Source organism: Prevotella fusca JCM 17724 (genome assembly GCF_001262015.1).
Taxonomy (GTDB): domain Bacteria; phylum Bacteroidota; class Bacteroidia; order Bacteroidales; family Bacteroidaceae; genus Prevotella; species Prevotella fusca.
The window spans coordinates 1,682,501-1,740,171 of sequence record NZ_CP012074.1; the positions used below are offsets into that span (position 1 = coordinate 1,682,501).

The 57,671-nt window shown below is 41.1% G+C and carries 52 protein-coding genes and 1 tRNA gene (1 of these 53 cut by a window edge); 23 read left to right on the forward strand and 30 right to left on the reverse strand.

Annotated features, from left to right (window positions below):
- Both ADJ77_RS06830 and ADJ77_RS06835 read left to right on the forward strand, forming a co-directional pair.
- On the forward strand, positions 1-300 hold the 3' end of the coding sequence (locus ADJ77_RS06830) for a DUF4112 domain-containing protein (protein WP_025078851.1). The gene continues 321 nt to the left of window position 1, outside the view; only the last 300 of its 621 coding nucleotides appear in the window; the start codon falls outside the window, past its left edge; its stop codon occupies positions 298-300.
- Positions 301-680: 380 nt separating this feature from the next.
- On the forward strand, positions 681-1,508 hold the full coding sequence (locus ADJ77_RS06835; protein ID WP_050696175.1) for a hypothetical protein: 828 nt from the start codon (positions 681-683) through the stop codon (positions 1,506-1,508).
- Between the two features lie 95 nt (positions 1,509-1,603).
- Here ADJ77_RS06835 and ADJ77_RS06840 read toward each other — a convergent pair whose 3' ends face one another.
- Positions 1,604-2,089 (reverse strand): hypothetical protein, encoded by a 486-nt coding sequence (locus tag ADJ77_RS06840; RefSeq protein WP_050696176.1) that lies wholly within the window; start codon positions 2,087-2,089, stop codon positions 1,604-1,606.
- A 146-nt stretch (positions 2,090-2,235) separates the two neighbouring features.
- Here ADJ77_RS06840 and ADJ77_RS06845 point away from each other — a divergent pair, with 146 nt between their 5' ends.
- Both ADJ77_RS06845 and glgP read left to right on the forward strand, forming a co-directional pair.
- Positions 2,236-3,882, forward strand: a complete 1,647-nt coding sequence (locus ADJ77_RS06845) for a glycogen/starch synthase (protein WP_025078852.1) — start codon at positions 2,236-2,238, stop codon at positions 3,880-3,882.
- A 49-nt stretch (positions 3,883-3,931) separates the two neighbouring features.
- The gene (glgP, locus tag ADJ77_RS06850; RefSeq protein WP_050696177.1) at positions 3,932-6,490 is read left to right on the forward strand and encodes an alpha-glucan family phosphorylase; all 2,559 of its coding nucleotides are present in this window, start codon (positions 3,932-3,934) and stop codon (positions 6,488-6,490) included.
- A 435-nt stretch (positions 6,491-6,925) separates the two neighbouring features.
- Here glgP and ADJ77_RS06855 read toward each other — a convergent pair whose 3' ends face one another.
- The 16 genes from ADJ77_RS06855 to ADJ77_RS06930 form a co-directional block, all read right to left on the reverse strand.
- Positions 6,926-7,222, reverse strand: a complete 297-nt coding sequence (locus tag ADJ77_RS06855) for a hypothetical protein (protein WP_025078853.1) — start codon at positions 7,220-7,222, stop codon at positions 6,926-6,928.
- A gap of 224 nt (positions 7,223-7,446) precedes the next feature.
- Positions 7,447-7,758, reverse strand: coding sequence for a hypothetical protein (locus ADJ77_RS06860; protein WP_025078854.1), 312 nt, complete (start codon positions 7,756-7,758; stop codon positions 7,447-7,449).
- A gap of 82 nt (positions 7,759-7,840) precedes the next feature.
- Positions 7,841-8,368: a hypothetical protein gene (locus ADJ77_RS06865; protein ID WP_025078855.1), complete on the reverse strand. Its 528-nt coding sequence runs from the start codon at positions 8,366-8,368 to the stop codon at positions 7,841-7,843.
- Positions 8,369-8,471: 103 nt separating this feature from the next.
- Complete coding sequence (locus tag ADJ77_RS06870; RefSeq protein WP_025078856.1) at positions 8,472-8,999, reverse strand: hypothetical protein; 528 nt, start codon at positions 8,997-8,999, stop codon at positions 8,472-8,474.
- 122 nt (positions 9,000-9,121) lie between these two features.
- The gene (locus tag ADJ77_RS06875; RefSeq protein ID WP_025078857.1) at positions 9,122-9,649 is read right to left on the reverse strand and encodes a hypothetical protein; all 528 of its coding nucleotides are present in this window, start codon (positions 9,647-9,649) and stop codon (positions 9,122-9,124) included.
- Between the two features lie 104 nt (positions 9,650-9,753).
- Positions 9,754-10,281 (reverse strand): hypothetical protein, encoded by a 528-nt coding sequence (locus ADJ77_RS06880; RefSeq protein ID WP_025078858.1) that lies wholly within the window; start codon positions 10,279-10,281, stop codon positions 9,754-9,756.
- Positions 10,282-10,403: 122 nt separating this feature from the next.
- On the reverse strand, positions 10,404-10,757 hold the full coding sequence (locus tag ADJ77_RS06885) for a hypothetical protein (RefSeq protein ID WP_316931907.1): 354 nt from the start codon (positions 10,755-10,757) through the stop codon (positions 10,404-10,406).
- Between the two features lie 278 nt (positions 10,758-11,035).
- Complete coding sequence (locus ADJ77_RS06890) at positions 11,036-11,563, reverse strand: hypothetical protein (RefSeq protein WP_025078860.1); 528 nt, start codon at positions 11,561-11,563, stop codon at positions 11,036-11,038.
- A gap of 2 nt (positions 11,564-11,565) precedes the next feature.
- On the reverse strand, positions 11,566-12,441 hold the full coding sequence (locus ADJ77_RS06895) for a hypothetical protein (protein WP_025078861.1): 876 nt from the start codon (positions 12,439-12,441) through the stop codon (positions 11,566-11,568).
- 3 nt (positions 12,442-12,444) lie between these two features.
- On the reverse strand, positions 12,445-13,149 hold the full coding sequence (tssD, locus tag ADJ77_RS06900; protein WP_050696178.1) for a type VI secretion system tube protein TssD: 705 nt from the start codon (positions 13,147-13,149) through the stop codon (positions 12,445-12,447).
- 121 nt (positions 13,150-13,270) lie between these two features.
- Positions 13,271-13,867, reverse strand: a complete 597-nt coding sequence (locus ADJ77_RS06905; protein WP_025078863.1) for an HU family DNA-binding protein — start codon at positions 13,865-13,867, stop codon at positions 13,271-13,273.
- Positions 13,868-14,310: 443 nt separating this feature from the next.
- On the reverse strand, positions 14,311-15,138 hold the full coding sequence (locus ADJ77_RS06910) for a DUF4595 domain-containing protein (RefSeq protein ID WP_025078864.1): 828 nt from the start codon (positions 15,136-15,138) through the stop codon (positions 14,311-14,313).
- Positions 15,139-15,344: 206 nt separating this feature from the next.
- Complete coding sequence (rhuM, locus tag ADJ77_RS06915) at positions 15,345-16,322, reverse strand: virulence protein RhuM/Fic/DOC family protein (RefSeq protein ID WP_025078865.1); 978 nt, start codon at positions 16,320-16,322, stop codon at positions 15,345-15,347.
- A 43-nt stretch (positions 16,323-16,365) separates the two neighbouring features.
- Complete coding sequence (locus tag ADJ77_RS06920; RefSeq protein ID WP_025078866.1) at positions 16,366-17,598, reverse strand: FtsX-like permease family protein; 1,233 nt, start codon at positions 17,596-17,598, stop codon at positions 16,366-16,368.
- A 172-nt stretch (positions 17,599-17,770) separates the two neighbouring features.
- Positions 17,771-18,106: a 30S ribosome-binding factor RbfA gene (gene rbfA, locus ADJ77_RS06925; protein WP_025078867.1), complete on the reverse strand. Its 336-nt coding sequence runs from the start codon at positions 18,104-18,106 to the stop codon at positions 17,771-17,773.
- A gap of 673 nt (positions 18,107-18,779) precedes the next feature.
- Positions 18,780-21,245 (reverse strand): TonB-dependent receptor, encoded by a 2,466-nt coding sequence (locus ADJ77_RS06930; protein ID WP_025078868.1) that lies wholly within the window; start codon positions 21,243-21,245, stop codon positions 18,780-18,782.
- A gap of 303 nt (positions 21,246-21,548) precedes the next feature.
- On the opposite strand from ADJ77_RS06930, the gene ADJ77_RS06935 reads away from it, so the two are divergent.
- The 3 genes from ADJ77_RS06935 (at position 21,549) to pdxT (ending at position 24,160) form a co-directional block, all read left to right on the forward strand.
- The gene (locus ADJ77_RS06935) at positions 21,549-22,544 is read left to right on the forward strand and encodes a hydroxymethylpyrimidine/phosphomethylpyrimidine kinase (protein ID WP_050696179.1); all 996 of its coding nucleotides are present in this window, start codon (positions 21,549-21,551) and stop codon (positions 22,542-22,544) included.
- 165 nt (positions 22,545-22,709) lie between these two features.
- Positions 22,710-23,582, forward strand: a complete 873-nt coding sequence (gene pdxS / locus ADJ77_RS06940) for a pyridoxal 5'-phosphate synthase lyase subunit PdxS (RefSeq protein WP_025078869.1) — start codon at positions 22,710-22,712, stop codon at positions 23,580-23,582.
- Positions 23,579-24,160, forward strand: coding sequence for a pyridoxal 5'-phosphate synthase glutaminase subunit PdxT (pdxT, locus tag ADJ77_RS06945; protein WP_025078870.1), 582 nt, complete (start codon positions 23,579-23,581; stop codon positions 24,158-24,160). Before pdxS ends, pdxT begins: the two co-directional genes overlap by 4 nt.
- 101 nt (positions 24,161-24,261) lie before the next feature.
- On the opposite strand, the gene ADJ77_RS06950 is transcribed toward pdxT, so the two are convergent.
- Positions 24,262-24,813 (reverse strand): WG repeat-containing protein, encoded by a 552-nt coding sequence (locus ADJ77_RS06950; protein WP_025078871.1) that lies wholly within the window; start codon positions 24,811-24,813, stop codon positions 24,262-24,264.
- Between the two features lie 708 nt (positions 24,814-25,521).
- Positions 25,522-26,592, reverse strand: coding sequence for an NAD(P)-dependent alcohol dehydrogenase (locus tag ADJ77_RS06955; protein ID WP_050696180.1), 1,071 nt, complete (start codon positions 26,590-26,592; stop codon positions 25,522-25,524).
- 736 nt (positions 26,593-27,328) lie between these two features.
- Here ADJ77_RS06955 and greA point away from each other — a divergent pair.
- From greA to ADJ77_RS06975, 4 genes are all read left to right on the forward strand, one after another.
- The gene (greA, locus tag ADJ77_RS06960; protein WP_025078873.1) at positions 27,329-27,799 is read left to right on the forward strand and encodes a transcription elongation factor GreA; all 471 of its coding nucleotides are present in this window, start codon (positions 27,329-27,331) and stop codon (positions 27,797-27,799) included.
- A gap of 21 nt (positions 27,800-27,820) precedes the next feature.
- Positions 27,821-28,219: an HIT family protein gene (locus ADJ77_RS06965; RefSeq protein WP_025078874.1), complete on the forward strand. Its 399-nt coding sequence runs from the start codon at positions 27,821-27,823 to the stop codon at positions 28,217-28,219.
- Positions 28,220-28,301: 82 nt separating this feature from the next.
- Entirely contained in the window at positions 28,302-28,985 is a 684-nt protein-coding gene (locus ADJ77_RS06970; RefSeq protein WP_025078875.1) for a hypothetical protein, read from the forward strand.
- 260 nt (positions 28,986-29,245) lie between these two features.
- On the forward strand, positions 29,246-29,995 hold the full coding sequence (locus ADJ77_RS06975) for a hypothetical protein (RefSeq protein WP_025078876.1): 750 nt from the start codon (positions 29,246-29,248) through the stop codon (positions 29,993-29,995).
- Positions 29,996-30,045: 50 nt separating this feature from the next.
- Here the strand turns inward: ADJ77_RS06975 and ADJ77_RS06980 are convergent, their stop codons facing one another.
- Positions 30,046-32,040 (reverse strand): helix-hairpin-helix domain-containing protein, encoded by a 1,995-nt coding sequence (locus tag ADJ77_RS06980; RefSeq protein ID WP_050696181.1) that lies wholly within the window; start codon positions 32,038-32,040, stop codon positions 30,046-30,048.
- Between the two features lie 241 nt (positions 32,041-32,281).
- On the opposite strand from ADJ77_RS06980, the gene ADJ77_RS06985 reads away from it, so the two are divergent.
- Positions 32,282-33,583: an IS1380 family transposase gene (locus ADJ77_RS06985; RefSeq protein ID WP_050696182.1), complete on the forward strand. Its 1,302-nt coding sequence runs from the start codon at positions 32,282-32,284 to the stop codon at positions 33,581-33,583.
- A 406-nt stretch (positions 33,584-33,989) separates the two neighbouring features.
- Here ADJ77_RS06985 and ADJ77_RS06990 read toward each other — a convergent pair whose 3' ends face one another.
- Both ADJ77_RS06990 and ADJ77_RS06995 read right to left on the reverse strand, forming a co-directional pair.
- Entirely contained in the window at positions 33,990-34,955 is a 966-nt protein-coding gene (locus ADJ77_RS06990; protein ID WP_234398198.1) for a reverse transcriptase domain-containing protein, read from the reverse strand.
- Positions 34,956-35,265: 310 nt separating this feature from the next.
- Entirely contained in the window at positions 35,266-36,480 is a 1,215-nt protein-coding gene (locus ADJ77_RS06995) for a phosphoribosyltransferase-like protein (RefSeq protein ID WP_025079253.1), read from the reverse strand.
- Between the two features lie 747 nt (positions 36,481-37,227).
- Here ADJ77_RS06995 and ADJ77_RS07000 point away from each other — a divergent pair.
- The 10 genes from ADJ77_RS07000 (at position 37,228) to ADJ77_RS14015 (ending at position 50,011) form a co-directional block, all read left to right on the forward strand.
- Positions 37,228-38,451, forward strand: a complete 1,224-nt coding sequence (locus ADJ77_RS07000) for a site-specific integrase (RefSeq protein WP_025077723.1) — start codon at positions 37,228-37,230, stop codon at positions 38,449-38,451.
- A gap of 116 nt (positions 38,452-38,567) precedes the next feature.
- Entirely contained in the window at positions 38,568-38,777 is a 210-nt protein-coding gene (locus tag ADJ77_RS07005; RefSeq protein ID WP_025077724.1) for a helix-turn-helix transcriptional regulator, read from the forward strand.
- A 23-nt stretch (positions 38,778-38,800) separates the two neighbouring features.
- Positions 38,801-42,178: a helicase-related protein gene (locus tag ADJ77_RS07010; protein WP_025077725.1), complete on the forward strand. Its 3,378-nt coding sequence runs from the start codon at positions 38,801-38,803 to the stop codon at positions 42,176-42,178.
- A 3-nt stretch (positions 42,179-42,181) separates the two neighbouring features.
- Positions 42,182-43,189: a hypothetical protein gene (locus tag ADJ77_RS14135; RefSeq protein ID WP_244148540.1), complete on the forward strand. Its 1,008-nt coding sequence runs from the start codon at positions 42,182-42,184 to the stop codon at positions 43,187-43,189.
- Positions 43,190-43,210: 21 nt separating this feature from the next.
- Positions 43,211-45,448 carry an Eco57I restriction-modification methylase domain-containing protein gene (locus ADJ77_RS07015; RefSeq protein ID WP_234398045.1) on the forward strand — a complete coding sequence of 746 codons (2,238 nt, stop codon included), beginning with the start codon at positions 43,211-43,213 and terminating at the stop codon, positions 45,446-45,448.
- Positions 45,449-45,463: 15 nt separating this feature from the next.
- Positions 45,464-46,117: a DUF4145 domain-containing protein gene (locus tag ADJ77_RS07020; protein WP_025077726.1), complete on the forward strand. Its 654-nt coding sequence runs from the start codon at positions 45,464-45,466 to the stop codon at positions 46,115-46,117.
- Between the two features lie 3 nt (positions 46,118-46,120).
- Positions 46,121-47,875: an ATP-binding protein gene (locus ADJ77_RS07025; RefSeq protein ID WP_025077727.1), complete on the forward strand. Its 1,755-nt coding sequence runs from the start codon at positions 46,121-46,123 to the stop codon at positions 47,873-47,875.
- Between the two features lie 186 nt (positions 47,876-48,061).
- Positions 48,062-49,105 carry a virulence RhuM family protein gene (locus tag ADJ77_RS07030; protein ID WP_025077728.1) on the forward strand — a complete coding sequence of 348 codons (1,044 nt, stop codon included), beginning with the start codon at positions 48,062-48,064 and terminating at the stop codon, positions 49,103-49,105.
- The gene (locus ADJ77_RS07035) at positions 49,102-49,554 is read left to right on the forward strand and encodes a DNA-processing protein DprA (RefSeq protein WP_025077729.1); all 453 of its coding nucleotides are present in this window, start codon (positions 49,102-49,104) and stop codon (positions 49,552-49,554) included. The genes ADJ77_RS07030 and ADJ77_RS07035 overlap by 4 nt, the downstream gene beginning before the upstream one ends.
- Before the next feature lie 304 nt (positions 49,555-49,858).
- On the forward strand, positions 49,859-50,011 hold the full coding sequence (locus ADJ77_RS14015) for a winged helix-turn-helix transcriptional regulator (protein WP_167336711.1): 153 nt from the start codon (positions 49,859-49,861) through the stop codon (positions 50,009-50,011).
- 58 nt (positions 50,012-50,069) lie between these two features.
- Here the strand turns inward: ADJ77_RS14015 and ADJ77_RS07045 are convergent, their stop codons facing one another.
- The 8 genes from ADJ77_RS07045 to ADJ77_RS07085 form a co-directional block, all read right to left on the reverse strand.
- Positions 50,070-50,717, reverse strand: coding sequence for a hypothetical protein (locus tag ADJ77_RS07045; protein ID WP_025077731.1), 648 nt, complete (start codon positions 50,715-50,717; stop codon positions 50,070-50,072).
- 2 nt (positions 50,718-50,719) lie between these two features.
- Positions 50,720-51,640: a relaxase/mobilization nuclease domain-containing protein gene (locus ADJ77_RS07050; RefSeq protein WP_025077732.1), complete on the reverse strand. Its 921-nt coding sequence runs from the start codon at positions 51,638-51,640 to the stop codon at positions 50,720-50,722.
- A complete protein-coding gene (locus tag ADJ77_RS07055; protein WP_025077733.1) occupies positions 51,637-51,990 on the reverse strand; it encodes a plasmid mobilization protein in 354 nt (117 codons plus the stop codon). The genes ADJ77_RS07050 and ADJ77_RS07055 overlap by 4 nt, the downstream gene beginning before the upstream one ends.
- Before the next feature lie 143 nt (positions 51,991-52,133).
- The gene (locus ADJ77_RS07060; RefSeq protein ID WP_025077734.1) at positions 52,134-53,045 is read right to left on the reverse strand and encodes a toprim domain-containing protein; all 912 of its coding nucleotides are present in this window, start codon (positions 53,043-53,045) and stop codon (positions 52,134-52,136) included.
- A 267-nt stretch (positions 53,046-53,312) separates the two neighbouring features.
- On the reverse strand, positions 53,313-54,503 hold the full coding sequence (locus tag ADJ77_RS07070; RefSeq protein WP_025077735.1) for a DUF5906 domain-containing protein: 1,191 nt from the start codon (positions 54,501-54,503) through the stop codon (positions 53,313-53,315).
- 4 nt (positions 54,504-54,507) lie between these two features.
- On the reverse strand, positions 54,508-54,801 hold the full coding sequence (locus ADJ77_RS07075) for a helix-turn-helix domain-containing protein (RefSeq protein WP_004344933.1): 294 nt from the start codon (positions 54,799-54,801) through the stop codon (positions 54,508-54,510).
- A gap of 120 nt (positions 54,802-54,921) precedes the next feature.
- The gene (locus ADJ77_RS07080; protein ID WP_025077736.1) at positions 54,922-55,842 is read right to left on the reverse strand and encodes a hypothetical protein; all 921 of its coding nucleotides are present in this window, start codon (positions 55,840-55,842) and stop codon (positions 54,922-54,924) included.
- 234 nt (positions 55,843-56,076) lie between these two features.
- Positions 56,077-56,161 (reverse strand) — tRNA-Leu (locus tag ADJ77_RS07085).
- A gap of 186 nt (positions 56,162-56,347) precedes the next feature.
- Between ADJ77_RS07085 and ADJ77_RS07090 the strand changes: the two genes are divergently transcribed.
- Positions 56,348-57,439: a mannose-1-phosphate guanylyltransferase gene (locus tag ADJ77_RS07090; RefSeq protein ID WP_025077737.1), complete on the forward strand. Its 1,092-nt coding sequence runs from the start codon at positions 56,348-56,350 to the stop codon at positions 57,437-57,439.
- Positions 57,440-57,671: the final 232 nt, after the last annotated feature.

Here is a 57,671-nt window from a genome sequence, read left to right on the forward strand (position 1 = left end):
AACTATTTAGTGGATATACTCTTGGGTAGTATTCCTTTTTTTATAGGCGATGTCATAGATTTTTTCTGCAAAGCACACGTAAAGAATTTGGACTTGATTACACGCTATGTGGAAGGAGATAAGAAAACTATCCGACAGGTGAGGTCGAAGGCTTTGTTGACTGCAATTCTTATTATACTCCTCAGCGTAATTATTTACTTCGTCTTCAGCTTATTGATAGGTGTAACGGAATGGACTTGGAGCTTGATTGTGGCAATGTTTAATTGGCTGTCAGCCTTTTTAACTGGTTCATACAGCTAAGGAATAGCCTCCTTGAAGAGCTGTGTTTTAATGCAATAGTTCGTATTCTGCAATTTCTTTTCATGAAGAGAAAGAATTATTTACGTGAAAAGAAATATTTTTCTTCATGAAAAGAAATAATTATTTTCATGAAAAGAAATTTATAATTCTCACAATGATGGCTTGTTCATCATTGTGAGGATTGTTTGTTTATACGCATGTTTCAACTGTGTTTTATGGATTATAATTTTCTCAGAATTATATTTTTATGGGCAATTTTGTTGTTTTCTTCTCAATATTTAATACCTTTGTAAAAGACTAAATCTATGTAGAAAGATGGTATGATATTGAGGATATGATACCAGAATACTACTTAACTTGAAACTATAAATGAGAAGTTTATGAAAAAGTCATTTTTGTATCTGCTTGCTTTACCTGTACTTATGTTGTTATTTGCAAGCTGTCATAGTGAAGAGGACGACTTTATTGATAAGCCGGATCCGAAGAGTCTTATTATCAAAGGTGTTGCCCGAACGTCAGGAGGTCAACCGTTGCCAGATATAGAAGTGAAGTTGGATTTCAGAGAAGCATCTCTGGTTACTACTAAGGTGTACCATAAGGCAAAGGCCACGACTGATAAAGATGGCAACTATATTATGTTTTTCAATTTAAGTGATGAGGAATTTAAGTCGTTGACAACTCCTGTAGGAGATGATGGTGTCTCATACAATTTGCAGCTTACATTGGATTTGAATAAATTAGATGACAAAGAGTATCTTTTGCCTTCAGATGATTCAGCGGTGCGTGATCCGAAAGAAAAGAAACTTTTTTACTACTCTTATAGACCACAAGGGGAGTTACAACTCGGAAAGGTTTACGAGGAGAACATATTTATCCCTCGCAAGCAGCTGGTGAATGTAAGGGTAGAAAGCAATGGGACTATAAACGAAAAGGATAAGTTTGCTGTCAGGAATAGGGTTAAGTATGGTTTGGAAAGTCAGATGCCTGCTCAATTTGACTTTGAAGGTGGACTGGTTGATTTCTACAGATCAGTAGCATTGAAGAATACTCATAGCCAACTTATTCAGATTACTTGTGCCGTTGCAGAAGGAAGTAAGATTGTTTTGTACCGTATTCCAGAAGGAGAGTATAATTATAAGCAGTTCTCATCAGAGGTTGAAGTGCCGGTGACAAAGACAGGAGGAGGGCTCATACTTAGGACTTATTAAGGCTGTTTTCTCGGTAGTTATTTAGTTTTAGGTTGTTTCTTTATTGGAATAAAAAAATATAGGGGCTAATTTCTTAGTCCCTATAAGCGATTTTGTTACTTAACGTAGAATGTTATATCCTTTGGAATCTTAACCCATTTGTTATTGACGACAATCTTCATCGTACTGCCAGCAAGTCGGGTCAGCGTGTAAGTTCCGTCAGAATTGCGTTTCAGTTCGGCTGTGAGGTCTTCACTGCCATAGTCATTGATGATGGTAAGGAGTGCTTTCTTGCCTTTTATGGCAGCATCAGAAATAATCCACTTGCGCGTGTCACGTACTGCACCGAAGTAGCCCGGTACCTCACCGAATATCTCCTGTCGTGGCACAGTGATGTTATTGTGATAGAAGTCTATGTCCATCCATACCTGGTATTCATCATTGACAAGATGCGCCTTGAAGATGGAGTCATTGCTTTGTACAGTCTTTCCGTTTTTTGAAGAAGATGTTTCCTTCTTCGTGTCCGGCAGGTTGTTTTGTGCGATTATGTTGGCAGAGAATGCCAGCATAGCCATTATTGTCAGTACAATCTTTTGTTTCATTTCTATGAATGTTAGTTAATTGCAAAGTTAATGATTTTAATTAATAAATTATAAGTAGTATTCAAAAATGTGTGGATTAAAATTGTTGCTTTCCTTATTTTGTATTACCTTTGTAGACGGTATGTATCAATATTTTAAAGGAGAAGATGTTGTTTCCGGATTATATTTTTGAGACCAGCTGGGAAGTATGCAATAAGGTCGGAGGAATTTATACAGTACTTTCCACTCGCGCAAAGACGTTACAGGACAAGATGAAGGATCATGTTATCTTCCTTGGTCCTGACTGCTGGCAAGACACACCGTCCCCTTACTTCAAGGAGGATAAGACGCTGTTTGCAGCCTGGCAGCAGAAAGCTGCATCCGAGGGTCTGTCTGTAAAGGTAGGTCGTTGGGATATTCCTGGTGAACCGATAGCCATGCTTGTTGGTTTCCAGTCATTTTTTGAAAAGAAGAGTGAGTTGTTTGGTAAGCTCTGGGAGTATTATCGTGTTGATAGTCTTCATGCTTACGGCGATTATGACGAATCAGCAATGTTCGCTTATGCTACGGCACTTGTCGTAGAGAGTTTCTATAAATTCTATCTCAGTGAGAAAGATAAGGTTGTCTTCCATGCAAACGAATGGCAGACAGGCTTTGCTGCGCTCGTACTGCAGCACCGTCAGCCACAGATAGCTTCCATCTTCACGACCCATGCAACCTGTATCGGTCGCAGTATAGCGGGTAATAACAAGCCGCTGTACGAATATCTCTGGGTATATAACGGTGACCAGATGGCTTCTGAACTGAATATGGAGAGCAAGCACTCTATCGAGAAACAGACAGCCCACCACGTTGACTGCTTCACGACAGTGAGCGATATTACGGCAACAGAGTGCAAGGAATTGCTTGACAAGCCGGTGGATGTAGTTCTTCCCAACGGTTTTGAGAATGACTTTGTACCAAAGGGTGCAACCTTCACAAAGAAGCGTAAGGCAGCACGTAAGCGTCTGCTCGATGTAGCCAGTGCGCTCACTGGTGATGATATACAGGATGATGCGTTGATTGTATCAACCAGCGGACGTTATGAATTCCGCAATAAAGGTATCGATGTGTTCATCGAGTCAATGAACCGATTGCGTTTTGATGAGAACCTGAAGAAGCAGGTCGTTGCCTTCATCGAGGTTCCGGGCTGGGTGGCAGGTGCGCGTCAGGACCTTGTTGAGCGTCTCAATAGCGGCAAGCAGTTTGATACACCGTTGGAGAAGCCAGTGCTTACACATTGGCTCAACAATATGGACAATGACCATGTACTGAATATGCTCAAGTCTGTCGGTATGAACAATGCGAAGGAAGACAGGGTAAAGGTCATCCTCCTGCCTTGCTATCTGACAGGGGATGACGGTATCATGAACATGAGCTATTATGACCTCGTACTGGGCAATGACCTCTGCGTCTATCCGTCTTACTATGAGCCATGGGGCTATACGCCGTTGGAGGCAGTAGCGTTCAAGGTTCCCTGCATCACCACTGACCTTGCCGGCTTCGGCTTGTGGGCAAATACAGAGAAGGGAAAGTATAGCGAGATAGAAGATGGTGTGAAGGTTCTGCACCGTACAGATTATAATTATTCAGAGGTAGCCGAAGGTATTAAGGATACCGTAGCCCGTTACTCTTCCTTTACGAAAGCGGAGGTGAACAAATGCCGTTCAAATGCTGAGAAGCTCTCCCGTAAAGCCCTTTGGAGTGAGTTTATCATGTATTATGAGCAGGCTTACAACATAGCATTAGAGAAAGCAGCCGCACGAAACAATTGATAATTCTTTAATAACGATATAAAGATATAACAGTCAAACTATAAAAGTTATGAAAATTAAATCAGATTATTCCAACGAACCTCAGTGGAAAGAGGTAACTGTAAAGTCAACTCTGCCAACGGAACTGGCATGTCTTGATGAGATTGCTCACAATATGTGGTGGGCGTGGAATTACGAAGCACGCAACATGTTTAAAGCTATTGACGAGGTACTCTATGAAGAGGTTGGACATAATCCAGTCCAGCTCCTTGAGCGTCTTAGCTACGACCGTAAGGAAGCTATCGTAAAGGACAAGAAACTGATGAAGCAGGTAAGTGATGTTTACAAGAAGTTCCGTGCTTATATGGACGTTAAGCCAAATACCAAGCGCGCTTCTGTTGCTTACTTCTGTATGGAGTTCGGTCTGAACCAGGCATTGAAGATTTACTCAGGTGGTCTTGGTATGCTCGCTGGTGACTACCTCAAGGAGGCTTCCGACTCAAATGTAGACCTCTGCGCTGTAGGTTTCCTCTACCGTTTTGGCTACTTCACACAGAGCCTTTCAATGGATGGTCAGCAGATTGCAAAATACGATTCACAGAACTTCAACTCTCTGCCTATTGAGCGTGAGCTTGATGAGAACGGTAACCAGGTTGTTGTTGACGTGCCTTACCGCAACTATCAGGTACATGCACTTGTATGGCGTGTGAACGTTGGACGTATCAAACTTTACCTGCTCGATACCGACAATGATATGAACTCAGAGTATGACCGCCCTATCACCCACTCTCTCTATGGTGGTGACTGGGAGAACCGTCTGAAGCAGGAGATTCTGCTTGGTATCGGTGGTATGCTCACATTGAACAAGCTAGGTATCAAGAAGGATATCTATCACTGTAATGAAGGTCACGCAGCACTCTGCAACCTCCAGCGTCTTTGCGACTACATTGATGGTGGTTTGACATTCAACCAGGCTATTGAGCTTGTACGTGCTTCTTCACTCTACACCGTTCACACCCCTGTACCAGCAGGTCACGACTACTTCGATGAGGAACTCTTCGGCAAGTATATGGGTGATTATCCTGCAAAGCTCGGTATCTCTTGGGACGAGTTCATCGGTATGGGTCGCACCAATCCGGATGATCACGGCGAGCGTTTCTGTATGAGTACCTTCGCTTGTAACACCTGTCAGGAGATCAATGGTGTGTCAAAACTTCATGGTTGGGTAAGCCAGAAGATGTTTGCACCATTGTGGAAGGGCTATTTCCCAGAGGAGAACGCAGTAGGCTACGTTACCAATGGTGTACACCTCCCAACATGGACAGCAACAGAGTGGCGCAAACTTTACGACAAGTACTTCGATAAGAGCTTTATGGGCGACCAGAGCAACGAGTCTATCTGGCACGCAATCTATAATGTTCCAGATGCAGAAATCTGGGAAACACGTATGGCATTGAAGCAGAAGCTTATCAAGTACATCCGCGATAAGTTCACTAAGCAGTGGCTCCGCAACCAGGGTGACCCAGCTAAGGTGGTTTCTATCCTTGAGCGCATCAACCCTAATGCATTGATGATTGGTTTCTGCCGTCGTTTTGCTACATACAAGCGTGCACACCTCCTCTTTACCGACCTTGAGCGTTTGGAGAAGATTGTAAACAACCCGGAGCGTCCGGTTCTGTTCTTCTTCTCCGGTAAGGCTCACCCAGCAGATGGCGCAGGTCAGGGACTTATCAAGCGTATCTTCGAGATTTCACGTATGCCACAGTTCCTTGGTAAGATTATCTTCCTTGAGGACTACGATATGCAGTTGGCTCGTCGTCTCGTTTCAGGTGTTGACATCTGGATGAATACACCGACCCGTCCACTCGAGGCAAGTGGTACATCTGGTGAGAAGGCTGAGATGAACGGTGTCGTAAACCTCTCAGTACTCGATGGCTGGTGGGTAGAAGGCTACCGTGAGGGTGCCGGATGGGCATTGCCAGAGAAGCGCACCTATCAGAACCAGGGCTATCAGGACCAGCTCGATGCAGCAACGATCTACAGTCTGCTTGAGAACGAGATTGCACCTCTCTACTTCAACAAGGACAAGAAGAAGGGCTACTCAGAGGACTGGGTGAAGGTTGTGAAGAACTCTATCGCAACTATCGCTCCTCACTATACGATGAAGCGTCAGCTTGACGACTACTATGACAAGTTCTATGAGAGTCAGGCTAAGCGTTCTCATAAGCTGGTAGCTAATGACAACAAACTTGCCAAGGAGATTGCTCTCTGGAAGGAGTCAGTAGCTGAGCGTTGGGACAGCATCTGCGTTGTTTCAAAGAACGAGGAGGCGTTGCAGGACCTCTCTACCGGTCACGAGGTGAAGGTTACTTACACCATCGATGAGCAGGGATTGAATGATGCCGTAGGCCTTGAGCTTGTATTCTTGAAGAATGCGCCTGTTCATGACATAAACATTCACAAGGTTATTCCGTTCAAGATGGTCAAGAGCGAGGGTAACCACTACACCTTCGAGGCTGCTTTCGATGCAACAGAAGCTGGTGCTTACAAGTGTGCTGTCCGTATGTATCCTAAGAACAACCTCCTGCCTCACCGTCAGGACTTCGCTTACGTGAAGTGGATTGGATAAGAACAGTCTGAGGACTAATCAATAGTAAAAAGCCATTCCTAAACTCTGAAAGGAGTTGGGAATGGCTTTTTTTTCTATGCGGAATATTCGGTTCTTCCGTTAAGTGTATAAGGTTGGAAATAGAATAAAGGTTTATATGCTTGCATGTTTTGACTATCCAAAATCAGATGGTCTCATAAGGGGAGGATAAATTACAAGATAAAATGCAGAAAAGGCAAATAAATGCTATGCCTACCCATTACCATGTCTTTCCGTCTTCTATGAACAACTTATTCCCATGTCAATCGGAGTCTGTAAACTATTTTCATGCAACTCAAAACCAATACATGCTCTATTGGCTTCTAAAAGACGCCCAATTGACTTGCAATAGATGCCCTTTTGAGGTCTAACTAACGCCCTTTTGAAGTCCAATTAAGCACCTTTTCTTGCACGACTTTATAACTGACTGATTTCCTGTTGGTTGCAAACTTGCTTTTTACATGTGTTTTTACCTTTATCTGTAGATGTTTTACTCGAAATTATGTCATGATTTTTCAAGCCATTGTCTACAAGTGTTCCCTTGATATAAGAGTTTAATTGCGAAACGCATACTTCAGTGTCATTATCGTCCGTTATGTTGTAGACAATGAGCTTATAGTCGTAGCCAAACTTATCCTTTTGTTCTGCCGCTGTGTAGTATCGTCCTGTAATGGCATTCAGCGGATAGCCGTTTACATCTCCCTTCGGCTTCACTTGTCTTTCCCTGTCAGTGAAGCGGCTTGTTTTCTTGTGATATTTAGTTTTCAGTTTATAGGATTGTACCGTCTTGTTGGTCCGTTCTGTAAAGCTCTTGCCTTACCTTGAGGATGCGTAGAGAACGAAAGGAATAAAATACAGAAACCTTATAGAAGTAACTTTTTCATAATCTGATGCCTTTTGATAGAACACTCTTTTTATGTGTATCAGACTGTTGCTGTTTAGAGGGAAAGTGCGCATACCAGTATGATGGCAGTATTCAATATCAGCAAACCTGCATATATAATCCTGTAAATGAGGACGGATGATTTTTTATATTCACAGCCCAGCAACAGTACAGAAAGTACAGCCAGAATAATGCTTGTTGCATAATACAGCAGATACAGTACCATAGTAGGCTGATATACTTCTGCATCAGTTCTCTCCGTCAGTTCCTCTGCGTCAAACCATGCCCCCTGCATAATGCCCAGAATAGCAAGGATAAGCACAGGACTGATTGCTGATAATAATTTTAAAAGGAAGGGTTTTCTCATTTTCTATTTGTCAATATGATCTTTCTTTCACCACGTCTCGCATAGGTGTATTACACCTATATATGTCTTTTAGCTGATGATTTTACTCCATATCGTGTTTTAATTTAACAAGTCTTTTGCCATGGACTGCATACTCTTCTGTTCGTGAGTGTCCGATGCTTGCCCGTTCGTTTAAATCTTCTTCATAATTGAATATTATTTCTATTCTTCGTAGTTGAGGTGTTCTGTCAATCACATGATTATATAAATACAAGGCAATAGTGTCTTCTGTGTTTGCTGGTAATGAAAAAAAAGTTGTAGAATCTTCAATATCAACACCGAATGAATATGCGTAGTTCTTGTTAAAAAAAACAGAATCATTGGGTAAGGGGTCTCCTTTTTCATTTATATTATAGATGTATCTGTCTGGATTCTTCCAATTATTCCTTTTCTCCAACTCCTTGAAATAACATTCTTCCTTTGCTGAATACTTTGGCTGGTTGTCAGGTTTAGCCCTATGCAATGAGACCCACAGAATATAACGTGTGCAAGTACCCACAGAGAGGAGAATACAGGTCCACATTGCAATTTGAAGGATAATCCTCTTACTTCTTTTTCTTTCCTTTCTCATATTTAATGTATGCCCATCTTCTTATTAACTACAATGTTCTACCAGATAAAACAGACTTTTCAGCACAGAATTCTCGGAACATATATTTTTTAAACTGAAGATATTACTCTGTGTCGTGTTTTAATTTAACAAGCCTTTTACCACGAACTGCATACTCACTTTTGCGAGAATGTCCTAAACTTGAACGTTCGTTTAACCATTCTTCATACTCGAATAATATTACTATTTTCTGCAGTTTAGGAGTCCAACCGATCACATGGTTATATAGATGCAATGCTATGGTATCTTCTGTTTTATCTGGCAAAGAATAAAAAGTTGCAGAATCCTCTATTTCTACACAAAACATATAGGCATAATTTTTATTCAAATCAACTAAACGTTGATGTAATGATTTACCGCTTTTATCTATATTGTATACGCTCCTACGCACGTAATCCCACCCCTCTTTTCCTTCTATTTCATTGAAGTACTCTTTCTCCTTGACAGATAACTCCGGCTGATTCCCTGGCACAGGTCGGAATAATGCAGCCCATGAAAGATAGCATACACAAATAACCACAAAGGAAAGAATCAATATCCATATTGCAAACCGTAAAATATTCTTTGTCTTTATACTTCTTTTCTTTTCCATACTTAATATATATCTATGTTCTTATTAACCACAACTGTGTTGTCAATCTTATGCCAGGTAAAACGAGTTTTTCAGCATGGAACTTTTGGAATATGTATATATTTCTTTGTTAGCTGATGATTTCACTCCATATCGTGTTTTAATTTTACAAGCCTTTTTCCACGAACTGCATATTCACTTTTGCGAGAATGTCCTATGCTTGCCCGTTCATCTAAATCTTCTTCATAATTGAATATTATTTTTATTTTCTGCAGTTCTGGTGTTCTTTCAACCACATGATTATATAAATATAAGGCTATAGTGTCTTCTATTTTAGTGGGTAAGGAAAAGAATGTTGTAGAGTCTTCTATCTTTATACCAAGGGAATATGTGTAATCTTTGTTAAGAAAAACAGAATCATTGGGTAAGGGGTCTCCTTTTTCATTTATATTATAGATGTATCTGTCTGGATTCTTCCAATTATTCCTTTTCTCCAACTCCTTGAAATAACATTCTTCCTTTGCTGAATACTTTGGCTGGTTGTTCGGTTTAGCCCTATGCAATGAGACCCACAGAATATAACGTGTGCAAGTACCCACAGAGAGGAGAATACAGCTCCACATTACAATCTTAAGGATAATCCTCTTACTTGTTTTCCTTTCCTTACCCATATTTAATGTATGTCTATGTTCTTGTTAACTACAATGTTCTACCAGATAAAACGGACTTTTCAGCACAGAATTCTCGGAATATATATACCCTTTAACTGAAGATATTACTCTGTATCATGCTTTAATTTAACAAGCCTTTTACCATGGACTGCATATTCTTCTGTTCGTGAGTGTCCTATACTTGCACCATCTCCTAACCGTTCTACATAAGAGAAATCAATTACAATTCTCTTTAATCGAGGACTTTTGTGGATAATGTGATTATATAAATGCAAGGCAATTGTGTCCTCAATCTTAATAGGTAAAGAGTAGAAAGTTGCGGAGTCTTCTATTTTTGTATGAAACATATAGGCATAATTTTTATTCAGATTAATTAAATGCTGATTTGAGGGATCTCCGTTTACCTCTATATTATATATGCTTCTTTGCACGTAATCCCACCCCTCTTTTCCTTCCATTTCATTGAAGTACTCTTTCTCCTTGACAGATAGCTCCGGCTGATTCCCTGGCACAGGTCGGAATAGTGCAGCCCATGAAAGATAGCATACACAAATAATCACAAAGGAAAGAATCAATATCCATATTGCAAACCGTAAAATGTTCTTTGTCTTTATTCTTCTTTTCTTTTCCATACTTAATATATATCTATGTTCTTATTAACCACAACTGTGTTGTCAATCTTATGCCAGATAAAACGAGTTTTTCAGCATGGAACTTTTGGAATATGTATATATTTCTTTGTTAGCTGATGATTTCACTCCATATCGTGTTTTAATTTTACAATCCTTTTTCCACGAACTGCATATTCTTCTGTTCGTGAGTGTCCAATGCTTGCTCGTTCGTTTATTCGCTCAATATAAGAGAAACCGATGACAATTCTCTGTAGTTCAGGATTTCGGTCAACCACATGATTATATAAATATAAGGCAATAGTATCCCCAGTTTTACTCGGTAACGAAAAGAATGTTGTGGAGTCTTTTATATCAATACGAAGAGAATATGCATAGGGGTTGTTCAGAAAAACAGAATCACTGACTAATGCTTCTCCTTTTTTATCAATATTATAAAGGTATCTACTTGGATTCTTCCAACTATTCCTTTTCTCCAACTCTTTGAAATAACACTCTTCCTTTGCTGAATGCTTTGGCTGGTTGTTCGGTTTAGCCCTATGCAATGAGACCCACAGAATATAACGTGTGCAAGTACCCACAGAGAGGAGAATACAGATCCACATTACAATCTTAAGGATAATCCTCTTACTTGTTTTCCTTTCCTTACCCATATTTAATGTATGCCCATTTTCTTATTAACTACAATGTTCTACCAGATAAAACAGACTTTTCAGCACAGAATTCTCGGAATATATATACCCTTTAACTGAAGATATTACTCTGTATCGTGTTTTAATTTTACAAGCCTTTTTCCACGAACTGCATATTCTTCTGTTCGTGAGTGTCCAATACTTGCCCGTTCGTTTAAATCTTCGTCATAATTGAATATTATTATAATTTTCTTTAATCGAGGACTTTTGTGGATTATGTGATTATATAGATGCAATGCAATAGTGTCTTCTGTTTTATTTGGTAAAGAAAAGAATGTTATGGAATCATTTATTTTTGTACGAAACATATAAGCGTAATCTTTATCCAAATCAACTAAACGTTGATGTAATGATTCACCGCTTTTATTTATATTGTATACGCTCCTACGCACGTAATCCCACCCCTCTTTTCCTTCCATTTCATTGAAGTACTCTTTCTCCTTGACAGATAGCTCCGGCTGATTCCCTGGCACAGGTCGGAATAGTGCAGCCCATGAAAGATAGCATACACAAATAACCACAAAGGAAAGAATCAATATCCATATTGCAAACCGTAAAATATTCTTTGTCTTTATACTTCTTTTCTTTTCCATACTTAATATATATCTATGTTCTTATTAACTACAAATGTGTTGTCAATCTTATGCCAGATAACATTCTTTCCAGCTATCATGTTTACAGTCTTTCCTTGGATTCTGCGAGAGACAACTTTTAGCTGTTTTAAATTCTTTAGTACTTCGAATATACCAGTATCAACAGTGGAACCATGTACACTATCAAAACCAGTACCAAAGCTGATGTACACTCCGTATCTATTCACCCCATGGATTCTATGATCTCCGACAACAGGATCTATGTGAAATTTTCGTTTAATTTTCATAATGGATGGAGGAAAAGCAGGAGTAACGTAGAACGGTTGAACATCTTCCTCTTTGACATATCCTGCAGTTATCTGATAACAGGGATAGTTTCCTTCAACAGAAAATTCGTCACCTTCATCTGCAGATAGCATGACAGACTCACCAACTTTGTAACCTTTCTCTATAAGTGCTTTTGCCATGCCTGCTGCGTATGCAGCCCCCTCACTGTGAGAAATAAAATAAAACTTTTCGTTTCCCACCCCTTTTGTTATTTCTGCTATATGTTGCATTGCAAATTTATAACCTTTCATTTTCCGGTCATTTCCGCTCTGGTCACCACCAAAAAGGGAACTCCCATCAGCATAGAAAGGTTCTTCTTGATAGTTTTGATTATTGAAATACTCTTTAGCTGTTTTTATAAATTCTTTTAATGATCCTTGTTCTTCAAGAAAAAAATCCCAATATTCACTTTTGGCCTTTCCTGGTGACATATTGACAATATTCAACAATCTATTCCAATGCCCATTTACCAAAATCAGTTTAGGTCTGCCTGTAACTTTCAACTTCACGCTTCCTACTGCTTGTGGTGATGTAACTTTAATTATAGCCATCTTTTATTCTTTCCTTTTAAATTCAAAATCCTCTATAATAATCATCCCATTGTCATTAGTTTCTCCCGAACATGAGGCATGGTAGACCCCTTCGTCGGTCTCTTCCTCAAAGTCGAACTGGACAGTTTGTCCTACGTTGTAATTACCAAGAACTAAATAGAGTTTTACAACTTCCCCAATAGGAAACTCCCTGCATTTCTCCCCATCTGGGTTTATCCAGTAGGCATCGTTGAGGTGTACATCTGTATCGGCTACTACTTCTGACATCTTCATAGGTTCCTGTAAAGCCTTAGCCCAAAGCCAGAATAGTCTCCTCTCAATCTTGACACTTTTGTTGATTGTCATCTCCATCGGGGATATTTTCACGTAAGTAGTCATCCTGTCATCATCGAGTAGGTTGAACGTCTCTCGAAATTCTGTGATGTACGCTTTACTGAACTTGATCTGGCGAACAGGTATATCGCTCTTTGCATCATATATTTCCAGTTGTCCCTCAGCAAGGGGAGTCTCTTCTGTCTTCATCATCAATTCCATGATGAAGTTGTCAGCAGGCGTATTCATCTGTATACACAGCTGTCCGTCACCGGGCAAGGTTTGCCTGGGGTGACCACTCCAACCTGTGGGCAGGTAAAAACTCTGATTGAGCAGTTCAACGTCATAATGATGACCGTTAAGTGTTAATTGCGCAGTGCAGGCATAGACTGTCAGTTTTTATGTTTCTACAAAAATAACATTTTTCTTCTGAAAAACAAAGTATTCGGAAGAGATTTTATATCTGTCAGATTACTTTATCCAGCATGACGGATGTCGTCCGTCTGCTTTTTTCGTCCTATGCTTTTCTGTAGATTTTGCGGTAACGTGAACCGATGTTGATGATTTTCTTTTCACGTTCCAATTGTGCCGCAAGCTGGTAGGCATAGGTGGTAGAAAGATTCAGACGGCGACGGAGGTCGTTAACGGTTATTATCGGACTCTCATCAAACAACTCTTTTAGTGCAGCATTGACGGTTTGTCTCAAAGGGAGTGATGGCGTACCGTCTTTATAGGTCTTGTTTTCAAACCCCATCTCTCCTAATGCTTCATGGAAATCCTTGTCGGGACGGAACCTGATTTTGCGAACAGCAACATTACGGAGGTGATGACGATGCGTCTTAGGGTCTTCGTACATGTCGCCTTTAAGGGCAAGGGAGAAGAAGCCGATGCCTGGCAAATGAACGGTATTTCCGCTTTTCAGCTCCTCTGCTAATTCTGTTTTTAATGCAGCGATTGTCCCGAGAATGTCAGCTGTTGTGAGCGTTGTCGTTTGTTGGATACGCTGACAAATTCTCTCTATTCCCGTGACATCTTTTTTGATAGGTACGATTCTTAGTGCTTTACGTTGTGCGAGTTTACCGCTTGTTCTTAATAGTTTGTAATTTACAGTCATAGCTTTACGTTTGTAATAAGGGTTAATAATCATCTTTTCCGTGAGCCGTTAGTGTGTGAAACGAGTCTCTATAATCACATACTTCTGGCTTAGGCTGAATTCTTTTCACGAAAGAAAGAAATTATTTACGTGAAAATAAATATTTCTTTTCATGAAGAAAAATATTTTCTTTCATGAAAATAATTCGTGATTTATGCTGCAAAGATACTGTTTCGATGGTCGCTTGGCAAGGATAAGCTATGTAGTAATGTCTGTATTTGTGCTATTTTGCGTGGGTTTAGATTTGGGATGGGTGGATAAAAGGGTAAAAGAAAAGCTCTCAGACCAGTGAGGGGTATGGTCTGAGAGCTATGGTTTGAAAGTAAACCCCTATTGATTTACTTTCCGAGTGTACTTTATAGAAGGGGGATGATAAATATATGTAATGATATAAAATACTTTTTTTACCACACGAACTTGTATTGATGGCTACCACTTGTCATTGATGTTGGGAAGCCATTACCATTGAAAGTCCATGTAAAGTTGGTTTTGTTGCCGCTCTTATTAATAAGCTGTACAGGCAAGTTCTTAGTTGCTTTTCCAAGCAATCCTGCATAGTATGCGTATTTTATTGCACCCATATCAATACCAAACGTTGTGTTAAAAAGCATAATGTTGCCCTTGTTTACTATAGGAGCTGGGGTTGTATCTGAGGTATAAGCAACTTTATAAGTGTCTTTTTTTCTTGTTGTTGTTTGTGAGACGATAGTTTTTGTCTCTATTTCAGAGATGTTGCTATCTTTATAAGTCAAAGTAAATTCTTTGTAGTCATCTGCTGAATGGATTATATTAATTAGTTGGTCATTATCGTTATAAGTGAACCTCCATGTATCTTCCTTTGTGTTTTCCTTTTGCTCTATCATGCATTCTCTAACAAAACCGTTGTTGTTCAGATACATTATATAGACAGTTGCTTTCCCATTACGTTCTACTTTCATAAAGACATTTGGGGTTACAATAGCACGTGTTTTTGTGTTATTGTATTTGAAAGATACCGTTTCATCCTTAGTCTTAATGCCTGTAACCAATCCTCTGTCATCTGTTTGGATAGTCATACTATCCGCCTCTTTAGGCATGCCATTAGTAAATACCTTTGAAAGGTCAATTGTTACAGGATCTGGTCTGCGTTCAATAATCCAGTCATCATCTTTTTTGTTACTGCATGATGATAAAACAAATGTTGCACCTATTACTGCTGCAGTAAGAAGTGCGATTGTAATAGTCTTTTTCATTGTCCCGTTTTTGTGTTATAATTTTGTAATCGGCACGTTCTTGTCAACTCATTGGCTTGTGCTTTTGTTCTCTGTTGCAAATATATAAAAAACTTTCTTCAATGACCCGTTTCTATACTATGATTTTATTAGTTTAGGGTGAAAAAGCATATAATAGACTCTATATTATAGCTTTGCTTTGTGCTGTATTTCTCTTACTGTATTTACTAATTGGCTTGGTTGATAAGGTTCACCACTACCTTTACCATTATATCCTTTTCCTCTGTTTTGCTCTCAGCAATCATTAGGGTGAGGGCAACGAGTGTGTTGTCAGCAATTCGTTTGGTACCATCGGGGCGATAGAGGATGGCATTGTTGTTCATAAACCATAGGAAGAGGGTGGCTGCAATGCGCTTGTTTCCATCACTGAACGAGTGGTTCTTAGTGACAAGATAGAGTAGCATAGCTGCTTTCTCCTCCACACTCGGATAAAGTTCCGTACCATCAAAGGTCTGATAGATTTGTCCGATAGAACTTTTGAAGGACTCATCCTTCTCATTACCAAAGAGTACAGAACCACCAAACTTCTGTCGAAGAACATCTATCTCGTGCATAGCATTCTCGTATGTGGCATGGAAAGGTTCTTCTTTGGTAGTCTTGGCGATATGTAATCGCTGGTAATCATAGTTATCAAGTGTGTCGAGTGCGTAGGTATAGTCTACTACAACATCAAAGAGTGCATTGCTTTCGTCCGTCGTCTTTGCAGGTTGTTGCTGGATGGCTCTGCCTAATACTTGTATGAGTTGGCGCAGTTCCGCAATCTGATGTTTACGAATGTTCTCGTTGATAGCATAGCCTTTGACAAGATATTGCTTGAGAACAGAGTTTGCCCATTGGCGGAAACGCACACCTCTTTGGCTATGTACACGGTAGCCAACAGATATAATTACATCAAGAGTATAATAAGGGACAGGCTTTTTTACGCCATTAACGTGCAGAAAATGCACGTTATTCTCTCGTGCAAGTTCTGCTTCTTTAAAAACATTGTTTACGTGTCTTCGTATGTTTGACTCTTCCTTGTCGAAGAGTTCTGCCATTTGCTTTGTACTTAGCCATACGGTCTCCCCATCCAACTTTACATCAAGCTGGGTTTTACCATCTTCACTTTGATAGATGATAATTTTGTCGTTTAAGGTTTCAGTCATGTTGTTTAGGTTTTTAGTTGTTAGTCAGTGGGCGAGGGGGTGCTTATTCCTTCGTCAGTTTACGGCTCATATAGCGCACAGGATACCACACGGAAAGCCAGCCGACGAGGATAACAGTGAGGAAGATGGCGATGATGTCTTCGGGGTGAACGCTGATAGGGTAGGCGTTGATAACGAAGTTTCCAGCCTGGTCGCCAAGCTGTACAAGTCCGTAAGTTTGCTGCAACCAGCAGAGTAATAAGCCGAGTGCAATGCCGATGACAGCGCCCGCAGCGGAAATCAAACGACCTTCAAAGAGGAAGATGCGGCGTATCTGTCCGTCTGTAGCACCGAGGTTGCGCAGGGTGATGACATCCTCCTTCTTATCGATGATAAGCATGGAGAGCGAACCGATGATGTTGAAACATGCCACCATGAGGATGAACGTGAGGAAGATGTAGGCAAAGAGCTTCTCAATGCGCATGATATTGAACGTGTCGGCTTGTTGCTCATATCGGTCCAATACCTTGTATTTATCGCCGAGGAGGGTTTGTATGTCGTTTTTCGCCTTATCAATATCGACGTCTGGTTTCATGCGCAACTCAAGTGAGGTAATCTCACCCTGTCGGTTGAAGATATGGCGTGCGAAGTCGAGGGAAGTGATGATATACCCCTTGTCATACTTCATCTGCTTCACTTGAAAGAGTGCTCCCGGTGACACCAATGAATCCTTTACGAAGGCATCAGTAGGATTAGCGGCATCGTACTGTCCTTCACGCTGTGGTGCATAAATATGTAGATAGTCCTGCCACATCACCCCTGTACCGAGGTCTTGAGCCAGTCGGATGCCGAGAACGCCGTACTGCAGGTTGGCAGCATGGAGCGTAAAGTCGCCGTCACCATAGAGAATGTTGCTGATATGTGTCAGTGAGTCGAAGTTATCTTCCACACCTTTGACGTTCACCATAGCCTGTTTGTCATGATAGACAGCCAATGCCTGGTCCTCCACACACTCTGTCGCAACTTCCACTATTGGCAGGCGTTTCACCTTCAGAAGCGATGGGTCCTTGGCAGACATAGCCTTTCCTTTTGCTGCTTCAATCTTCAGTTGTGGGTCGAAGTTAGTGAAGAAGGATGCTACAAGGTCGGAGAAGCCGTTGAAACCACTCAACACAACTACCAGTGCCATTGTAGCCACAGACACACCGAGTACGGAGATGAGGCTGATGACGTTGATGGCATGAGTGCTCTTCTTTGAGAAGAGGTAACGACGGGCAATGTAAAAGGGGAAGTTCATGATGGGTGATGGGTGTTTAATGTTGGGTGTTGATGATGTGTGAGTGTTGGGTGTTTAATGTTGGGTGTTGGGTGTTTAATGTTGGGTGTTGATGATGTGTGGGTGTCGGGTTGAATGATGTATATTGAGACTTTCTACTAACCATCAACACCCATCACCCAACACCCAAATATTACTTCTTCAGTAACTCGTCAATGCGCTCTATGTAGTCAAGGGAATCATCAATGAAGAAGCGGAGTTCGGGGATGATGCGCAGTTGGTTGTGCACACGCTGTCCCAAGTCATAGCGGATGGTCTTCTCGTTGGCATTGATGTTCTTCAACAGTTCGTCGCCCTTCTCTGACGGAAAGATGCTGAGGTAAGCCGTACAGATACTGAGGTCGGGACTCACCTTGACGCGTGTCACGCTGACCAGCACACCGTGCATCATGCGTGTCTGTGTCTGGAAAATACTTGCCAGCTCCTTCTGAAGGAGGCGTGATATGCGGTTTTGTCTTGTCTCTTGCATAGTTTTGTCTGTTATTATATTTAATCCTGCAAAGGTACTGAAAGTTTGAGGAACCCGCAAACTTTTGTATTGAAGATGGTGCTGTCGGTATTAGATGTGGGAGTATAGATGTTGTACATGATTAACTCCAATCGGGCATAAGGATATATAATGCTGTTTATAATTAGTGCTGTTCTGTAAACATTTCCGTAAAAGTTAGTCAATCAGTATCTTTATAATTACCATGATGAACTTCTCTTGCTGTTTTCAACCGGTGTGCTGTTGGTTAGCACATGTGGTGCTGTTGGTTAGCACATATGGTGTTGATGGTAAACACCAATGGTGTTGAGGGCTGATTACGTTGCAATATGTTACTGAGTAGGGGGCAGTTCTTAGTCAGAAAAGAGTTATACGACCAAAAACAAATAAAAGATAATTGGTTAGAGGACTTACTTGTTCAAAGGCAATAGGCTGTTCTCTGTTATGATTACCATTGTCGACAGCATTTATCGTTGTCCTACGTCTTTGTTACATAGACCGACAATTAACTCAACTGTAAAACAAAACTGTACAGGTTCTATGACTTATTTGGATTAAAGGGGATTGTTGTAACCTGCTTTAAAACAAAACAGCCGCATTACCAGTGCGGTAATACGGCTGTCGAAAAAATATAATTAATAATTCAGAGAGAGTCTTAGAGTTTGACGCTGAGACCAACATACCATGTTGCACCGTAAACAGGAGCATACATGAAGGCTGCATCATCGGTGTGTTTCTCGTCCTGAATATAGCTAAAGATGTTCTTGGCACCAGCATAGACAGTGCACATACCGAGACGCTTTGCAGCACGGCAGTTGAAGAGCATGAAGGTATTTGTCTTCTTGATCTTTGATGTTGCACCGTTATCTTCAGAATTGTAGTCGATGTACATTTTACCTTGCAATGAACTTGTGAGAGAGAAGCTCCATGTGCCAGGAGTATAGTCGAGGTCGATGTCGCCTGTCATTGCCGGGAAACGAGAGATGTTGCGACTGTCCTTGGCATACTGCAGACGCTGTGGGAACTCCTTTACGGTCTCATCATTAGGATCAGACCACTCTGCACGCTCATGCTTGAACTTACCCTGGTTGAATGTCCAGTTTACGCCGGCTGTGAAGTTGCGGAAGAGGTTTGCCTTTGCACCTAATTCTACACCCTGTACGTAGGCATCGTCAACATTCTCCCACTGGTAAGAATAACCGAACTTTTTTATCTCGTCGTCTGCAGGAGAGAACTGAATCTTGTCCTTCAGATTGGTACGGAAGAGGTTGATACTGAACTGATACTTCTTTGCGTAGTAGTCAGCTGAGAGGTTGTAGCTGACAGCACGCTCGCCCTTGAGGTTTGATGATTTCCATACACGTGGTGAACCGCTGCAGAGGTGGAGGTCCTCAGAGAATCCGTAAGGTGCACGGAAGCCTGTACCAACATTGGCACGAAGGATGAGAGATGGGGTAAGTTCATACTTGATTGCGATACGGGGATTGACAGTAGTCTTGCTGAACTTGGTGGTTGGGAAGGCACTGTCAGACACCTTTACGCTGGTAGTGTATTCCTCACCAGAGCTGTGGGAATCAACACGGATGCCCGGTACTGCGGTCAGCTTTGGTGTGATGTTCCACTCGTCCTGTACGAAGAATCCAATTTCATTGGCATGCTTCTTACCGATAGAGGTGTAAGGAATGCCATAATAAGGACTTGCCTTTTCATCTTCAGCAGAGATAACGTAGAGACCAGTCTCACGCAGATGGGTGAAATAGCCCTGTACACCTGCAAGCAGTGTGTGGTTGCCGAGGATAGAAGTAAAAGTGAGAGATGGTGTTACGGTATTCTCTTTGGCAATATAAGGACGCATGATCGAAACGTCAGGTGCAGCACCGTCCTCGTCTGGATGTGCCGGATCCTTGTGTGAATCCATGTAGTCGTGGAGGAAGGTGTCATTGGTTGCCAGGCGTTTATGATATACGTAGGCTGTTGCAAGGTTCAGTTCAGAATGCTTACCGATAGGCAAGGTGTAAGCCAGGTCGGCTGAAAGGCGGTTTGTACGGATGTCCTCTGTGCCGTCAGTAAATGGATTCAGATACTGGTCATTGGTCATTACGCCACCGAAACGGTGCTCGTCAATCGCCTTGCCACGCAGCACGAGCTTGTCATTCTTCGTAAAAGGCTGATAGAAGTAGAGGCTGAAGCCGAGGTTGTTCACCGTTTCGTCTACACGGTCAGAGATGCCATCCTTGTTCTTTACCTCCTTACGTGTCAGACCGTTCTGTGTGCGGTCAATCGCATCCATCTGTGTGCGCTGTGCGAAGACACTCAGTCCGATGTTGTTGTAACGCATAGAACCAGAGCCTTTGTAGCTCTTGAAACCGAAGTTTCCGAACTGAACGTCACCGTTGACAACCGGCTCGTAGGTTGGTTCCTTTGAAATGATATTGATAGCACCAGCCACGGCACTACTGCCATAAAGGGCTGAACCGGCACCTTTCACCACTTCAAGGCGGTCGATGTCATTGGTACCAATCTGCTGCAGACCGTACACACCAGCAAGACCAGAGTAGACTGGTTCACCATCGATGAGCACCTGTGTGTGTTCCGCACCCAAGCCTTGCATACGAACTTCAGAGAAGTTGCAGAACTGACACTGCTGTTCAACACGGATACCTGGTACACCCTCAAGTGCTTCATACAGGTTCTGGGCATTCTTCTTTGTGATAGCCTGCGATGTGAGAACTTCCGTACGGATAGGTACATCCTTTACGAAGTGAGTTGTACGGGTACCTGTTACAACGACCTGACTCAACTCCAACGGGTCTTTCTCCAGTTCAAAGTAAGCACCTGTGCCTTTATTGTCAACCATATCAACCTCAAGTTCCTGCTGCTGATAGCCAGCAAGCGTAGCGATAACTATCTGCTTTCCGACAGGTAGATTGCTCAACTTGAAATGACCAGTGGCATCGCACTGTGTCTTCAGGTTGGTTCCTTTCACTTTAATTACAGCATGAGGGAGGTGTTGACCGCCTTCTTTTGCCTTTACGTCACCGAAGAGCATTGCGTCGGTGTTCTGTGCCATGGAAGCAATAGAGCATAGCATGACAGTCAAGATTAGTAAAACTTTCTTCATTTGTTATTATATGGTTTGTAAATAACGGTGCAAAGGTACGTTTTTCTTCTTAATATCGCAATACCTATTAGTGGGTAAATTAAGGGTGGATTGTCCGGATAATTAGCCTGAGATGGCTTATTGGTCCTGTTTTCTTTATTAGCCCAATCAGGCTTATTAGTCCACTTAGCCTAATCAGACTTATTAGTCCAATAGCCCTGACGATAAGTCAGAACTTTAGTTTTTCTTGTCAATTTAGGAATAACTCTTGCAGGTTTCAATATTTTCATTTTACTTTGTAGGCAAAATAATAATCTCAAGCTGTTGAAGACAATTCTCACCATAACAGGCTCGGACAGTACGGGTGGATCCGGCGTGCAGGCTGACATCAGGACGATAGCAGCCCTGGGAGGCTATGCAGTGTCGGCGGTAACGTCGGTCACGGTACAGAACACTTTGGGAATTCAGGCTTTCTATGACCTTCCGGCAGATATTGTCAGGGGGCAGATTGAGGCGATTATCAATGATATGCAGCCTGACACGGTGAAAGTGGGAATGATAAGAACCACGGAAACCTTGGCTGTCGTGGTGGATGCGCTGCTGAAGTATCGTCCTCACCACATCATATACGACCCGATAGTGACGGCAAGTAATGGTGACAGGCTGATGTCGGATGATGTGATTACTCAGATACGCTGTCGGTTGTTACCTCTGTGTTCGCTCGTTATCCTGCGAGAAGGAGAGGCTGAAAGAATCTTCGACTGCTCGTCACTGAAAGGAAAAGGAAGTGATGCTGTCCGCTCGTTCGTACTAGATGACCCATTGCAGCATGGATTGGCAAACAGCTTTTCATCAGCACTTGCCGTCTATCTGAGCCAGGATGAATCGATGGAGCAGGCTATACAGCATGCCCGGGAATACGTGAAAACGCTTGTGGCGAGGAAGAGCGACCTCAGTGGGCGGAGCAGCCAGCTGTATAATGACTTTTTAGAGGAAGTGCAGAAGCATTATCGTACGAACCGTGACGTTGCTTTCTATGCAGACTGTCTGAACGTATCTCCCCGTTATCTCTCGCAGGTGGCGCACCGTATCTCTGGCAAGTCGCCAAAGTGTATCATCGATCATACACTCACGGAAGCCCTTGCCTGCCAGCTTCGTACGACGCAGAAGACCATACAGGAGATTGCTTATGAGCATGGTTTTGCTTCGCAGGCACAGTTCTCGAAGTTCTTTAGAAAGCAGACCGGGCAGACGCCAAGCGAGTGGAGACGTCCGCAGAAGAACCTCCCCCCAGCCCCTCCAGAGGAGGGGAGTGCCTGACGGACTATGTTGGGGAAAGGTTGGCGAAGGCTTTGAATACTTCTTATAGTTAATTGATTCCCGTATTTTCGAGCGTTTATTACAATTGCTTATAATGAATCCTTCTTTTGTGTTTTTCATTCATTGAATATTGCTTTAGGAGGACTTCAAATAAATTAAACAGACATGACAAATAGACAAGAACTAAACCGTAACCTCGCCCAGATGTTGAAGGGCGGTGTAATCATGGACGTAACAACACCAGAGCAGGCTCGTATCGCTGAGGCTGCAGGTGCTTGTGCAGTAATGGCATTGGAGCGTATCCCTGCTGATATTCGTGCAGCAGGCGGCGTTTCACGTATGAGTGACCCTAAGATGATCAAAGGCATTCAGGAAGCTGTGACCATCCCTGTGATGGCAAAATGCCGTATCGGTCATATCTCCGAGGCGCAGATTCTGCAGGCGATTGAGATTGACTACATCGATGAGAGCGAGGTGCTTTCTCCTGCTGACAATATCTATCATATTGATAAGACACAGTTTGAGGTGCCATTCGTCTGTGGTGCACGTAACTTGAGCGAGGCTTTGCGTCGTATAGCAGAGGGTGCAACAATGATTCGTACAAAGGGCGAGCCTGGTACGGGTGATGTTGTTCAGGCTGTCAGCCACATGCGTCTGATGCAGAGTCAGATTCGTGAACTCATTAGCAAGCGTGAGGACGAACTCTTTGAGGCTGCTAAGCAGTTGCAGGCTCCATACGAGCTCGTGAAGTATGTACATGAGAACGGTAAGCTGCCTGTAGTGAATTTCGCTGCTGGCGGTGTGGCTACTCCTGCCGATGCTGCATTGATGATGCAACTCGGTGCTGAGGGTGTCTTCGTTGGTTCTGGTATCTTCAAGAGCGGTGATCCTGCTAAACGTGCTGCAGCTATCGTTAAGGCGGTTACAAACTATAATAATCCAAAGGAGTTGGCACTCTTGTCAGAAGACTTGGGTGAGGCGATGGTTGGTATCAACGAGCACGAGATTGAGGTGCTCATGGCTGAGCGCGGACAATGAGAATTGCCGTGCTTGCCCTGCAGGGGGCGTTCTTAGAGCATGAAATGATGCTTCATAAGTTGGGCGTTGACAGCTTCGAGGTGCGCCAGCTGCAGGATTGGAAGCAGGAGAAGGACGGATTGATTATCCCGGGTGGTGAGAGTACTACCCAGGGTAAACTTCTCCACGACCTCGGTTTGCTTGACCCTGTCCGTAAAGCCATTGAGGACGGTCTGCCGGTCTTCGGTACTTGTGCTGGCTTGATTCTTCTTTCCCGTGAAGTGGAAGGGAATAGTCAGTCGGCTCCTGTTCCTCCTCGTCTGGGCACAATGAACATGACAGCAGCCCGTAATGCCTACGGTCGTCAGCTGGGTAGTTTCCATACGGAGGCTTCTTTCAGGGGGATTGAAGGCGATATTCCAATGACTTTCATCCGTGCACCTTATATAAAGGAAGCAGCTGGAGAGGTAGAAATACTTTCAGAAGTTGATGGTCATATCGTTGCTGCTCGCCAAAGAAACCATCTTGTCACTGCTTTTCATCCAGAATTGGATAATGATACTCGTGTACATGAATACTTCTTGGAAATGGTGAAGTGATACTTTTGATAGAAAAGTAAAAACAAACGTAAAATAAATAGGCTGTCATAGGCATTTATAAGAGATTATAAGTGCTTATGGCAGCCTTTTCTGTGGTACGTTTAAAGAATTAAAAACGATCTTCCGTTATTATCTTCAAATATAAAATAAGATATTTGCTTGGAATCACCCTTTTCTTCTTTCCAATTAGTTATTTGACTTTTTATTATGATACCTTTTAGCAGCGTTTGTTTGTCTCTTTTCAGATAGTCTTTTTTCTCTCCTTTTTGGAAACAATAATGCCCGTTATCAAATTTCACGTCATCGTATTCTGACTTTATCAGACGTTCACCTTGAGCATTGAACATACCATATTTGCCCTTTTCTTTTACTATAAGACTGGGAGACTTTTTATAACCTCTGTCTATACTGAATATTTTTTCGTATTCTGCAGGTAGCACTTGTTTTCCTTCGTAGCTATAGAGACCTTGTAGCCCATTCAAGTAGACCTTCCAAAAGCAGTGCCAGTAATCGCCAAAGTCTTCTATTTTGTCGTATTTAATGGGTATTAATTCCTTCCCTTTACTGTCGTAACTTCCTTTCAGATTGTTCTTGGTGACAATAAACATGTTGTTTTTCAGTTGTTTAATGCTATCAAGATTATCTGAGAGCATTTTCCCTTCTGCTGTGTAAATTGCAAGTTTCCCCGTCTTGGCATCTTTTTAGTAGTCCAAAGGCTTTCCTGTGTTGTCACACCTACTTGCGCCTTTACACCCACCCAACAGAACAGAGAAAGCATGAAGAAAAATGTTTTTAGAGTATTCATTCCTTGGTAAGTATTTATAGCACAAAGATAAAGAAAAAACATGATAATTAATGATATATCATATTTTTTCTACTGCAACTTAATCTTATGTTTCTTTCTTTATGACAAGTTGCTTCCGTTTTAGCTACCTACGGCAAGCTGTTTTGTGGTTGATAGCATTGGTGTTCACCATCCGCACCATTGGTGTTTACCATTAGCACCACTGGTGATGAACAACAACGCAATGGTGGGAAACGAGAAGAAGACTTCTTGAGTGTTATTGATAATGTAGCATGACATTAATAAATAAATTAAGAGGAAAGATGTTTGTCGGGTGCTGCTAAGCAGTTGTGTGAGCTTGTATTTAGTGGAGGAATGTTTTTAATAGCAAACTAAAAGGCATAAAAAAAGGACTACCGCTGTAGTCCAACCTTTGTTAACCTTAAATCTAATACTATGAAAAACACGTTGCAAAGATAAGCAGTATTTCTTATACTTGCAAGTTTTTCAGCATCTTTTTTATGTTATATGTAATTTATTGACTTATGTCAAGCAGAAATCATGATAAAGTAACAGATTAAAACAAACTTTCCTCAATCACGACAACGGGCTTGATGAGGTCGCGTGGTTTGTCCTTCATCAGGTTAAGAGATTCCTCCATGTGCTCAAATCCATTGAAGCGGTGTGTCACGAGGTGTGAAAGGTTCAGTCTGCCTGACATGACCATTCTGGCAAGTTTCTCCATGCGAAGGCGTCCGCCGGGCATCAGTCCGCCCCTGATGGTCTTATGTCCCATTCCGACACCCCATTCAACACGTGGAATGTTGATAGTATCGCCTGCACCTAAGTAATTGACATTGCCGATGGTTCCACCGGGCTTGAGAACCGTGACAGCCTCGGCAAAGGTGTCAACCGTTCCTCCGGCAATGACAACACGGTCTACGCCACGCCCCTTGGTCAGTTTCATCACCTGCTCGGCAATAGGTCCGTTGTGGTAGTCGATAATCTCATTCGCTCCATATTTGCGTGCAGCGTCAGCACAAACCTTTCTGCTGCCGACAGCATAGACAAAGGACGCACCTGCAAGAGCAGCGCCTGCAACAGCCATCAGACCTACTGGTCCGATACCGATGACGAGCACTTCATCTCCGAACTTCACGTCAGCAAGCTCAACTCCATGAAAGCCTGTAGGCACCATGTCAGAGAGCATCACGGCATCAACAGGGTCCATGCCGTCAGGAATTAATGCCAGGTTGCCATCGGCATCATTGACATGGAAGTATTCAGCAAACACACCATCCTTGAAGTTCGAGAACTTCCACCCGGCAAGCATGCCGTTTGAGTGCATGGAATAGCCAGCCTGTGCTTCCAGTGAGTTCCAGTCAGGAGTAATGGCTGGAACGAGTACTCTGTCTCCAGGTTTGAAGTCCTTTACCATTGAACCTACTTCAACAACTTCACCCGTTGCCTCGTGTCCGAGAATCATGTCCTTTCTCTCCCCGATTGCACCTTCCCAGACTGTATGCACGTCAGACGTACATGGGGCAACGGCTAACGGTCTTACGATGGCGTCCAACGGACCGCATGCAGGTCTGTCTTTCTCAATCCATCCAGACTTTCCAATTCCTAACATTGCAAACGCTTTCATAATAGAATCTCCTTTATAATTAGTTAGTAATTAGGGTTATAAAGCACGCTTGCTCATCATGGTAGATATATGCCGCAAATATAGACAGTAATTTTTATATTTGCAAGTGATAACAAAAAAAAGAAAGATACTTTCGGTTCATCAGATACTTCGGGTGATATTTCAACCACTATAGAATTGAAGAATGAAGGCGTTAAAGCTAAAACGAAATCTGTACAGGCTCTTAGAGTTTGGGTTGAAGCGACTACTTCAAAACTGACTTTCCTGTCACTTCTGTCATCCATCGTGAATATTTAACTGGTTAATTTACAAGGTGTTTATGCGAAATGTTAAAATGACAGCAAAGTGAAATTTAATATAATCTTGTGATGAGGTCAGTACTTTCCTTCTGTTTTTGTAGGCTTTATCACTCCAAACCCAGGAAGAACCATACATTTTCTATTGCTGAAAGGCACAAGGAATTGAAACCAGTCATGGCTGGGTTATTATGAAACGAATTTCTCTGAACCCGCCAGTAAACAGTCTTTTTTATCTATTTTCGGACGGTGTCGTATTTCATCGGAAATTATTTTTAACCAATAAAACTTTGCCATGTCATTTTTAAAGGCTATCTTTGCAGAAAATAAAGAGATTAAGGCATTTAAGGATATGGGATTCCGGCATTCATAAGAACGATGTTGGAATTCTGCCTTTTTTATGTCTATTGAAAAACGATTAATTTTTAAAACAAGATATTATGGCTTATATGTCACAGGAAGGCTACGACAAGCTCGTGGCTGATTTGCAGTATTTAGAATCTGTTGAACGCCCGAAGGCATCAGCTGCTATTGCCGAAGCTGCCGATAAGGGTGACTTGAGTGAGAACTCGGAATATGATGCTGCCAAGGAGGCACAGCGTCATCTTGAGGCACGCATCGCTGAAATGAAGATGACCGTGGCACAGGCAAAGATTGTGGATGTGTCACGACTGAGCACTGATGCCGTACAGATTATGTCTACCGTTGAGATGACAAACATGAAGACCAATGCCAAGATGAAGTACACTATCGTCAGTGAAACGGAGGCAAACCTGAAGCAGAACAAGATTTCAATCAAGACTCCTATCGCACAGGGCTTGTTGAACAGGAAAGTAGGTGAGGAGGTTGAAATCAAGATTCCACGTGGCACGATAGTTCTGCGCATTGACAAAATCTCAATTGATGCTTAACAACAAAACAAGGAGGTCCGTATGACAATATTCAGTAAGATTGCAGCGGGTGAGATTCCCAGCTACAAGTGTGCAGAAAATGAGAAGTTCTATGCTTTTCTCGACATTGACCCGGTAACAAAGGGGCATACGCTTGTCATTCCCCGCAAGGAGGTTGACTATATCTTCGACATGGAGGATGATGACCTTGCTGCCTTCGAGCTTTTTGCAAAGAAGGTGGCATGTGCCATAAAGACTGTCTTCCCATGTAAGAAGGTGGCGCAGGTTGTATTGGGACTGGAAGTCAATCATGCACACATCCACCTCCTGCCAATGAACAGCGAGGCTGATGTAGACTTCAAGCATCATGTACAGGTTGGGGCTGAGGAGCAGCAGGAGATTGCTGCAAAGATTTTCAAGGCTTTCCAGGAGTTGGATTGATTTGTGTTTGCAGGAAAGAAACAACCAGAACGGGGATATGTCATGAGGCATATATCCCCGTTTGTCGGTTATACGAACGCTTATGGAAGAAATAAAGGATGATAATTGGGCAGACTGGCTGGTTGATGATAAGCACCGCTGGGAAAACATAAATAAAGTGAAGCTGCCAAGGATGATTCTGAGCTCGTTCTTTTTGTTGCTGATATATCTGGTAATCGCTCTGATTTCCTATGGTGTTTCTGTTGTCCTTTTAAGCTATGTAGAAATCGGAAAGTTAGGATGTAACACGATACTGCCGTTCACACTCTCAAGCACTGATTGTCAATATCTGACTGCAGGCAGTGTCCTCGTGCTCAGTATTGTAACGGTAATGTGTAAGAGCAGGAAAGAAAGCGTGACAGATAAGTATGCCGTTTTCTCCATCTCTACATTTGTTTATTTTTTACTAATTCCTGTGATGATAGGATTTCTTACCTTTGCAGTATGTTATACGAACGGTTGTTTTGGCAAGGATAGGATGGTGCAGCGGCAGGCTGTGGTGAAAGCGTATCTTGGTATCTCTTCAAGATACTACAGAAGATCGTTTTATCGTATCGTATTTCCAGGAACAAATGAGGAGCTTGTCTTCCGTATGCGTTGGAACCTGAATTGCCCTATGGGTACACCCTGCACGCTTTATACCCATAAAGGCTGCTTCGGATTGTATGTTGCCGACAGCTTGACAGTCAGCAATGGCAGAACGTCTGAAACTGTTATTGCTCAATAAAGCACAACGGCTTGGATGTTAGAAAATCAGCTTTCATTTTGTATACACCTTGTTGTATAAGTTGGATGGCAGTAAACTTGCTTGCAAAACCTTTGTTGGCATGACCAATATATTTCGGACAGACTTTCTTGCAACAGGGGTGTATAAGAATATTTCTGTAGTACTCCCAACTTGTTTATATCATTATTTTTAATTACTTTTGCAGGCAATGGAAATGACATAATCGATGGTAGATTATAAAACGAAAAAGAGTAAGGAATATGAAAAGAAAGGTGTGTTCCTTTTTATTACTTATGTTGGCTGCAGCTAATTGCATGGCTTGCAGCCTTCCGTCCGACACAGCTGAGACAAGTGAAAAGTCAGGAACCCCATTGATAGAATACGGGTATGATGCCGAGACTGATACTGTAACAGGATATTATGGGAAGCCGATTCAGCACTTGACAAGTTTTGTGAATAATACGATACAGCTTAGTTGTCCTACTCCAAACCGTTGGAAGGGATTTTATACATGGAAAGGATTTCGGATATCTAACTTTTATGTAAAGATGGGAGAAGCATCATTCAAAGGGATGAATGCCGCTGTTCTATCTCCGATAACCATGACGACAGCTGTTGACATTATTACGGATTCGATTTTCACCGACCGCCTTCTTGCGATAGAATACAAGGGAAGACGATGGGTTTACACCAATGTTATTCGCAACACGGAAGCTGAAACAATGCTGAGTTTTGAGAATATAACAGCAGGGGAGGAGGGTATAGAACTGAGTTTTGAAGCAGGACAAGGATACAAGTATGCCTATAACATCCTCATTAACATGTATGACGGGCAGCCATGCCTGTCCAATATTTATGTTGATGAACACAATTCGTCCGCAAAATATCAAGCAACGCATCAATTTGATTTTACTTCTTTTGGGGACGAAGGAGATTTCCCCCTTTATCGCTATCGACGCCATTTCCCGATGCTCCTACGTATGGGAAACTACGATGCCTTTGGCGAATAACAGCCCCTGCCATCTACTTTATGGATAGCAATTACATACGGGACAAGTACTTAAAATCGCCATCGAAGTTGGATATCAAGTCCACTTAGTGTTGAAGAGTTGACCTGCTGAAGCCCGGAAGAGACGTGGTTACGGTCGAAGTAATGGGTGGTTGAACTGCGAAGGATGAGCATAAGATGGCTTGAAAAGTCAGCCCGTACAAAGAGACTATAACGCATTCCCCTGCCAAAGAAGGACGGAAAACTGAAGGAGTAAAGCGGACCACGCTCATAGATGTAGATGCGGGAGGAGAAGTCGGCTGTGTGGAAGTAGCCTAATGTGCCGGTAAGACTGAGCCATGAGAGCGGCATCCATATGCCTGACTCACTTAACATATAGCCGAAACTTCGATTTAGATAACTGCTTGCAGCTATATCCAACTGGCTTTTACAACTCCATGAATCGGCAGAATAAGTCAGTGAGAAACGTCCGCGCTGCGTCAGTTCGTTCACAAGGGCAGTCTTCTCGGCATTGTCTTTCTCACGTATCCGAAGCCGGTAACGTGCCAGAAGTGACCAGCGTTGACGGATATAGGTAAGCATCAGCAGATTGTCCCACGCCTTACTGGCAGTATGTGTACTAAAACGAGGATGTGAGAAGTAAACGAAATCAGTGTAAGCCATGAGCGACAAGCCACGTGTCACGTTCCAGTCAGCCCCTACAAGGATTCCGCTCTCGTTCTGAACCGCTCCGTTGTCACCGAATCCACGTGCAAGAAGTGCCGTGTACTGATAGCCATAATATCGTTGGATAGCAAGGAGTGACAGGTTAGGTGCAGCCTGAAAGGAGAGGTTATTCACTGTGGCAATACTCCCTTTGCCGTCCACTGCCGTCTCACCAGCCAATGACCAGTGGGGATGCTGATAGCCATAGTCCACACTGACGTTCCAGAAGTTATTGCCCGACGGAGCGTAATGATGGTAATATAATGAGGTGTTGGGCGTCAGTTCCTTATCGAGACAGGTGTAAAGAGCTGACAATCCTACACGAAAAGCACCCGATGACCAGCTCAGATGTGTCCCGGCGACAAACTGTGAGGCAGCATCTTTTCGGTTCATCTCTCGTTCTGTACGGTGATAGCCGGTATTGAGTATCGTCTTGATGGTGCCACTGTCAGAGAGTGTGGCATCAATGGTTCGGTAGGAAAGGAAAGCTGTGAGGTCGAGATGTTTTACCATCTCCACGGTTGCAGCTGCTCCCTGCAGATAATTGGCTGCCGAGCGGGATGAATGTGTATGGATTCCTGTGGACTGTCTGCCGAGCGTTGAGAGCATGGCAGGTTTCCCAAAGGAGAAAGAGTTGTTGATGACAAGTCCCTGTCCGAAATTCACCTTGTATCGTCCTGCCGCCAAAGCCTTCACCCGCCCCATCTTCCTTAACAGCACGTAAAAGCTGTAATGGTCATAACCCAGACTGTTGCCATGCGCAAAGAATGGCTCACCTGCATCTTGTGCACCCACAATTCCTGCCTGAACATAATCGCCATAACGGAAAGTGTAACGGAAAGAATGGGCATACGGATAGCCGATATAGCCGTTGCAGTCGCCTTCCCGCTTATAGAAAGGAATGTGAGAAGTAAACATCAACGTGTGTTTTCCACCCTTCAATATAGATTTAAGAGAGGGGAACTGTTTGCGTTCTTCTGCTGGAGAAACATAGACAAAATAAGGAAGAAGCTGGCGGCGTACCACATCAAGGGATTCAATCATGGCAAGCTCGCCCAATGACTGCATGCCATGATACTGGTAAACGTAGGCTTGCAGTTCCTCAATCTGTTCAGCCGTCAGGAATGGGATGCGTTCCAGTTCTTCCCGTGTTGCCGTATTGATGTTCAGTGGATGTTCTGCAAGCCCAGCCAGCAGTTCAAAAGTTTCCTCCTTCACTGTTGTATTTTCTTCGGTATTGGCATAGAGTTCATCAAGCAACTCTTCCCATTTACAGGGTTGTTGTGCGATGGCATTAAGACTGACAAGTCCAAGGAGCCAGGTCAGTAGTAGCTTCTTCATTCGGTATAACTTTCAAAGTATTAAGGCAACAAATATAGGCTTTGTTTCTGATAAAAGCAAACAAAATAGCAATAAAAGTAAAAACATCCGTGCCGAGAACTGGATTTTAACCTTAATTCCGCAGCATAATTTCTTTTGAGAACTCCAAGTGCCTGAGAAACAAAGTCCTCAAAACACTTGGATATGTCAGAATTTTCACCTATCTTAGTGCTATCAAAAAATAAGCAAGCAAAAATCTGACATGACAAAGGTAGCAATTAAAAACGAGAATATCACTTCCTTCGGAGGAATTTATCACATCATGGACGTTTTTTCAAGGTTGGGCTTTGAAAAACTTACCGAATCCGTGTTGGGCAGACGCGGATGCAGCGGCAAGGCATTCAGCCATGGAAGCATCCTGGGCTCTCTCTTCTTCAGCTACCTTTGCGGTGGGGATTGCCTTGAGGACATCAATGCGCTTACAGGGCAGTTCAGGCAGAGACCTGGTACGCTGTTACCCGGCGCCGACACTGTGGGGCGCGGACTGAAGGAGCTTGCTGAAGAGAACATTGTCTATAAGAGCGAAACCTCCGGCAGGTCCTACAGTTTCAACACTGCAGAGAAGCTGAACACCTTACTTTTACGTATGATACGTAGAATGGGGCTTATAAAGGCGGGCAGCCATGTTGACCTGGACTTTGACCACCAGTTTGTTCCTGCCCACAAGTTCGATGCAAAGTATTCCTACAGGCAGGACCATGGCTATTTCCCGGGCTGGGCTTCCATCGGGGGCATCATAGTCGGAGGTGAGAACCGTGACGGAAACACCAATGTGAAATTCCATCAGGAGGACACGCTTCGCCGAATTATGGACCGTGTTACCTCCGAGCTTGGTGTTGTGATAGAGCGTTTCCGTGCCGACTGCGGGTCGTTCTCGAAGGAAATCATCCGAACCGTAGAGCAGCGCTGCAACACGTTCTATATACGTGCTGCCAACTGCGGCAGCCGGTGCGAGGACTTCCGCCAGCTGGAAGAATGGAAGGGCGTTGAGGTTGGTTATGAGAGGTGCGATGTCACCTCCGTCAGCATGGACAACCTCATCGAAGGAAAGTCATACAGGCTTGTCGTACAGCGTACTCCCTTGAAAGACAGGCACGGCAGGGAACAGACGGATATGTTCGGAGTGATATACACATACCGCTGTATCCTTACCAACAACCGGACATCCACAGAGAAGGACATCATTACATTCTACAATGAACGTGGAGCGAGCGAAAAGAACTTCGACATACAGAACAATGACTTCGGCTGGTCGCATCTGCCATTTTCCTTCATGGATGAGAACATGGTTTTCATGATGGTTACTGCCATGCTGAAGAACTTTTATCTCCACCTCGTCCGTTATATCAGCGAAAAGGTCAAGCCGTTGAAAAAGACAAGCAGACTGAAAGCCTTTATCCTGCATTTTGTCAGCGTGCCGGCAAAATGGGTGAGAACAGGAAGGCGGAACGTTCTGAACCTGTATACAAACAAAGCATACTACTCTGACATATTCCTTGAATAAGCAGCATTTCTTTGTGGTTCTCATATTCCCCATTGGTTTGGGTGGGGGATTTCATGCTTCGGCAAGACCCAGGAAGCCCCGATAATCCTCATAACAACATATAGAGCCACAAAAAGACATCTCAACATATAAAATCGCATCACAAGGAAAAACGCTGCGGAATTGAGGTATTATATCAATATGGATTCCTTTTTTGGACAGCCTGAGAACAACTGAAAAGAGTACTTTATGGAGCAAGAAATATCTCCTCCACAATGCAAGGAAATTACATAGCATGGTCTTTTCAAAGATGAAAATAGCTCATCCCTAATAAACAAAGAGATGAGCCATACAGGTTATTGGGCTAGCGAACAGTAATAAACTAACACAGCTCCAACAACTCCATTTGCAAATTCTGCTATACATATCACAATAAGCTCCAATCTAACGCATTAGCCTTTGCAATCATATCCTTGGCGATCTCAGGTTCAATGGAATAAACATACAGTATTTTACCATACAGCCATTGGCGGGCATGAGAATATCCCGGCATTACGTGATCAAAATGTGCTTGGGTTCCATACTTCTCACAAAAATGAAGATGTCTATAGATTTGTCGCTTGAACTTCTGAGGTACACGAGGTTTTTCTCCATCTATAAGAATACCTGTAACCATTTGACGAGATTCAGGTCCATAAGTTCCTGTCTTGCTATAATTCAACTTTAGTGATTCCTCCTCAACTATCTTTTTGAGAAAACTCTGTGTAGGAAGTTTCTCAAGTTCGTTCGCAGAGAATGTCAAATCATCAGCATATCTAGTGTAATGTATTCCGTTCAAGTCGGCAAATTTTGCTAATCTGCTGTCTAATCCACGGCATATCAGATTAGCTAAAGCTGGGCTTGTTGGAGCACCTTGTGCCAGAACCGCCTTAGGCTTATTATACAAATATCTGAAACAACTCTGTTTGTACCCCCTAAGACTTTGGTACTTTTCTTCTTTTAATTTCAAAGTGCATAACGTAGCCAAGTCGTGACTCACGGCTGGCGAATAACCTATTTCTAAAAAGATACCATAGACGCGCTGTACGGTTATACTCTCGAAGAAATCCTTGAAATCAAACTTGCGTATGAAAGACATACCAACATGAGGACTTGCATTTTGAAAAGTACTGCCACCCTTGACAAATCCCTTACTCTGGGGATGAACAGGAATCTTGTCCAAAATCTCATGCAATATCCATCGTTGAATACATTTTAGGTTCTGATATGGAACAACTATCCGCCTCCTCTTACTACTATGTTTTTTCTTGATTGTAAAATATGCATAATAACCATCAATGTGGTTTTTGATGGAAATAAGTTCTGAATACTCTACACTTACTATGCCTGCCAAGTGTTTAAGTGAAAATATTACTGGCAGTCCCTTCTTTATCAGGTTATCTGTATATTCTATAATAGAGGAACGGAATTGAGAATTACATCCGTTCAGTTGTCGTATAAAAGAGTCTCTCGGGAAATCCATAACATCAATCTATTACTCCTACTGGATATAACAGCCGATCAGGCTGTTAATAATGGCTGACCTCGGCAGCCATTATTATCAGTATTAATGATACTTAATTCTATGCTCACAGCCAAGGGGCTGCAACAAATCAAGGAAATAGCCAAGGGAATAGCAGTCCTCAATTTTTTTCGCTAATAGATTAATCTCTGGAAATCCCAAGAAACTTATAGGGTATATATACATATTCTTTTTTTATTATCATATCTATTACCAAGGAGCTTGCCTCAAACTCTTTCTTACGTATACTTGTATAAGTCCTCCTTCCTTCATCTGTCAGCAACCCGTCTTCTCTGAGAAGATTCCTTTGAACAGCATTTTCACAGAGTTGTTCATATTGCTTATGAGTCGTTTCCAACAACAAACAAATGTATGAGTCAGAGCGCTTATGATATTTACCATGCAACAACCCAATCAATTGAATAGATTCACGACCAAAATCATTAAATAGACGATTGATATGACCTTGGCTTATTTTTTGAGCAATACTAATCCATTTATATTTCAACCGTTCATAACTTTCATCACGACGTGTTCTGTCAAATAGTCTTCGAGGGAAGAGTGGAACCCATTTCTTGCCATTATCCGAACGCCTCTTACTTGCCCAAAGAATAGGCAAAGTATTATTCGGAGTAGTATGGTCGAAACATACCAACGATTGACTGTTGGCATAGCCCAATGGGCCAATATACAAATCCATCCCTTTTACATATTGTTTCTTAGGATAAAGGCATGCTCCATATTTAAGAGCGAAGTCTCTGACAACCTTCATTCTCGGAGGATAGCCAAATACAGAATGTCTTCGTACAAAAGCCGGCTGGTGCACATCTCCATAAACAGCGACATTTCTCACAGATAACAATGTTCCAGCTTTTTGCATATAAGCAACACATAAACAAGCAACTACACTCCCTTGTGGTATGTTGGGAGTTATCTGTTCTAATAATTTGCAAGCGCTTCCTCCTGAACCTAAGAAATCATCAAGAAGAACAACAAGATATGGCGTATCGCTGTATGAGAAATTGTTGTCAACAAAACTCCACGAGATATGATTAAATCGACCTATAATCTTTTTAATGTGGTACGCCATTACTACACCGCTTTTCCCGATGTCACCAATAGGATATATTGCAATAGGCATTCCAGAATGTGCTCTTATGATTTGTTGTAAGCCATCTTCTAACACATTAGCACACCTCGTTTCAGAGTAAAAGGAAACTTGGTTGAGCAATGTCAGGGCTGTTCCCCAATCACTTTCCTCAAAATTATATAGCCATGCAAGAATATCCGCTTCTGAAATTTGTTCATCAAAGCGATACCTCAGCGTGACGAGTACTTGTGTGTCGATTTTTAGCATATGATAAAAGAATATTATTTCACCTTAATTCCGCAGCACAAAATCTTGTAAAAATCCTAAGTATCAGAAAAACAAGGTCCTAACAACACTTGTTCATGCAAGAAATTTCACCTTTCTTGGTACTGCAAAAATAATAAGCAAAACATCTGACATGACAAAGGTAAAAAATAAAAATGAAAGCATTACTTTTTTCAGAGGAATTTATCGCATCATGAAAGTTTTTTCAAAATAGAATATTGAAAATCTTACTGATCATCAGTTTATCCCTACTCACAAATCTGATGCGGAGTATTCTTACAAGCGAAGACTACAGCTATTTCTCCAGTTGGTCTCCATTGGGGCATCATTTGGTAACTCTTTATTCTTAATTTCATATACTACTAACCAGGAAATTCTGCTGCTATAGAAAGATAAATGGGAACAAATTGGGAACATTTATAAAATAAGAAAAAGCTAAGTATTGAGTAATCAATTACTTAGCTTTTTACTTAGTACCCAGACCCGGTACAACGCCGTGAAAACAAGAGAAACAAAAAGAATATATTATATTGATAATCAATAGTTTACTATTTTCTTGCATTTGCTGATTTTGCTCATTTTTGCCTGTTTTTTGTCATAAAGTACACTTTTAGTACACTTTGATATTCGGGAATTTTTAGTATCTTTGCAAAATAAGAAAACATCTGAAAATAAACGAGTTAATTGTTTATCCAGTTTGATACGCATTTAGGTACATAACTATCAATTATGGCAAAATTAGAAAATAAAGCAAAGGAAAACCCGAAATTGGAGCAAAATGTGCTCTCTGATGGTCGGATAAGTCTTTATCTGGAGTATTATCTTGGTAGAGAAGAAATACCAGTTTTGGACGAAAACAGCAATCCGGTTTTGTACGAAACAGGCAAGATGATGGGTAAGCCCAAGGTACACATTAAGCACAACAGGCGAAAAGAAAACTTGCAGTTGTACTTGATAGCTAAGCCTCGTACTCCAGCGGAACGACAACAGAACAAGGAAACACTTGCACTGGCTGCCAAAATTCGAGCGGAGCGTGAGCAACAGTTTAAGGAGAGTATGCTCGGCTATCGTTTGAAGAAGGATAGAGATATCAATTTCTTGGACTACTACCAAGCGTACATAGACAGCTATACCAAGAAAGACCTGCGAATGATAAAAATAGCCTTAAATCGTTTTAAGGATTTTCTGAAAGAGCAATACCCACTCTATGAGTTTAGCATTAAGCCTGACTTGGTAAATAGGGATATGATGGAACACTTTGTTGAATACCTACAATCGAGAAGTGTAGGCGAAGGGGCAAAGAGTATCTATCAGCGTTTCAAGAAAGTGGTGCGTTATGCTATTGATCACGAAGTGATGTTGAAAGACCCTTGCAAGGATGTGGTGTGCAAGGTGGATGACCAGATTTTGCGTAAAGATGTGCTGTCTATGGATGAAATCCAATCTTTGATTCAATGTCATTACGACAACGAGAACCCCAATGTCAGACGAGCCTTTATCCTCTGTCTGTATTGTGGGCTACGCTTCTGCGATGTGAAAGACTTGACTTACAAGAACATAGATTACACTAATCGTCTTTTGAAATTTGAGCAGAACAAGACTAAAGGGCATTCGGCACATAGTGGTGTCGTTATTCCTTTGAACGAAGGATTACTTTCATTGATAGGTGAAGCACCTAACGACTTGAATACCTCCATTTTCAATTTGCCAACATACGAGAGTTGCTGCAAATCGGTAAAACGGTGGGTAAAGCGTGCAGGAATCAACAAACACATTAGTTGGCATTGTGCCCGCCACAGCTTTGCAGTGAACATACTGAATAATGGTGCAAACATTAAGACGGTAGCCAGTTTGTTAGGGCATAGCGGACTGAAGCACACCGAGAAATATACTCGTGCAATGGATAAGTTGAAGTCGGAAGCGATAAATAGCTTACCAGAATTGAAATTATAATAAGAAAAATGAATTAGAATACATTTTTTTGATTATAAGAAACTTTCTTTTTGCTCAAAATGCACACTTTTTGAGAAATAATGAGTAATTTTATGGCGTAATTAAGTTACATCAGAATGGAACGTAAGAAAATCAATCGCCTGAAGGTGGTTCTCGCTGAGAAAGGAATGACAAATAAACAACTGGCAGAAATCCTTGACAAAGACCCTGCCGTTATATCAAAGTGGGTAACGAATGTTGCCCAGCCCAATGTTGAAATGTTCATGCAGTTGGCAAAGATATTGGGAGTAAAGGTAGATGATTTGTTGTGGACAGATGATTTGTAGTTGGCTATTGAAGGAATTGTATTATGGCACGAATTTATGATAATATAGAAAGTAAGTTTGCTGAAGGGCTGCAAGGCATAGTTACCAATGTAGGTGTAAAGCGTATAGATTTCTGCGTCGGTTATTTTAATTTGCGTGGTTGGGGTCTTGTGGTTGATCAGGTTGACATGCTTACAGGCGATTACGTCTATGAAGATGACAAACGCCTTTTCCGCAAGTGTCGATTGTTGATAGGTATGCATCGACCTGCCGAAGAGTTAATCCGTCAACTCTATACCGAGAAACCTTTGCCAGATGCCAATTATGTAAGCCTGTGTAGAATGGAGGTGGCACGCAATTTCAGGCGCCAGCTTCAGTTGGGATTGCCAACCAAGCAGGATGAGTTCACGCTTCGTCGCCTTTCCGAACAGATGAAAGACGAAAAAGTATGTGTTAAATTATATCTACGCGAACCACTTCATGCAAAGCTATATCTTGCTTATCGCCCTGACGATAATTTTAACAAGATTCAAGCTATAATGGGTAGTAGTAACCTCACTTATTCAGGATTAACCAAACAAGGAGAGTTGAATGCTGAATTTGGAGATAGTGATAGTGCTGAAAAATTAGCATATTGGTTTGATGAACGTTGGGAAGATAAGTTTTGTCTCGACATAACTAAAGAGTTAATAGAAATTATTGATAATAGCTGGGCTGGTGATAAAGACATTCCACCTTACTACATCTATCTCAAAACAGCATATCACTTAAGTGAAGAAGCACGTTCGGGAATTAAAGAGTTTACGATTCCTGCAGAATTTAAGAATTGTCTTTTTGACTTTCAACAGACAGCTGTAAAGATTGCAGCCTGCCATCTTAACAATGAGAAACGCGGTGGAGCAATGATAGGAGATGTCGTTGGATTAGGAAAAACCATAACAGCTTGTGCTATTGCAAAGATGTATGAAAACACCTTTGGTAGTAATACGTTGATTATTTGTCCTGCCAACTTACAAGATATGTGGGAAAAATACCGCAAGCAATATGACATGAAGGCTGACATTATGTCCATGGCAAAACCCATCGACGTTGATAATGCTCGCTATTACAAGCTTATTATTGTGGATGAAAGTCATAACCTACGTAATAGCCAAGGTGTTCGTTATCGTAACATAAGAGACCTCATTCAGAAACAAGATTGTAAGGTATTACTATTGACTGCAACTCCTTACAATAAACAATACAAAGACCTTAGCAGTCAGCTACGCCTCTTTATCGATGACGATACAGACTTAGGCATTCGACCTGAAGCTTATATTCGCTCTATCGGGGGTGAGCGGAAATTTGCAGAAAAGCACGAAGACTTTATTAGAAGTATCAAAGCGTTTGAACGTAGCGAATTTCAAGAAGATTGGCAAGAGCTGATGAAACTTTTTTTAATTCGCCGTACACGTACATTCATTAAAGAGAATTATGCTAAAACAGATTCTAAGAATGGACGGAAATATCTGGAATTCAAAGACGGACATAAGTCTTATTTCCCAGACCGTATTCCTAAGGCTATCAAGTTTCAGACTACAGAAGGCGACCAATATAGTCGGCTCTATTCAGAGGAAATGGTATCTCTTATGGAATCACTAAAATTACCTCGTTATGGTCTGATACATTATTTAGATGAAAAGAAAGCAGAAACAGCTTCTAAATATGAAGGCAACTTGATTGATAATCTTTCACGCGCAGGTGAACGAATGATGGGTTTCTGTAAGAGCACCTTCTTCAAACGTGTGGATAGCAGTGGTTATGCTTTCCTATTGACTCTGTATCGCCATATCCTACGCAATGCAGTGTATCTCTATGCCATTGACAATAAACTAAAATTGCCTGTTAGTGACGAGAATACATTCCCTGAGGATTTTATTGAAGATGCCGATATCAACAAAATTACTGCCGATTCAGATGATAATAAAGAGCTTCTTTCAAATAAAAGTCTTCTGACTATTCCTAAAAAAATGAAGGACTACATGGAAAGAGCTGAAACATATTACAATAGTCTGATAGGAAAGAACAATGTACAATGGATTGACTCTAAATACTTCAAACGCACACTAAAACAAGGGTTAAAAAAGGACTGTGACCAACTCATTGCAATGATTAATCTATGTGATGATTGGAATCCACAGACTGACCAGAAACTCAACGAATTAGAAAAGCTATTAAGTAATACTCACAAAGATGATAAAATAATCATATTCACTCAATACTCTGACACAGCTGTGTATGTGTACAAGCAGCTACAAAAGAGAGGAATCAAGTATATTGAGAAAGTAACCGGTGATACGAAGAATCCAACCGCTATTGTCGAACGCTTTTCACCAATCAGTAACAGAGCAGATATAACAAAAGAGAACGAACTACGCATACTGATAGCAACTGACGTGTTGAGTGAAGGACAGAATCTCCAAGATGCTCATATCATCATCAACTATGATTTACCATGGGCTATCATTCGACTCATCCAACGTGCAGGACGTGTTGACCGTATTGACCAGAGTTCTGAGCAAATCTATTGTTATTCTTTCTTCCCTGCCGACAAAGTAGAGGAAATTATTCGCTTACGCACACGCCTTAACGAACGAATTAACGAAAATGCAGGTATCGTAGGTAGTGACGAGGTCTTCTTTGAAGGCAACGAACAGAACCTACGTGATATGTATAATGAGAATAGTAGTAGCTTAGACGAAGATGAAGATGATATAGAGGTCGACCTTGGCTCACAAGCTTATCAGATATGGAAAAATGCAACTGATGCCAACCCTGACTTAAAACGTATTATTCCAGCTATACCAAACATCGCTTATTCTACAAAGGCTGCAAATAATATAAACGAGGATGGTGTTATTACCTACGCACGCACTTATAATGACTTTGACGTACTTACGTGGTATAATTCCAAAGGAGATATTGTTAGTCAGTCGCAAAAGCGTATCCTACAAACAATGGCATGCACCATTAAAGAGCCTTGTCTACCTGCACAGAATGTTCATCTGTCATTGGTTGAGAAAGCGGTAAAAAGTATTAAGAACGAGAACACTAATGTTGGAGGTATCCTTGGTAGTCGATTCAGCACTAAGCGTAAAATCTATGAGTTGTTAAATCACTATTATGAGCAGCCTTTAAATCTTTTTAATACACAAGAGAAGAAAGATATATTAAAGTTTGCTATCGACCAAGTATACAACTACCCGTTATTGGAAAACTCTAAATTCATCCTTGGTAGAATGATGCGTACAGGCAATACACATGACGATATTGTCGATACAGTCATTGAAATGTATGAGAATGCAAACCTTTGTCGTGTAGACGAAGATAAAATTAAACATAAAGACCCTGTTATCATCTGTTCCATGGGATTAAAAGCCTAAAAAATGAAAAGAAATATATTTAATCAGTACATCACTGCTTCCGACTTTAAAGGATTGTTCGTCAGCGAAATGCTTTGGAACAATCCTACAGGTGCCACACAATTACCTGAGATAAATATAGACAACACAACCTTTCACATAGAGCAGATTGCTGAACGAAAGGGCTTTCAAATCTTGCATTGCCACGTCGAACAAATACCATCATCAGCCATCTGCAAGAAGATTGACCATAAAATTCGCAAAAATGCAGAGAACTATATTTGTATCTTCATACTGCCAGAAACGCTCCATCATCTATGGATTGCTCCAGTAAAGAAAGTAGAGAAAAGAAATGTTGTCTTAATTGAGTATGACTCGCTTGATAAAGCAGCTTTCTTATTTGAAAAGATAGAAAGCCTCTCGTTCTCGCTTGATGATAACCTTACAATCCTCGACATCATAGAAAAGGTACAGTCTGCCTTCCTCATTAATTCAGAGAAAATAACAAAAGACTTCTATGCTGGATTTAAAAAAGAGCATAGCAACTTTGCTAAATTTATTACTGGCATTGATGACCATATTGATGAAAAGGAGAATAAGAATAAACAGTGGTATGCTTCTGTCATGCTCAACCGATTGTTGTTCTGCTACTTCATTCAGAAGAAAGAGTTTCTCGATGGCGACGTGAATTATCTGCGTCATAAATTAGAGTGGACTCGCGATCAGGAAGGAGAAGACCGCTTCTTTAATAAATTCTATAAGGGCTTCCTTGTCAATCTTTTCCACGATGGACTTAACACTCCTAAACACAATCATGAATTTGAAAAGATTTATGGACGCATCCCTTATCTGAATGGCGGAATGTTTGATGTGCACCAAATAGAAAGAGAATATGCTAATTTAGATATTGCTGATGAGGCTTTTATCAGTCTCTTCGACTTCTTTGATAAATGGCATTGGCATTTAGACGATCGTATGACAGCCTCTGGACGTGATATCAATCCTGATGTCTTAGGATATATTTTTGAATAATATATCAACGATCGTGCTCAAATGGGAGCTTACTACACAAAGGAGGATATTACTGAATATATCGGGCGTAACACTATTGTTCCATACCTAATGGACGCTGTGAAACGTAAAGACGAAAAGCATTTCCGTGCAAACAGCGAACTATGGCTGTATCTGAAAGAGAGCGGTGATAAGTATATCTTCGATGCTATGAAGAAAGGAGTTGACCAAACTATTCCTGAGGAAATAGCAACAGGACTTGACACCACAAAGCCGAATCTTCTGGAACGTCGTTGCCATTGGAACGAGCGCACACCTGAAGCATTTGCTCTGCCTACAGAGATTTGGCGTGAGACCATTGAGCGACTACAACGTTACAACAACATTAAAGAGAAAATCACAAAGGGAGAAATCACTAACGTCAATGACTTTATCACTTACAACCTCAACATACGGCAGTTTGTAACTGATTATCTTGCAAACACACAAGATCATCTGTTTGTAAAGCATTTCTATCATGCATTGCAGCATGTTACAATACTCGACCCTACCTGCGGATCGGGGGCTTTCCTCTTTGCTGCGCTCAACATCCTTGAGCCGCTCTATGAGGTGTGCATCAATCGTATGCAGGAATTCAATGCAAAGAACCCTCTACTCTTCAAACAAGAGCTACAGGAGGTTGAACATAAATATCGTTCTAACATACAATACTTCATCTATAAGAGCATCATTCTCCGCAATCTCTATGGTGTCGACATTATGGTCGAAGCGACAGAGATAGCCAAGCTACGTTTGTTCCTAAAGATGGTAGCAGTAGTTGAAGTAGACAAACATGACCCAAATTTAGGACTCGACCCACTACCAGATATTGACTTCAATATTCGCTGTGGCAATACGCTTGTGGGCTATGCAACGCAAGAGGAATTAGAACGCGACTTGATAGAAGGAGATATGTATGCTCGTGAAGAATTCAAGGAAAAAGTAAACGATGAGATGGACAAGGTGTCACGTACCTACGAAATCTTTAAAGATGTTCAGCTCCATCAAGCTGAAGATATGGCTGCCTTTAAGAAAGCAAAGGGTGAACTATATCAACGCCTTAACACACTTAACGACTTATTAAACCACAAGATGTATGGTGCGGTAGAATCAGCCAAAGGTTATAACGCTTGGTACCAATCTCACCAACCTTTCCACTGGCTTGCTGAATTCTACGAAATTATCAATGAACACGGAGGATTCGACGTGATTATTGGTAATCCGCCGTATGTGGAGTATAGTAAAATAAAAAAAATCTATACTCTAAACCATTTCAAATGTATAGATTCGGGTAATTTATATGCATATGTTATTGAACGAACTATAAAAATTTCACATACAGGAACAAGAAATGGCATGATAATTCAAATGTCTGCTTTTTGTACACCAAGAATGCTCTCTTTTCAAAACATGTATTTTAATGCTGCAAAATATTCTGCATTATCATTTTTTGATGATAGACCAGGAAAGTTATTTGATAATCTGCAGCATATACGTGTAGTTATACCCATAATGGAAGTTGGAAAGCCTTCAGAAATAGTGGCAACAACAGGATATAATAAGTTTTACTCTACTTGTAGGAAGTATATTTTCGATACGATATCGTATCATCAATCGAAATCTTCCCGAAAAGACTTCTCGGTTATAAAAATATGTACACAATTAGAGGAATCTATAATGGATAAAGTTTGGTCACAATCAAAAAGTATTAAATACTACGAAAGTCTGACTAAAAATGAAAACTATGTTTATTATGGATATGGATATGGTTACTTTGGTAAAATTTTAGATCATAAATCTTTTTTTTGGGGAGAACAAGTTAAGGAATCTACTGGTGATAAATACTTCTATATTAAAAGTGAATACCAAAAAGAGATGTTTGTAGGACTAATGAATTCAAATTTATTTTATTGGTTTTATATCAACTATTCAGATGGACATAATTTCACTAAAACCGTTATTGGTTCAATGCCGTATGACTACTCTTATAATAAGGCTTTCGAAAAACGAGTTATACTTTTAATGAATGATTTGGAATTAAAGAAAGGTAGAAAATCATGTACATATAAAGCTACTGGGCGTGTAGAATACGATGAATACTATCCCAAGCTCTCTAAACCTATCATTAATGAAATAGATAAACTCCTTGCCTCTCATTATGGTTTTACAGAAGAAGAGTTAGATTTCATCATCAACTACGACATTAAATATCGTATGGGCGACGAATTAAACGAAGAATAACTAATACAAAGGAATATGAATCAGAAATATGTAACTCCGGCACGTGATAAGGACACATTTACGTGTCCGCATTGTCATACGCTATCTTTAATGAAATTTAGTTGGCATAGACATGATGAAGATAATCAGTTTGTCGCTCAAAGAGGGTTCTATAATGAATACTTAAACGAACTTTTCATTGCAAGATGTGTGAACTGTGGAAAGAAGATAATCTGGATAAATGATGATTACATTTATCCAGATATCGTTGCTGAGGAGCCTAACGCTGATATGCCAGAAAGCGTGAAGCAGCTATATAACGAAGCAGGAACGATTTACAATAAGTCTCCAAGGGCAGCCTGCGCACTATTGCGATTGGCAATAGACAGATTGTGTAATGAATTGGGAGAAACAGATCGGGATATAAATAAAAATATAGGTATCCTTGTTAAGAAAGGGCTACCACAAGCAGTTCAGCAAGCGTTAGACGTTGTACGCGTTGTAGGTAACAAGGCTGTCCACCCGGGTGTTATTTCATTTGATGTTGATGATAAAGGAACAGCAACCATGCTTATGCACCTTCTGAATATCATTACCGAGCGCATGATTACCGAACCAAAAGAGATAGAGTCCTTATACGAAGGACTCCCCGAAACGGTGAAAGAATCCATAACTAAAAGAGATAAGTAAATTATGAGTAAACTCACAATAGAACACTTGAAAACTCTGAGAGAGTCTGAAGATAAGGTTGAATTTAAGCGGGCTGCACAAGGCAATTTCGCTTATGATGGTGGCTCTAAACCCAATCCTAAGGACAGAAGAAAGTGTATCTTAGGTTATGTTACTGCTCTTTGTAATGAAGGTGGTGGATATTTAGTGCTTGGAATGGAAGATGCCTATCCACATCAGGTGGTGGGTACAAAACAGAATAAAGGGGCTATTGGAGAATTGGAAAGCAATATTTATAGAGATACATCAATCCGCCCGAGTATTTATGAACTCTATGAAGATGAAACTACGAAGGAAGGACGTGTATTAGTGATAGATGTTCCGGGACGACCTATCGGAAAGCTTTTTAGATTTGAAGATGTCCCATTGATGCGAGTCGGAGAAGAATTGAAGCCTATGTCTGATGAGGAAATCTTTAAGATTCTACAGGAACAAGAACCAGACTTTTCTTCCGAGATATGTAGCACGGTTTCCATAAATGATTTGGATACAGAAGCGATTCGGATTCTGAAACAGAAGTATGCAACAAAACAGAAAAATCCTAATTTCTTAACACTACCTGACGAGCAGGTCTTAAGTGACTTGCAACTTATGAAAGAAGGTAAAGTTACTTATGCAGCATTGATTCTTGTTGGCAAACGAGAGAAACTCATTGAATTATTACCCCAGGCCTCCGTAATATTGGAATATCGTAAATCCGAGAACTTGGTTCCATATGACAATAGGTATACTTACAGTGAACCATTCTATAAAATGATAGACATGCTATGGCATGATATTAATTTGAGGAATGACAAGATTGATGTGAATGATAATTCCTATATATTCAATATTCCCTTCTTTAATGAAGATGTGATTCGTGAAGCCATTAATAATGCTATTGCTCATAGAGACTACAGGCGTACAAGCGAAACTGTAATTAAGCAATACCCACAAAAATTAATTGTAATGAATGCTGGAGGTTTCCCTTTAGGTGTAAGTATTGATAATTTATTAAGAGTTCAAAGTACTCCAAGAAACAGACTATTGGCAGACGTGTTAGAAAAAACAGGTATTGTGGAACGATCGGGGCAAGGTATAGATAAAATATTTAAGAACACATTGTCAGAAGGAAAAGATAGCCCAGATTATTCTCATAGTGACTCTTTCCGAGTGGAGTTGCATCTTTCAGCGGTCATCAAGGATAAGGCTTTTGCAATGTTTTTAGAATCGGAACAAAGAGATTTAGCAGAAGAAGATAGACTATCCGTTTTTGACGTGATATCCTTAAATGAAGTAAGACAAGGAAAATCGCAGAGTGTTGAAAAAGATAGTATAGAGAAATTATTAAGTTGCGGACTAATAGAGAAACGTGGCAGGACAAGAGGTACATACTATATTTTATCTAAAAGCTATTACGAATTTAGCGGTCAAGAAGGAGAATACAGCCAAAAAGACGACTGGGGAATAAATCAAGTAATGTCGGTAATCATGCCTCACCTTACAAAGTTTGGTAAAGCCAAAATGAAGGACTTTGCAAAGTTATTAGATGGTCATCTGACACGTCGTCAAGTAAGGACTGTTATTGATAAATTAGTTGCTTATCAACTCTTAATCAAAGAAGGAGAGGGGGCTTCTACCACATATAAGATAGCAGAAAAATATATTAAAAACTCAGCTTTGGTTGCTCGTGCCTTTGATTTAGGAATAAAAGAAATGAAAAAACGCGGGGAGATATGATAAGTAAAATGTCCAAAAGTGGTCCAATCTTCTACTTTATTTTGTCATTTACGAAGCGTTTTTTTATATAACTTATTGGCAATGAACTGGTTAGAAATGTCCAAGAATAGTAATAGAAGATCCAACACTCCTATTTAATGAGGGTAAAGTGTTTACTGAGAGGAACAATAATTTAATAAAAGAATAATGGAAGCAGACAACAACGACAATATGCTCATCTACCAGTCGGCAGATGGAAATATAAAGATAGATGTTCGGTTTGAAAAGGAAACCGTGTGGCTGTCATTAGACCAGATGGCAACACTCTTCGGTCGTGATAAATCTACTATCTCACGACATGTGAAGAATGTGTTCGAAGAGGGAGAGTTATCTCCAGAAGCAACTGTTGCAAATTTTGCAACAGTTCAAGCAGAAGGAAATAGGGAGGTTACCAGAAATATAGATTATTATAACCTTGATGTTATCATTTCGGTGGGCTACCGGGTGAAGTCGCAAGAGGGCACGCAGTTCCGTATTTGGGCTACACAACGGCTCAGAGAATATATCATCAAAGGCTTTACACTGAACGATGAGCGGTTCAAGACAGGTTCGTCTTACAATTATTTTAAGGAACTCTTAGATCGTATTCGTGAAATACGTCTTTCAGAAAGAGTGTTTTATCAGCAGATAAAGGATATCTATGCAACAAGCATCGACTATAATCCATCGGCTGAAATGACATTGGCTTTCTTCAAGGAAGTGCAAAACAAGTTGCTTTGGGCTGTCAGCGGAAAGACCGCAGCCGAGCTTGTCTATTATCGTGCCAATGCTTCACTGCCAATGATGGGACTTACTTCTACGGAAAAAGAGGGAAAAGTTACTAAGAATGATGCCTTGATAGGTAAGAACTATCTGAATGAGAAAGAAATCGGTCAGTTAAAACTTATCGTAGAACAGTTCCTTGCATACGCTGAGGCACAGGCTATGGCAGAGAAGCCGATGTATATGCGTGATTGGGTTCAGAAACTACGCCTTGTACTAACCATGAACGAAAAGAATATCCTTGAGCATGCTGGTACAATTTCTCACAAGCTGGCAGTTTCTAAGGCTACAAAGGAATATGTTGCTTACAAAGAGCAGCAACGGCAAATAGAGCATCTTGATAGCATCAAACAACTCGACCAAGACCTGAAACGTATCACGCCACGCAGGAACAATAAGAAGAAGGATAACGAGGAGAATAATCAATGATAGTCCACACGCAATATCTTGGCAATCAGAAACTGTTGAAATTGCAAAAGACAGCTTTCCTTGCATCGAGCAACATATCTTCCGAGATGGTGTTGCGTGTATATGATTGGGCAACGGATATGCGCAGTCGTGGGGAGTGTGTCGTCAGTGGATTTAACAGTAAGTTGGAACAAGATGTACTTCATTTTTTGTTGAAGGGCAGCCAACCTGTTATTCTTGTTCTTGCCCGGCGAATGTATAAAGTTATCCCTAAGGAATTACAAGAAGCGTTAACTCAAAATAGACTATTGATTATTTCTGTAAGTAATGCTGCACGTCAGTCAAAGAACACAGCAATGATAAGGAATAGATGGCTTTGCGAAATGGCTGACAGGATATTATTCGTTGGCGTGACCGAGCAAAGCAGCCTCTACTCGCTTAAGGCAGCCTTTAATAATAAACAAAAATGATAACATTATAATTTCCGCTATAACTATACAAGATATAATAACCCGCAAGGAATGACATACATTTGATTTCAAGAGCATTCAAATAGAGCCGAAGGTCGTGTCGGAGCAAGAGAAGTCTGTGAAAGAGAATGCGGACAAGGTGACTGATAATTACCTAAAGGTATCTGAAAAGGTTACTGATGAACAGCCAAAGGTATCTGATAGGGTGACTGATAAACGAAAGGTAATAGTGGAGAAAGTTGTAGCTAAAGCATTAGAAAATGGTGATAAATTAACATCAAATCGTATTACCATCTTGTAGTTAATGGCTGAAAATCCTTATATTACCAAGATTGAACTTGCTGCTGCCGTAGGAATTAGTGCCACCTCTATCATGCGTAACATCGAATATATGCGTAACAAGTACCTCCGTCGTGTTGGACCAGATAATGGTGGTTTTTGGGAAATCATAGACTAAGATGTAGCGCACAAGCCCAACCAAGCGAGAATTTTGGTTGGACTTGCTTCATATAGGGTTATTTCAATTTCATTTGCATCAAACTGTCGGCCTTTTGCTTCAGTTCCATGTCGTAACTATCAGTTGCCTTCTTAATTTTTCTGATTGTGTTTTCATTGCGATGAATATCAAACACATCGTTGAGCCATAGGATTTCCTTTGGGCTGCAACCTCTCCACACTCTGATGATACGGAATTTCAAGGCATCATCCTTGTATTGTTGTTTGCTTTGCCACAAGAAGTAATTGCCGACCAAAGAAATAAAACAAAGGAAAGACACTGCTACCATAGTAGTAAAGACTTTCGATGACTTGATGTCAAAGCTATGCCTGTGAATCTGTTCTTGCGGTTGTGGATATTCTTTCTGCTCCTGCCACTCGTGCAGCATGGTCAAGACACTTGCCACCAATTTGTCTATGGATTTAGCCTCCTCGTCCTTGATGCGCTTTTGCACGTCAATGTACTTATTGATAATGGCTTCTGTCCGCTGCTCATACTGATTGAGCAATTCCTGTTCCTGCTGGTCGTCATGTTGTACTGGGGTATATGAAACAGGGAGAGAGACAGAACGGTTCTCCTTTTCTTTCAGTTCCTTTAATTCCCTGTAAATTGTCTCCAACATGTTCTTGATTTCCTCAAAGAGGACAAATGTATTATTATCTGCCATAGTTATAAATGTATTTTACGTTTTTTCTTTTTCTTCTTTTTGTCGAGTGTATTGTAAACTTCCGCAGGGACAGTGCCATGAGTCTGGAACAATCCCAATCCTCCTTCTATGAGTTCATTGGCAAGTTCGCTCGTAGCTTCTACAATGTTAGACACAAGGTTTACTGCTCCCTGCATCTGCTGTTCGTGTTCCTTATCATTCTGTTGTAGGGCAAAGTCAATCTTGGAATAACTGAAATGCCTATCTACCTTCGAGCCATTGAAATGGTAACCGTTCTTTTCAAAGATGATACCCTGCACTTCCTGCGAGTTGCCTTTGTACTTGAAGCGGACATCAATATCTTGCTTTTTCAAGTGAGCAAGAAGGTCTTTCCAATTCCTGCACTGAGCAATCTCTGCTTTCAACGCCTGATAGATTTCATACTTGGTCTTATCAGGTTCTTTCAAGCGATGTTCCTTGACCTTCTCCTTGCCATCAGCAAAGTATAAACCATATTTGGCGGTCAGTTCCTTGCAAATCTTCTCACTTCTGAATCGGTCGTTGCGGTCAGAAATGGTCTTGCCATTATTATCTATCCGATTGAATGCGATATGAATGTGCGGATGTTCTTTGTCGAAATGGCGACCGATGATGTACTGTGTATCTTTTATACCCATCTTCTCCATATACTCACGCGCCACTTTCGCCATCCATTCATTGTTGAGTTTAGGAGAGTCCTGTGCGGAGAAACTCAGGGAGAGATGTCCGGCAACCTTACTCACTCGTGGATTCAGTTCCGTCTGGTCGATGAAACTTTGGACAATATGGCTTATGCTGTCTGTTCTCACTCCGGAACAGTCTATAAGCTCCGTTCCTTTCTTCGGGTCAAGGATGTAGTTGATGACACCCTTGAAGCCCGAACCTTTCATTATCTTGGCTATCATTTTCGTATCAGGTTTAGGATTTCGTCAATCTTTCCAATGATGATTTTGTGAAAAGGAGCAACGGTATAAAAACCTTCCACATTGGCACGATGCGCCAACTGGTTGAGATTGTTTGCCATGCCACACAGCTTACGGATAAAGTCTGCTTGCTCTACGGTCAGTCGTTCCATGACATTTCCTTTCTCAAGAACTTTTCTTACAAATTCACTCATGGATATTCCTGCGTTCTTGGCTTTACCTTTGAGCGTATAGTAATCCTCTGTGGTAAGTTTTACCGTGATTCGGTATTTCTTCTTTTCGGCTGCACCTTTGGTCGGGCGACCGCCTTTGTTGTATTCTGATTTAGTCATATTCGTTTCTTTAATTTGATTTGATGGAGACCGACGGGATAATCCTCTGCACCGACTGGCAGAAGGTAGAGTAAGTGGTTTTGGTATGCCCAAAACATAAACTTGCTCCCCGAAAAATAGATTATGCGAAGCATATCCCATTGTTATGGTCTTATCCCTTTGATTTTCTTATTTTCTGCTTTCTCTGAATGCTTAAATTCAGCACACAGATACTCGTTCAAGTCCTTGTAGCCATTGTATAAAGTTGATGCATCCGTAACAGGTTTTCCCAATTCTTTTGATAATTGAAGATAGGCATTTCTCCCTGCTTCGTCATTGTCCAAAAAACATTGAATATTCTCATAGTGTGATAATGGTTCTAATGCTTTCTTAACATTTGACACAGAGTTGAGTACCAGATAATCTTGTCGTTTTAGTCTGTCATTCTCTTTTCTTCGGAGCATCATAAATGAAAGGAAGTCTATGAACCCCTCAAAGACAAAACACGATTGCTTTGATTCCTCATTATGAAATAGACTGATGTCTTTTGGCGTGATACCTCCTTTGAAAAACGGGTTACGTATTTCGTAGCCACCTGCAATATTTGGAAAGCCAATACCAAAGTAATGTTTGCCCCTTGTATCAAAGTGCAGTTCCTTACATACAGTTCTTGCTATTTCAATGTCTATACATCTTTCCCCAAGATATTTGATAAGCGCAGGATGGGCTATGGAAAGTACCTGAAGATTTTCAAAGGAGTTCTGAGGTGTATTCGGCTTAGCTTTAGGTAGACTTACCAATACACAGCTTGGTGCATTACGTTCTATCTGATGAATGAGATACGACACATCCGAAGAGTTGTAGAGCAATTCTGCAAGGTCAATGATGTTACCACCTCTACCAATACCGAAATCGTACCATAGATTAAGTTCGGTGTTTACCTTAAACGATGCGTGTTTCTCCGTTCTAAGTGGTGATAGGTACATGAGGTTCACACCATACTGTTTTACGGGTTTGCAGTCTATTGTTGCAAGAAATTCCTGCAACTTTATCTTTTTTATTTGGCCTATATTCATAATTATATAGAAGTTAAAGTGATGATTAATTTGATGATTTGATGAATTTGATTTTATCTATATGGTTATCAGATAGTTGAGAACTCATCATGCCCTCATCATACTATTCTTCAAAATAGAATTGCTGACGAAAAGAAGAATATCATCCTTTTCTTTTTTCATCAGCAGAATATCCACGATGAATAAAAGATGAGAACGTAAACGACTTGTACTGAAAGCTTTATATAATCTATTCATCATTTCATCAAAATAATGGGTATAATGTTTTTATAAACTCTTGAGTTGCTCCTTGGTGATTGTATAAAACCTTCCTGTCCTTCGAATAGGAGAGTAATATTGCAGGGTGTTGTAACTAAGTTGATACGTAGTGTAGGTCAGCGTATTGGACACAGGTGTGAGCTTCCAGATATCCTGTACAACTCTCCTTATCTGCCCCTTGTCATACCTACATTGTGTGTTACTTAAAAGAGGCATCATATCATTGATACAGAAAGAGACTTCCTCGACATTGTTTGTTTCCATGATGTCAAGACACAACTCTGACATTTCTAGTTCCAGCTTGTTTCTGTTATTACGGATAATACGTTGCAAGGCTGGTGTAAAAGTCAGCTTGGGTGCAAACCACATACGGCTTTCCTTTTGGGTAGACAGCGTGCGATGCTGAAGAAAATAAAGAAAGGCAGGTATCTCTGCTTTCAATTTCTGAAGAAACTCTGTATCGTCACTTTCCAAACGATTTATCTTCCTAACCCAATATCGGGTTTCTCCCACGTCAATGATGACAGGGAGTAACTCGTTATTGGAACACAACACAAACTTGGCAAAGAAGGAGATTTCATCTCGGTCTTTACCCTTTGCTTCCACCTTATAGGAAAGCGTTGTGCTGAGGTTCTTCAATCTCTCACTGTCTTCCCTACGGTTAAGTAATACTTCGTCCATCACAATAAGTAGTTTACCTGCCCAATCAGCATTGAACTGACTGCGAAAATCCTCGTTGGTGTTGAACGTTACATTGTTTTGGAAAACAGCTTTGAGGAAATTAAGGAAAGTACTCTTACCAGTATTACGTTCTTCTGATACCATCAAAAGGATGGGGAGTTTCTGCACGGGTTGGAGATAGAGCAATTGCAAGTAATCCATGCCCAGCTCGTATTGTTCCCCGAAGATGTGTCTTATCAATGATTCAATATGCAGAAAATCTCCTTCTTTTGGCTGATGCTCTATCGGTTCATAGAGATTGAGGAACTTGCCAACCACTGGTTGGTAATTGACATGATTAGGAACAGTGCAGAAACCATCGTACTTTGGAACTGTAGCCAGAAAATCCTTGCCATAGTCCTGGCGTAGCGTTTCATTATTCCATACTATACGCTTCTTGACAAAACCGCCATTGATGCGTGGTTGGTTCACAATTTTATATAAGGTTGTGCCAACACGAATAAAATTCTCGTTTTCCATAGCCTTACTTCTGCATTAAAGGTTTGCTACCCATGATATATCTCTGTGCTTCTTGGGCTATTTGCGCAGAAGTCTTGATAGGATTTTGACGCAGCCATGCTTCGAGTTCTGCTTTCTCAAAATAAAGCATCTTACCTTGTGGCTTATAATGAGGAATCAGATTGCCCGATGTGAGCTTGTAAAGATAACTCTTTGATAGATTGAGAAACTTGCTTGCTTCATCAAAGCTAAGCACATTTTTGTTTGTAAAGAGAAGTTGTTCGAGTTCGTAAACTCGTTCCTCTATGGTCTTTTCCATATTTTTTATTTGTTAGGTAAAACGATAGAGGGTGCGCACCCTCGTTGCTGTTAACGAGGGCAAAATTAGAAACGATAAAAGGAACTGGCATTGAGCAATGTTTGACGTATCAACCTATGCTCAATCTTTTTTCAGTTGTTTGATGTAGTTATCAATGATTTCCCATCCTTTCGGTTGCTTCATATTGATTTGGTCTGTTGCGGTGGAAAGGTCGGTGCGTGTCAGTGGCGTATCTTTTGTTTTCCCCAAGACAAGTTCATTACGGGCAATGGCTGATTGCCATTCATCAGTAATGAACCCTTTAAAATTAAGACTTTGCATGAGATATGCCAATTGACGGTTGTTGTTTGATTTCAGGATACCTTTTAGTTTACAAGCGAAAAAGTCTTTGAGTATCTTGGGAGATATGCAAGTCGTGAATAATTGGATTTCGTTGATACAGGTTGTAAGAATTTCTATTTGCTCTTCTGTAAAATCAGATTGAAATGGATTTGTTCCTTTACCAACGATGACAGGTTTCTTTTTCTGCTCACATGGTTCATCGTTTACCAAGACAGAAGAGCGAGACCGATCAGTTTGTACCTCTGTTAATTCAATTCGTTCTATTTCTGCCATGAGATATTTTGCATATCGTTCATATAGAATTGCATCAACAAGATACGAGAGCATCGGCAGGACATCATTATATAAGGTGTGTGTCTCAATGTATTTCGCATATTCAAACGAAGATACAGAGAATGAGGCATATTTCTGTTTTTGTTCTTTGGTCAGTGATTCAAAGAAGGAGCTTTCCCACAAAAAATCATCATCGTTGTAATATTCCTCTACACATGCAAGAGCAGGATGATTCAGATAAATGGAAGATAGTTCATCGGTTATTCGGATATATTCTTTTTGCAAAATCTCTTTGAACTGTATATTGTTGATGCAACCTTTCTTCCTCAGAATATTTCCAATGAGCACATTGTAGGTCTGAGTAATGCAATAGCTTAATATTCGTTGAATGCTGTCAAGCTGTATCTTTAGATTGTCATTTTCCATTTTACAATTCTCTATGGTGGGTACTGTTTACAAAGATAGGGTATTCATTGGAGAAAAAGCCAAGAAAGGGAAATAAACAGAATAAAAGGGAAGAGTTGTCGTTAATTAAATATAAATCTAAGAGGTGAAATACTATAAAAGTACACCTTTCCAATAGTTTTGTTAGAAAGTACACTTTTAGTACATACTAAAAAAGAAAAATCCCTTGTAAATCAATGATTTACAAGGGATTTGTGGTACCCAGACCCGGGCTCGAACCGGGATGGGTTGCCCCACTGGTGTTTGAGACCAGCGCGTCTACCTATTCCGCCATCTGGGCATGGCTGTTGTTTGAACAACGGGTGCAAAGGTAGAGAGAAAATCTGAATGTGGCAAATTTTTAAGTAATTATTTAATGACAATACGATGATTAGACACTATTTGCTGTATTTAACATTAAAAGATTTGGAGGTGTGGTTTATATAAGGTATCTTTGGAGAGATAAACTGGTTAGCTTAAATAAATAATGACTACAACACAGAACAACTATTGCGTGATTCTTGCCGGTGGCAAGGGACGGAGACTATGGCCCTGCAGCAGAGACAAGTACCCGAAGCAATTCATAGATTTCTTTGGCATTGGGCGTACCCAGCTTCAACAGACGTTTGACAGGTTCGCCCGTATTCTTCCCAAGGAGAATATATATATCAATACAAGCTGTGACTATCTGAACCTTGTTCGTGAGCAGTTGCCGGAAGTGGCAGCCGATCATATTATGGCTGAGCCGATACACAGGAATACTGCACCGAGTGTTGCCTGGGCTTTGCACCGTATCATGATGTCTGACCCGAAGGCGAATATCATTATGTCTCCTTCAGACCATAACATTGTAAACCCTGATGCTTTTCTTGAGAACATAACAGACGGACTGCTGTTTATTGAGAAGAACAACGCAGTGCTGACCATGGGTGTCAGTCCAACCCGTCCAGAGCCTGGTTACGGCTATATCCAGAAGGGGGTATACACAGGAGAGGGTGATATATATAAGGTACAGGCGTTTACGGAAAAACCCGACAGGGAGTTTGCACAGATGTTCATGGACAGTAAGGAATGGTATTGGAATACAGGACTTTTCCTCGCCAACGCCAGTTACCTGCGCCAATGTCTCTATGGTTTTCTCCCGTCCGTCCTACGTGCAGGAGAGTCAGGAGAAAAGATAACAACTATAGAGGAGGAAGAGGAATTCATACGTGAGAACTTCCCTCGCTATCCGAACATTTCATTGGATCACGGTGTGCTTGAGAAGTCGGATAATGTCTACGTGATGAAATGTGACTTCGGATGGGCTGACCTTGGGACATGGCACGGTGTCTATGAGTCTATGAGCAAGCGGGAAGGTGACAATGTCGTCATAGACTCGGACGTTATTCTTGAAGATGCTACCAACAACATCATAAAACTTTCCAAAGGCAAACTTGCAGTCATCAACGGACTGGATGGATATATCGTAGCTGAGAAAGACAATGTACTGCTTATCTGTAAGAAAGAAGATTCCTCGGCACTGGTAAGGAAGTATGTTAATGAAGTGCAGATAAAGAAAGGGGAAGAGTTTGTTTAAGCCCCCGAACCAACGGTCGGTTTATACTGTACATTTAATAGGTTCTTCCGTTAAATACATGGATTGGAAATAGAATAAAGGCTTATATACTTGCATGGTATGACTATCCAAAACCAGATGGTCTTACAGGGGGGTAACTACAAGATAAAATGCAGAAAAGGCAAATAAACACCATGTCTTTCCGTCTTCTACAAACAACTTATTCCCATAGCAACCAACCGTTTGTAAACTA

Coding starts and splice junctions, on each gene's coding strand:
- ADJ77_RS06870 (WP_025078856.1), bottom strand. CDS start 8,999: ATGGAAAAGAAAAGAAGTATAAAGACAAAGAATATTTTACGGTTTGCA.
- ADJ77_RS07090 (WP_025077737.1), top strand. CDS start 56,348: ATGACTACAACACAGAACAACTATTGCGTGATTCTTGCCGGTGGCAAG.
- glgP (WP_050696177.1), top strand. CDS start 3,932: ATGAAAATTAAATCAGATTATTCCAACGAACCTCAGTGGAAAGAGGTA.
- ADJ77_RS07070 (WP_025077735.1), bottom strand. CDS start 54,503: ATGGAAAACGAGAATTTTATTCGTGTTGGCACAACCTTATATAAAATT.
- ADJ77_RS06845 (WP_025078852.1), top strand. CDS start 2,236: ATGTTGTTTCCGGATTATATTTTTGAGACCAGCTGGGAAGTATGCAAT.
- ADJ77_RS06920 (WP_025078866.1), bottom strand. CDS start 17,598: ATGAACTTCCCCTTTTACATTGCCCGTCGTTACCTCTTCTCAAAGAAG.
- ADJ77_RS06955 (WP_050696180.1), bottom strand. CDS start 26,592: ATGAAAGCGTTTGCAATGTTAGGAATTGGAAAGTCTGGATGGATTGAG.
- ADJ77_RS06970 (WP_025078875.1), top strand. CDS start 28,302: ATGGAAGAAATAAAGGATGATAATTGGGCAGACTGGCTGGTTGATGAT.
- ADJ77_RS06980 (WP_050696181.1), bottom strand. CDS start 32,040: ATGAAGAAGCTACTACTGACCTGGCTCCTTGGACTTGTCAGTCTTAAT.
- ADJ77_RS07030 (WP_025077728.1), top strand. CDS start 48,062: ATGGAAGCAGACAACAACGACAATATGCTCATCTACCAGTCGGCAGAT.
- ADJ77_RS06890 (WP_025078860.1), bottom strand. CDS start 11,563: ATGGAAAAGAAAAGAAGTATAAAGACAAAGAATATTTTACGGTTTGCA.
- ADJ77_RS07045 (WP_025077731.1), bottom strand. CDS start 50,717: ATGGCAGATAATAATACATTTGTCCTCTTTGAGGAAATCAAGAACATG.
- ADJ77_RS06975 (WP_025078876.1), top strand. CDS start 29,246: ATGAAAAGAAAGGTGTGTTCCTTTTTATTACTTATGTTGGCTGCAGCT.
- ADJ77_RS07000 (WP_025077723.1), top strand. CDS start 37,228: ATGGCAAAATTAGAAAATAAAGCAAAGGAAAACCCGAAATTGGAGCAA.
- rhuM (WP_025078865.1), bottom strand. CDS start 16,322: ATGACTGAAACCTTAAACGACAAAATTATCATCTATCAAAGTGAAGAT.
- ADJ77_RS07055 (WP_025077733.1), bottom strand. CDS start 51,990: ATGACTAAATCAGAATACAACAAAGGCGGTCGCCCGACCAAAGGTGCA.
- ADJ77_RS07025 (WP_025077727.1), top strand. CDS start 46,121: ATGAGTAAACTCACAATAGAACACTTGAAAACTCTGAGAGAGTCTGAA.
- ADJ77_RS06905 (WP_025078863.1), bottom strand. CDS start 13,867: ATGACTGTAAATTACAAACTATTAAGAACAAGCGGTAAACTCGCACAA.
- ADJ77_RS06910 (WP_025078864.1), bottom strand. CDS start 15,138: ATGAAAAAGACTATTACAATCGCACTTCTTACTGCAGCAGTAATAGGT.
- ADJ77_RS07005 (WP_025077724.1), top strand. CDS start 38,568: ATGGAACGTAAGAAAATCAATCGCCTGAAGGTGGTTCTCGCTGAGAAA.
- ADJ77_RS07015 (WP_234398045.1), top strand. CDS start 43,211: ATGGGAGCTTACTACACAAAGGAGGATATTACTGAATATATCGGGCGT.
- ADJ77_RS07075 (WP_004344933.1), bottom strand. CDS start 54,801: ATGGAAAAGACCATAGAGGAACGAGTTTACGAACTCGAACAACTTCTC.
- ADJ77_RS06995 (WP_025079253.1), bottom strand. CDS start 36,480: ATGCTAAAAATCGACACACAAGTACTCGTCACGCTGAGGTATCGCTTT.
- ADJ77_RS06840 (WP_050696176.1), bottom strand. CDS start 2,089: ATGAAACAAAAGATTGTACTGACAATAATGGCTATGCTGGCATTCTCT.
- ADJ77_RS06860 (WP_025078854.1), bottom strand. CDS start 7,758: ATGAGAAAACCCTTCCTTTTAAAATTATTATCAGCAATCAGTCCTGTG.
- ADJ77_RS14135 (WP_244148540.1), top strand. CDS start 42,182: ATGAAAAGAAATATATTTAATCAGTACATCACTGCTTCCGACTTTAAA.
- ADJ77_RS06835 (WP_050696175.1), top strand. CDS start 681: ATGAAAAAGTCATTTTTGTATCTGCTTGCTTTACCTGTACTTATGTTG.
- ADJ77_RS06930 (WP_025078868.1), bottom strand. CDS start 21,245: ATGAAGAAAGTTTTACTAATCTTGACTGTCATGCTATGCTCTATTGCT.
- ADJ77_RS14015 (WP_167336711.1), top strand. CDS start 49,859: ATGGCTGAAAATCCTTATATTACCAAGATTGAACTTGCTGCTGCCGTA.
- ADJ77_RS07050 (WP_025077732.1), bottom strand. CDS start 51,640: ATGATAGCCAAGATAATGAAAGGTTCGGGCTTCAAGGGTGTCATCAAC.
- ADJ77_RS06875 (WP_025078857.1), bottom strand. CDS start 9,649: ATGGGTAAGGAAAGGAAAACAAGTAAGAGGATTATCCTTAAGATTGTA.
- pdxT (WP_025078870.1), top strand. CDS start 23,579: ATGAGAATTGCCGTGCTTGCCCTGCAGGGGGCGTTCTTAGAGCATGAA.
- ADJ77_RS06880 (WP_025078858.1), bottom strand. CDS start 10,281: ATGGAAAAGAAAAGAAGAATAAAGACAAAGAACATTTTACGGTTTGCA.
- rbfA (WP_025078867.1), bottom strand. CDS start 18,106: ATGCAAGAGACAAGACAAAACCGCATATCACGCCTCCTTCAGAAGGAG.
- ADJ77_RS06985 (WP_050696182.1), top strand. CDS start 32,282: ATGACAAAGGTAGCAATTAAAAACGAGAATATCACTTCCTTCGGAGGA.
- ADJ77_RS07010 (WP_025077725.1), top strand. CDS start 38,801: ATGGCACGAATTTATGATAATATAGAAAGTAAGTTTGCTGAAGGGCTG.
- ADJ77_RS06950 (WP_025078871.1), bottom strand. CDS start 24,813: ATGCTCTCAGATAATCTTGATAGCATTAAACAACTGAAAAACAACATG.
- ADJ77_RS07020 (WP_025077726.1), top strand. CDS start 45,464: ATGAATCAGAAATATGTAACTCCGGCACGTGATAAGGACACATTTACG.
- ADJ77_RS06965 (WP_025078874.1), top strand. CDS start 27,821: ATGACAATATTCAGTAAGATTGCAGCGGGTGAGATTCCCAGCTACAAG.
- ADJ77_RS06865 (WP_025078855.1), bottom strand. CDS start 8,368: ATGAGAAAGGAAAGAAAAAGAAGTAAGAGGATTATCCTTCAAATTGCA.
- ADJ77_RS07060 (WP_025077734.1), bottom strand. CDS start 53,045: ATGAATATAGGCCAAATAAAAAAGATAAAGTTGCAGGAATTTCTTGCA.
- ADJ77_RS07035 (WP_025077729.1), top strand. CDS start 49,102: ATGATAGTCCACACGCAATATCTTGGCAATCAGAAACTGTTGAAATTG.
- ADJ77_RS06895 (WP_025078861.1), bottom strand. CDS start 12,441: ATGGCTATAATTAAAGTTACATCACCACAAGCAGTAGGAAGCGTGAAG.
- pdxS (WP_025078869.1), top strand. CDS start 22,710: ATGACAAATAGACAAGAACTAAACCGTAACCTCGCCCAGATGTTGAAG.
- ADJ77_RS07080 (WP_025077736.1), bottom strand. CDS start 55,842: ATGGAAAATGACAATCTAAAGATACAGCTTGACAGCATTCAACGAATA.
- greA (WP_025078873.1), top strand. CDS start 27,329: ATGGCTTATATGTCACAGGAAGGCTACGACAAGCTCGTGGCTGATTTG.